The sequence below is a fragment of the Hymenobacter taeanensis genome (assembly GCF_013137895.1).
GTDB lineage: Bacteria > Bacteroidota > Bacteroidia > Cytophagales > Hymenobacteraceae > Hymenobacter > Hymenobacter taeanensis.
The window spans coordinates 2,325,001-2,382,671 of record NZ_CP053538.1 but is presented as its reverse complement, the minus strand read 5'-3'; the positions used below and the strand labels follow the sequence as shown (position 1 = coordinate 2,382,671).

50 protein-coding genes (1 of these 50 running past the window's edge) are annotated in these 57,671 nt (G+C 55.7%); 22 read left to right on the top strand and 28 right to left on the bottom strand.

Features of this window, described 5'->3' with window-relative positions:
* From HMJ29_RS10150 to HMJ29_RS10125, 6 genes are all read left to right on the top strand, one after another.
* Nucleotides 1-293, top strand: partial view of an ABC transporter permease/M1 family aminopeptidase gene (locus tag HMJ29_RS10150; RefSeq protein WP_244678680.1) — the final stretch only. Its footprint begins 3,244 nt before the window's first position; the window shows 293 of its 3,537 coding nt (coding positions 3,245-3,537); its start codon lies off the left edge, out of view; it ends in the stop codon at nucleotides 291-293.
* Nucleotides 294-580: 287 nt separating this feature from the next.
* Nucleotides 581-1,042, top strand: a complete 462-nt coding sequence (locus HMJ29_RS10145; RefSeq protein ID WP_171591368.1) for a hypothetical protein — start codon at nucleotides 581-583, stop codon at nucleotides 1,040-1,042.
* 116 nt (nucleotides 1,043-1,158) lie between these two features.
* On the top strand, nucleotides 1,159-1,722 hold the full coding sequence (locus HMJ29_RS10140; RefSeq protein ID WP_171591367.1) for a hypothetical protein: 564 nt from the start codon (nucleotides 1,159-1,161) through the stop codon (nucleotides 1,720-1,722).
* Nucleotides 1,723-1,860: 138 nt separating this feature from the next.
* Complete coding sequence (locus HMJ29_RS10135) at nucleotides 1,861-2,307, top strand: nucleoside deaminase (protein ID WP_171591366.1); 447 nt, start codon at nucleotides 1,861-1,863, stop codon at nucleotides 2,305-2,307.
* 146 nt (nucleotides 2,308-2,453) lie between these two features.
* Nucleotides 2,454-3,062 (top strand): superoxide dismutase, encoded by a 609-nt coding sequence (locus HMJ29_RS10130; protein WP_216634107.1) that lies wholly within the window; start codon nucleotides 2,454-2,456, stop codon nucleotides 3,060-3,062.
* Nucleotides 3,063-3,266: 204 nt separating this feature from the next.
* On the top strand, nucleotides 3,267-4,556 hold the full coding sequence (locus tag HMJ29_RS10125) for a nucleoside permease (RefSeq protein ID WP_171591365.1): 1,290 nt from the start codon (nucleotides 3,267-3,269) through the stop codon (nucleotides 4,554-4,556).
* A gap of 468 nt (nucleotides 4,557-5,024) precedes the next feature.
* On the opposite strand, the gene HMJ29_RS10120 is transcribed toward HMJ29_RS10125, so the two are convergent.
* Nucleotides 5,025-5,444 (bottom strand): nucleoside-diphosphate kinase, encoded by a 420-nt coding sequence (locus HMJ29_RS10120; RefSeq protein ID WP_135432762.1) that lies wholly within the window; start codon nucleotides 5,442-5,444, stop codon nucleotides 5,025-5,027.
* 373 nt (nucleotides 5,445-5,817) lie between these two features.
* On the opposite strand from HMJ29_RS10120, the gene HMJ29_RS10115 reads away from it, so the two are divergent.
* From HMJ29_RS10115 to HMJ29_RS10090, 6 genes are all read left to right on the top strand, one after another.
* Nucleotides 5,818-6,861, top strand: coding sequence for a DHH family phosphoesterase (locus HMJ29_RS10115; RefSeq protein WP_171591364.1), 1,044 nt, complete (start codon nucleotides 5,818-5,820; stop codon nucleotides 6,859-6,861).
* 48 nt (nucleotides 6,862-6,909) lie between these two features.
* Entirely contained in the window at nucleotides 6,910-7,971 is a 1,062-nt protein-coding gene (locus HMJ29_RS10110; RefSeq protein WP_171591363.1) for an FKBP-type peptidyl-prolyl cis-trans isomerase, read from the top strand.
* Nucleotides 7,972-8,057: 86 nt separating this feature from the next.
* Nucleotides 8,058-8,579 carry an FKBP-type peptidyl-prolyl cis-trans isomerase gene (locus HMJ29_RS10105; protein ID WP_171591362.1) on the top strand — a complete coding sequence of 174 codons (522 nt, stop codon included), beginning with the start codon at nucleotides 8,058-8,060 and terminating at the stop codon, nucleotides 8,577-8,579.
* Between the two features lie 53 nt (nucleotides 8,580-8,632).
* On the top strand, nucleotides 8,633-9,202 hold the full coding sequence (locus tag HMJ29_RS10100) for an FKBP-type peptidyl-prolyl cis-trans isomerase (protein ID WP_171591361.1): 570 nt from the start codon (nucleotides 8,633-8,635) through the stop codon (nucleotides 9,200-9,202).
* Between the two features lie 9 nt (nucleotides 9,203-9,211).
* Nucleotides 9,212-9,709 carry an FKBP-type peptidyl-prolyl cis-trans isomerase gene (locus HMJ29_RS10095; RefSeq protein ID WP_171591360.1) on the top strand — a complete coding sequence of 166 codons (498 nt, stop codon included), beginning with the start codon at nucleotides 9,212-9,214 and terminating at the stop codon, nucleotides 9,707-9,709.
* Nucleotides 9,710-9,887: 178 nt separating this feature from the next.
* Nucleotides 9,888-10,838, top strand: coding sequence for an FKBP-type peptidyl-prolyl cis-trans isomerase (locus tag HMJ29_RS10090; protein ID WP_171591359.1), 951 nt, complete (start codon nucleotides 9,888-9,890; stop codon nucleotides 10,836-10,838).
* A gap of 73 nt (nucleotides 10,839-10,911) precedes the next feature.
* Here the strand turns inward: HMJ29_RS10090 and recO are convergent, their stop codons facing one another.
* The 4 genes from recO to HMJ29_RS10070 all read right to left on the bottom strand — a co-directional run bounded on the left by recO (nucleotide 10,912) and on the right by HMJ29_RS10070 (nucleotide 15,450).
* A complete protein-coding gene (gene recO, locus HMJ29_RS10085) occupies nucleotides 10,912-11,634 on the bottom strand; it encodes a DNA repair protein RecO (RefSeq protein ID WP_171591358.1) in 723 nt (240 codons plus the stop codon).
* A 151-nt stretch (nucleotides 11,635-11,785) separates the two neighbouring features.
* Nucleotides 11,786-14,137 carry a type IX secretion system anionic LPS delivery protein PorZ gene (gene porZ, locus HMJ29_RS10080; protein ID WP_171591357.1) on the bottom strand — a complete coding sequence of 784 codons (2,352 nt, stop codon included), beginning with the start codon at nucleotides 14,135-14,137 and terminating at the stop codon, nucleotides 11,786-11,788.
* Between the two features lie 148 nt (nucleotides 14,138-14,285).
* A complete protein-coding gene (locus tag HMJ29_RS10075) occupies nucleotides 14,286-14,909 on the bottom strand; it encodes a thymidine kinase (protein WP_171591356.1) in 624 nt (207 codons plus the stop codon).
* Between the two features lie 208 nt (nucleotides 14,910-15,117).
* Complete coding sequence (locus tag HMJ29_RS10070; RefSeq protein WP_171591355.1) at nucleotides 15,118-15,450, bottom strand: 2Fe-2S iron-sulfur cluster-binding protein; 333 nt, start codon at nucleotides 15,448-15,450, stop codon at nucleotides 15,118-15,120.
* A gap of 34 nt (nucleotides 15,451-15,484) precedes the next feature.
* Here HMJ29_RS10070 and HMJ29_RS10065 point away from each other — a divergent pair, with 34 nt between their 5' ends.
* Entirely contained in the window at nucleotides 15,485-16,633 is a 1,149-nt protein-coding gene (locus HMJ29_RS10065; protein WP_171591354.1) for a DUF8457 domain-containing protein, read from the top strand.
* 29 nt (nucleotides 16,634-16,662) lie between these two features.
* Here the strand turns inward: HMJ29_RS10065 and HMJ29_RS10060 are convergent, their stop codons facing one another.
* The 7 genes from HMJ29_RS10060 to purH all read right to left on the bottom strand — a co-directional run bounded on the left by HMJ29_RS10060 (nucleotide 16,663) and on the right by purH (nucleotide 26,046).
* Nucleotides 16,663-18,072, bottom strand: a complete 1,410-nt coding sequence (locus HMJ29_RS10060; RefSeq protein WP_171591353.1) for a hypothetical protein — start codon at nucleotides 18,070-18,072, stop codon at nucleotides 16,663-16,665.
* 69 nt (nucleotides 18,073-18,141) lie between these two features.
* Nucleotides 18,142-19,437: a rod shape-determining protein RodA gene (gene rodA / locus HMJ29_RS10055; RefSeq protein WP_171591352.1), complete on the bottom strand. Its 1,296-nt coding sequence runs from the start codon at nucleotides 19,435-19,437 to the stop codon at nucleotides 18,142-18,144.
* Between the two features lie 82 nt (nucleotides 19,438-19,519).
* Complete coding sequence (gene mrdA / locus HMJ29_RS10050) at nucleotides 19,520-21,358, bottom strand: penicillin-binding protein 2 (RefSeq protein WP_171591351.1); 1,839 nt, start codon at nucleotides 21,356-21,358, stop codon at nucleotides 19,520-19,522.
* A 215-nt stretch (nucleotides 21,359-21,573) separates the two neighbouring features.
* Complete coding sequence (locus HMJ29_RS10045; protein ID WP_171591350.1) at nucleotides 21,574-22,107, bottom strand: hypothetical protein; 534 nt, start codon at nucleotides 22,105-22,107, stop codon at nucleotides 21,574-21,576.
* Entirely contained in the window at nucleotides 22,104-23,030 is a 927-nt protein-coding gene (gene mreC / locus HMJ29_RS10040) for a rod shape-determining protein MreC (RefSeq protein WP_171591349.1), read from the bottom strand. The genes HMJ29_RS10045 and mreC overlap by 4 nt, the downstream gene beginning before the upstream one ends.
* A gap of 110 nt (nucleotides 23,031-23,140) precedes the next feature.
* Nucleotides 23,141-24,166: a rod shape-determining protein gene (locus HMJ29_RS10035; protein WP_135529477.1), complete on the bottom strand. Its 1,026-nt coding sequence runs from the start codon at nucleotides 24,164-24,166 to the stop codon at nucleotides 23,141-23,143.
* A gap of 344 nt (nucleotides 24,167-24,510) precedes the next feature.
* Entirely contained in the window at nucleotides 24,511-26,046 is a 1,536-nt protein-coding gene (purH, locus tag HMJ29_RS10030) for a bifunctional phosphoribosylaminoimidazolecarboxamide formyltransferase/IMP cyclohydrolase (protein ID WP_171591348.1), read from the bottom strand.
* Nucleotides 26,047-26,324: 278 nt separating this feature from the next.
* On the opposite strand from purH, the gene HMJ29_RS10025 reads away from it, so the two are divergent.
* Genes HMJ29_RS10025 through HMJ29_RS10015 form a run of 3 tightly spaced genes read left to right on the top strand, consistent with a single transcriptional unit; the run spans nucleotide 26,325 to nucleotide 28,942 of the window.
* Nucleotides 26,325-27,524 (top strand): acyl-CoA dehydrogenase family protein, encoded by a 1,200-nt coding sequence (locus tag HMJ29_RS10025; protein ID WP_171591347.1) that lies wholly within the window; start codon nucleotides 26,325-26,327, stop codon nucleotides 27,522-27,524.
* On the top strand, nucleotides 27,517-28,275 hold the full coding sequence (locus HMJ29_RS10020) for a PIG-L deacetylase family protein (protein WP_171591346.1): 759 nt from the start codon (nucleotides 27,517-27,519) through the stop codon (nucleotides 28,273-28,275). The genes HMJ29_RS10025 and HMJ29_RS10020 overlap by 8 nt, the downstream gene beginning before the upstream one ends.
* Nucleotides 28,276-28,318: 43 nt before the next feature.
* The gene (locus HMJ29_RS10015) at nucleotides 28,319-28,942 is read left to right on the top strand and encodes a class I SAM-dependent DNA methyltransferase (RefSeq protein ID WP_171591345.1); all 624 of its coding nucleotides are present in this window, start codon (nucleotides 28,319-28,321) and stop codon (nucleotides 28,940-28,942) included.
* Between the two features lie 49 nt (nucleotides 28,943-28,991).
* Here the strand turns inward: HMJ29_RS10015 and HMJ29_RS10010 are convergent, their stop codons facing one another.
* The 8 genes from HMJ29_RS10010 to HMJ29_RS09975 form a co-directional block, all read right to left on the bottom strand.
* Entirely contained in the window at nucleotides 28,992-30,203 is a 1,212-nt protein-coding gene (locus tag HMJ29_RS10010) for a glycosyltransferase family 2 protein (RefSeq protein ID WP_171591344.1), read from the bottom strand.
* 192 nt (nucleotides 30,204-30,395) lie between these two features.
* Complete coding sequence (locus HMJ29_RS10005) at nucleotides 30,396-31,661, bottom strand: BamA/TamA family outer membrane protein (protein WP_171591343.1); 1,266 nt, start codon at nucleotides 31,659-31,661, stop codon at nucleotides 30,396-30,398.
* A 115-nt stretch (nucleotides 31,662-31,776) separates the two neighbouring features.
* Nucleotides 31,777-32,685 carry a geranylgeranylglycerol-phosphate geranylgeranyltransferase gene (locus HMJ29_RS10000; RefSeq protein WP_171591342.1) on the bottom strand — a complete coding sequence of 303 codons (909 nt, stop codon included), beginning with the start codon at nucleotides 32,683-32,685 and terminating at the stop codon, nucleotides 31,777-31,779.
* Nucleotides 32,686-32,850: 165 nt separating this feature from the next.
* Complete coding sequence (locus tag HMJ29_RS09995) at nucleotides 32,851-33,045, bottom strand: cold-shock protein (RefSeq protein ID WP_135432717.1); 195 nt, start codon at nucleotides 33,043-33,045, stop codon at nucleotides 32,851-32,853.
* A 136-nt stretch (nucleotides 33,046-33,181) separates the two neighbouring features.
* A complete protein-coding gene (locus HMJ29_RS09990) occupies nucleotides 33,182-33,685 on the bottom strand; it encodes a KdsC family phosphatase (RefSeq protein ID WP_171591341.1) in 504 nt (167 codons plus the stop codon).
* A gap of 84 nt (nucleotides 33,686-33,769) precedes the next feature.
* A complete protein-coding gene (gene iscX, locus HMJ29_RS09985) occupies nucleotides 33,770-34,006 on the bottom strand; it encodes a Fe-S cluster assembly protein IscX (RefSeq protein ID WP_171591340.1) in 237 nt (78 codons plus the stop codon).
* A gap of 92 nt (nucleotides 34,007-34,098) precedes the next feature.
* The gene (locus HMJ29_RS09980; protein ID WP_135529486.1) at nucleotides 34,099-34,428 is read right to left on the bottom strand and encodes a 2Fe-2S iron-sulfur cluster-binding protein; all 330 of its coding nucleotides are present in this window, start codon (nucleotides 34,426-34,428) and stop codon (nucleotides 34,099-34,101) included.
* A gap of 65 nt (nucleotides 34,429-34,493) precedes the next feature.
* The gene (locus HMJ29_RS09975; RefSeq protein ID WP_171591339.1) at nucleotides 34,494-35,306 is read right to left on the bottom strand and encodes a Rossmann-like and DUF2520 domain-containing protein; all 813 of its coding nucleotides are present in this window, start codon (nucleotides 35,304-35,306) and stop codon (nucleotides 34,494-34,496) included.
* 255 nt (nucleotides 35,307-35,561) lie between these two features.
* Here HMJ29_RS09975 and HMJ29_RS09970 point away from each other — a divergent pair, with 255 nt between their 5' ends.
* On the top strand, nucleotides 35,562-38,213 hold the full coding sequence (locus tag HMJ29_RS09970) for a T9SS-dependent choice-of-anchor J family protein (protein ID WP_171591338.1): 2,652 nt from the start codon (nucleotides 35,562-35,564) through the stop codon (nucleotides 38,211-38,213).
* 424 nt (nucleotides 38,214-38,637) lie between these two features.
* Here the strand turns inward: HMJ29_RS09970 and ccsA are convergent, their stop codons facing one another.
* From ccsA to HMJ29_RS09930, 8 genes are all read right to left on the bottom strand, one after another.
* A complete protein-coding gene (gene ccsA / locus HMJ29_RS09965) occupies nucleotides 38,638-41,244 on the bottom strand; it encodes a cytochrome c biogenesis protein CcsA (RefSeq protein WP_171591337.1) in 2,607 nt (868 codons plus the stop codon).
* 19 nt (nucleotides 41,245-41,263) lie between these two features.
* The gene (locus tag HMJ29_RS09960) at nucleotides 41,264-42,424 is read right to left on the bottom strand and encodes a hypothetical protein (protein ID WP_171591336.1); all 1,161 of its coding nucleotides are present in this window, start codon (nucleotides 42,422-42,424) and stop codon (nucleotides 41,264-41,266) included.
* A gap of 9 nt (nucleotides 42,425-42,433) precedes the next feature.
* Nucleotides 42,434-42,862, bottom strand: a complete 429-nt coding sequence (locus tag HMJ29_RS09955) for a cytochrome c maturation protein CcmE domain-containing protein (protein ID WP_171591335.1) — start codon at nucleotides 42,860-42,862, stop codon at nucleotides 42,434-42,436.
* A 135-nt stretch (nucleotides 42,863-42,997) separates the two neighbouring features.
* A complete protein-coding gene (locus tag HMJ29_RS09950; RefSeq protein ID WP_171591334.1) occupies nucleotides 42,998-43,243 on the bottom strand; it encodes a CcmD family protein in 246 nt (81 codons plus the stop codon).
* The gene (locus tag HMJ29_RS09945) at nucleotides 43,224-43,895 is read right to left on the bottom strand and encodes a cytochrome c biogenesis protein (protein ID WP_171591333.1); all 672 of its coding nucleotides are present in this window, start codon (nucleotides 43,893-43,895) and stop codon (nucleotides 43,224-43,226) included. The genes HMJ29_RS09950 and HMJ29_RS09945 overlap by 20 nt, the downstream gene beginning before the upstream one ends.
* Nucleotides 43,896-44,045: 150 nt before the next feature.
* Nucleotides 44,046-44,687, bottom strand: a complete 642-nt coding sequence (locus tag HMJ29_RS09940; protein WP_135529559.1) for a heme exporter protein CcmB — start codon at nucleotides 44,685-44,687, stop codon at nucleotides 44,046-44,048.
* 220 nt (nucleotides 44,688-44,907) lie between these two features.
* Nucleotides 44,908-48,201, bottom strand: a complete 3,294-nt coding sequence (locus HMJ29_RS09935) for a PD40 domain-containing protein (RefSeq protein WP_171591332.1) — start codon at nucleotides 48,199-48,201, stop codon at nucleotides 44,908-44,910.
* A gap of 30 nt (nucleotides 48,202-48,231) precedes the next feature.
* Nucleotides 48,232-49,335: an NAD(P)/FAD-dependent oxidoreductase gene (locus tag HMJ29_RS09930; protein WP_171591331.1), complete on the bottom strand. Its 1,104-nt coding sequence runs from the start codon at nucleotides 49,333-49,335 to the stop codon at nucleotides 48,232-48,234.
* Nucleotides 49,336-49,483: 148 nt separating this feature from the next.
* Here HMJ29_RS09930 and HMJ29_RS09925 point away from each other — a divergent pair, with 148 nt between their 5' ends.
* The 5 genes from HMJ29_RS09925 (at nucleotide 49,484) to HMJ29_RS09905 (ending at nucleotide 57,497) form a co-directional block, all read left to right on the top strand.
* Nucleotides 49,484-50,119, top strand: coding sequence for an MBL fold metallo-hydrolase (locus HMJ29_RS09925; protein ID WP_171591330.1), 636 nt, complete (start codon nucleotides 49,484-49,486; stop codon nucleotides 50,117-50,119).
* A 60-nt stretch (nucleotides 50,120-50,179) separates the two neighbouring features.
* On the top strand, nucleotides 50,180-50,881 hold the full coding sequence (gene pssA, locus HMJ29_RS09920) for a CDP-diacylglycerol--serine O-phosphatidyltransferase (protein ID WP_171591329.1): 702 nt from the start codon (nucleotides 50,180-50,182) through the stop codon (nucleotides 50,879-50,881).
* Between the two features lie 139 nt (nucleotides 50,882-51,020).
* A complete protein-coding gene (porU, locus tag HMJ29_RS09915) occupies nucleotides 51,021-54,965 on the top strand; it encodes a type IX secretion system sortase PorU (protein WP_171591328.1) in 3,945 nt (1,314 codons plus the stop codon).
* Nucleotides 54,966-55,011: 46 nt separating this feature from the next.
* The gene (gene porV / locus HMJ29_RS09910) at nucleotides 55,012-56,208 is read left to right on the top strand and encodes a type IX secretion system outer membrane channel protein PorV (RefSeq protein WP_171591327.1); all 1,197 of its coding nucleotides are present in this window, start codon (nucleotides 55,012-55,014) and stop codon (nucleotides 56,206-56,208) included.
* An 11-nt stretch (nucleotides 56,209-56,219) separates the two neighbouring features.
* Entirely contained in the window at nucleotides 56,220-57,497 is a 1,278-nt protein-coding gene (locus tag HMJ29_RS09905; protein WP_171591326.1) for a M16 family metallopeptidase, read from the top strand.
* The last annotated feature ends 174 nt before the right edge of the window (nucleotides 57,498-57,671 follow it).

Below are 57,671 nucleotides of genomic sequence, written 5' to 3'. Positions count from 1 at the left end.
TGCAGTTCACCGTAGATACCAAGAAGCTTTACGCCGACTCCCTGGGCAACGAAACTGCCGACCTTAAAGCCCGCGACTTTATTGATGTGGGCGTAATGGGCCGCAAAAAAATAAAGGGCGAGTGGCAGGATGTCCCGCTAATGGTACAAAAGCGCCGCCTGTTACCCGGCCGAAACCGCCTGGAATTCACCGTGCCCGAGAAGCCAGACCGCGTTGGCATCGACCCCTACAACAAGCTCATTGACCGCAACCCCAACGATAACGTGAAGGCGCCGGAGGAGAAGAAAGGGTAAGTAAGTGGAGCGGCCCAGGCGTTCCGGCAATCAGCCACAAGCGCGTTATGCTTTCCCCTTGCCCAGCATGGCGGGCCTATTGCCAACAAAAGTTCTTGCGCTGCACACCGTATACACAAGCCCAGCCGTTACTGGCTGGGCTTTTTTACGAAAGCAGAGCCAAGTATAGCTTTACTACCTTTAAGCCAGAAAGCTTTGCCAGCCCAAGCCGCTAAAGTTGGCCCGGATTCTGCAAAGGGCCCTTCAGACACTGCTTTTTTCGCTATTCCGTTAGTTTTCTTTTGCACATGAAACGCATCGTTTTCTTCGCCGCCGCTCTGCTGGCTTTTTCTACCGCACAGGCGCAGACTTCGCCCGGTAAGGTTAAAACTAAAATCAAGACTGCTAACGGCACAGAAGTAAAGACCAAATCAGAAGCCGTGGCCGAGCCAGTTACGCTGAATGGCCCCATCAAGCGCGTAGAAACGCTTTCCGGTATTGATATTTTCCCGACCTCTGATGGGCAGCGCATTATGCTCAGCTTCACGCAGCAGTTCACTGTGCCTGGTACGCTGGTGATGACCAATTACAAGAAAGTACCCGTGTACACTACGGCCCTCGATCCGCAGAACAACACCGGTGCTCCCGTTGATTTGGGCCGTATTCCGGCGGGCTCCTACTTGGTTGAGGCCAAAACCGGCAACTATGTGTACTGGAAGAAGGTCAACATTAAATACCCCTCTCAGGCGGCTTCTAAAAAGCGCCGCTAGGCCACTCGTGGCACCTTCTGCAGCTCCGAAATCGTTCTGGTTTCGGAGCTTTGCTTTATTGACCGCGGCCTGAGTGGCCTAGGGCACATTTCAGAATCATGCGTTACTCCTGCTTAATGAAAGTATTACAGTTTTTCCGGGCTGCCCCGTTTCTGCTAGTGCTGGGGGCTTTGCTGGCCTTTGCCGGCCCCAAGCTGAAGAAAACAGCCGTCACCAAAAATATTTCAGTGGGTGTGCCCGAGGGGTTTCAGCCCCTGCCCGATGATGGTATTGCCGCCAAGTACCCCTCCCCACGTAAACCGCTGGCCGTATTCAGCAACCCCAATGGCCGCGTGGACCTTAGCGTAGCGCAAAAGCCCACCACCTTCAGCAACCGAGATTATGCCCTGCTGCTGAAAGTATACAAAGCCAGCATTCAGAACATGTACTCCAAAGTGGAGTTTCTGCAGGAAGACATCCGCACGATTAATAAGCGTGACTTTATCATGCTGGAGTTTGTGTCGACGGTAACCGATAACCGCCGCGGCGGCAACCTGGCGCCCATCCGGAAGTATCAGCTGGTGCAGTACGCCATTGAGGGCGACCAGCTGTTTATATTCACGTTTGATGCCCCGGCGGAGGAGCAGCGCCAGTGGCAGCCCATTGCCCAGGAGGTAATGGCCAGCATCAACATGAAGTAATAGGGTGGTGAGGTGATCAGGTAAGTAGTAATGAGGTGATGAAGTGGTAACCGCTTTGCACACTATGCGCTGGCCTAGCAGCCTGCTATTCCTCCTCACTATTCACCTCCTATCTTCATCAATTAACTCTCAACAGCCATGACCCTTTCTCTTTATTCTGACGAGCAGTACATGCGAGAGGCGCTCAAGCAGGCCCGGTATGCGTTCGAGGAGGAAGAAATTCCCATTGGTGCCGTAGTCGTGATGGACCGGCAAATCATTGCGCGGGCTTACAACCAAACGGAGAAGCTGCGCGACGTAACGGCTCACGCCGAAATGCTGGCTCTCACCTCTGCTGCCAACCATCTCGGCAACAAATACCTGCAAGAGTGCACGCTTTACGTTACGGTAGAGCCCTGCGTGATGTGCGCGGGCGCTACTGCCTGGGCTCAAGTGAAGCGCGTAGTGTATGGCGCCTCCGAGCCCAAGTTTGGCTTCCGCCGCCACGGCAACCTGCTGCACCCCAAATCAGAACTGGTTACGGGTATTCTGGCCGATGAGAGTGGAGCGCTCATGCAAGATTTCTTTGCCCGGAAGCGGAGGTAACCAGTAATCGGCTACTTTTGGCCGCGTTCGTAACCCTAAGCAGGTTGCAGCGGTTATATCCTGACGCCCGGTCACCACTTCTTCGGGAGTGCTAGGCCAGGCAACAGAAGTTGTCTCTCATTCCACCTCAAAAACACATTCCAATCATGGCTTTCGAACTGCCCCAACTGCCCTACGCTTACAATGCTCTGGAGCCGCATATTGATGCGCAGACGATGGAAATTCACCATACCAAGCACCACCAGGCCTACGTAACTAACCTCAACAATGCCATTGCCGGCACTGAGCTGGAAGGTAAGTCACTGGAGGAGCTGATGCACAACATTGCGGCCGCTCCGGCTGCGGTGCGCAACAACGGTGGTGGCCACTGGAACCACTCCCTGTTCTGGACCATCCTGGGTCCCAACGGTGGCGGTGAGCCCACGGGCGCCATTGGCGAAGCCATCACGAAGGCTTTCGGCAGCTACGAGAAGTTCAAGGAAGAATTCACTAAGGCGGCTACTACCCGCTTCGGCTCGGGTTGGGCATGGCTCTGCAAGCAGGCCGATGGCTCGGTGCAAATCTGCTCTACGCCTAACCAGGACAACCCCCTCATGCCCGACACCGGCTGCAAAGGCACGCCCGTACTAGGCCTCGATGTGTGGGAGCACGCCTACTACCTCAAGTATCAGAACCGCCGCCCCGACTACATTGCGGCCTTCTATAACGCCATCAACTGGGAAGAAGTAAACCGCCGCTTCGCTGAAGCCAGCTAGTCGTTAGCTCCTTCAATTCTTTTGAAAAGCCCTTTTGCCTAGTGCAGAAGGGCTTTTTGTTTGTCTAGGTCTTCGCTTAAAAACTTGGCCATATGGCTAGGCCACTCCGGGCCGGCACCCACTGGCCTACGCACTTAGGCGGGAAAGATTTCTTGTATCTTTAGGTTCTAAATTCTGTCCCCCCACTTTTCCATCCGCATGTACATGAGTACGAAGCTGCGTCTCATTATTCTGAGCTTTTTACAGTTTTTTATCTGGGGCTCGTGGCTGATAACCATCGGCGCGTACTGGTTTCAGACCAAGCAGTGGTCGGGGGCTCAGTTTGGAGCTATCTTCTCCACCATGGGTATTGCTTCCATCTTTATGCCCTCCCTCATGGGTATTGTGGCCGATAAGTGGGTAAATGCCGAAAAGCTCTACGGGATACTACATATTCTGGGTGGTGTGGTTCTCTTTACCATCCCGATGGTGGCCGATCCTAGCATGTTCTTTTGGGTGATACTCCTGAACATGATTTTCTATATGCCCACGCTGGCGCTTTCCATTGCCGTATCCTACTCAGTACTGAAGCGGGAAGGCGCCGATGTAGTGAAAGATTACCCACCTATCCGGGTGTGGGGTACCATTGGCTTCATTGTAGCCATGTGGACGGTGAGCCTCCTGGGCTTTGAGAAATCGGCCAACCAATTTTATGTGGCGGCCGGCGCAGCCATTCTGCTAGGCCTATACTCGTTTACCCTACCCAAGTGTCCACCGCCCTCCAAGGATACCCCCAGTCGCTCGTTGATTGATGCGCTGGGCCTGAAGTCGTTTGCGCTGTTGCGCGACACCAAGATGCTTACCTTCTTCCTGTTTGCGTTGCTGCTAGGAGCTGCCCTGCAGCTCACCAATGCCTACGGCGACACTTTCCTGCACGACTTCGACAAAGTGCCGGCTTACCAGAACACGCTGGCCGTGCGATATCCGGCCATTATCATGTCTATCTCGCAAATTTCGGAAACGCTCTTTATCTTGGCTATTCCGTTTTTCCTGCGCCGCTTTGGCATCAAGCAAGTGATGTTCTTCAGCATGATTGCCTGGGTGCTGCGCTTCGGTCTGTTCGCCTTCGGTGACCCAGGCACGGGCCTCTGGATGATTATCCTGTCCTGCATCGTGTACGGCATGGCCTTTGACTTCTTTAACATCTCGGGCTCTCTGTTTGTCGAAACCCAGACGTCGGCCTCTATTCGGGCCAGCGCGCAGGGCTTGTTCATGATGATGACCAACGGCTTTGGTGCAGTGCTAGGCAGCTCCGTGAGTGGCCTAGTAATCCAGAATTACTTCACCGCCGCCGATGGTGTAACCAAAGACTGGCACAGCATCTGGCTGACGTTTGCGGCTTATGCTCTGGTTATTGCGGTGCTGTTTATTATCCTCTTCAAACACAAGCACAACCCACAAGAGCTAGCAGACGCCGAGCCATCGGAGCAGCTCTTGTCGGTAGAGCAAGCGTAATCCGCCTTTCTACTCAGCGAGCCTACCTGCGCCGCCCACTCCGCCAAGATGGTGGGGCGGGCGGCGCAGCCGTTTTTCTCCTTTTCTTCGAGGAAGTATGACCTCAACATAACCCGCTACTCTCTCGCCCCGCCCCCTCGTCTGGACCGGCTAGGTTGATACTTCCAGACTTCCAGCTATTTTCTGCCGGTCCGGTAGCTTGGTTCCATAATAACTTTGGCGTGCTGCCGCGCAAGCTCATCCCAGCTTGACAGGGCTGCTGCGTGCACCAATGCCTTAGCTGCTATTTACAACCGCAAAGAGCCAAAATTTGCCATAAGCAAAAAGCCTACATACATCGGCTGCGATACACATGGCTAGGCTGTTTAGTATAAAACAGGTATAAACCTGGCACAAAATCAGTATAAACAAAAAGCCGCCCTGCTACATGCAGGGCGGCTTTTTGCGCAATATAACCAGCTATTTCGATTAGAACTGCTCGTCGGCTGAGAAGAAGAAATCTCCTTCAATCTGAGCATTTTCATCAGAGTCAGAACCGTGTACGGCGTTAGCCTCAATGCTTTTGGCGTATTTCTTACGGATGGTGCCTTCAGCAGCTTGAGCTGGGTTGGTAGCGCCAATCAGGGTGCGGAAGTCAGCAACGGCGTTGTCCTTCTCCAGAATAGCCGCTACAATGGGGCCCGAAGACATGTACTTCACTAGGTCGCCGTAGAAGGGGCGCTCAGCGTGTACCTCGTAGAATTTGCCAGCACGCTCAGGAGTCAGACGTACTTTTTTCAGCGATACGATGCGGAAACCACCCTCTTCGATCATGCTCAGGATACCACCAATGTGGTTTTCCTGGGTAGCGTCGGGCTTAATCATCGTGAACGTGCGGTTGGTGGCCATATGAAAGGGCTAAAGTTTGGGGTTGAAAGTAAATCGGGTGAGGTTGCAGAACGTAAAGTTTGCGGCCGCAAAAGTAGCCGTTTTATTTGGTGTGATGAAGCTCAGATAGATTTCGCCGGGGTCTGGCCCACTTCCCCTCAGGCAAGCCGCTTGCGAACCACTCCTGATTATTGAACCTTATGGCGGCGCTACTGCTTCTGCATTTTGTGCAGAAGGTACTGCTGGCCCTCCTGGGCCAGGCAGCTTCGGAGTTAACGGCCAGCTAAATGCACCAATCTGAGGCTGGTTTTGTTGATACCCAGATTATTTCCGACTTTTGCCGTCTTTGTACGCGGCCTAACCGACCGAATTTCAGTCACCTACCCCGTAGGCAATGTCCACAATATCTGAACTGAAGGAGCTGCTAGCGCAGCCCCGGCAGATTTTCATCACCACACACCACAAGCCCGACGCCGACGCGCTGGGCTCCTCCCTCGGCCTGGCGGGCTACCTTCGCAAGAAAGGTCACTCCGTTACGGTTGTCACGCCCTCTGATTATCCGAGCTTTCTGGCCTGGATGCCCGGCAACGACGACGTAGTGGTGTACGAACCGCGCCGAAACGATGCGCAGGTGCGTGAAATCATTGGCACGGCCGAAGTGCTTTTTTGTCTTGACTTCTCCTGCCTGGGCCGCATCAGCGAGCTGGGCGAGTACGTCCGGCAGGCACCTGGTACCAAAGTGCTCATCGACCACCACCAAGAGCCTGAGGCCTTTGCCGACCTTGATTATTCCAACTCCAAAGCAGCAGCCACGGCCGAGCTGGTATTTGAGGTAATCCGGGACCTGGGCGACCAGGACCTCATTGACACCGGTATTGGCGAATGCCTGTACGCGGGTATCATGACGGATACGGGCTCGTTCCGCCACCCCAGCACCTCGCGCAATGTGCACCTCATTATTGCCGAGCTGCTCAACGCCGGCATTAACCTATCTGACGTACACCGCCGCATCTATGACTCCCACTCTGAGGAGCGGTTGCGCTTCCTGGGCTTCGTGCTGAAGGATAAGCTAGTGGTACTGCGTGAGTACAATACTGCCTACATTGCTATTACGGCCGATGAGCTGCGTCAGTACCACTCTAAAACCGGCGATACCGAAGGGTTAGTGAACTTTGCCCTTAGCATTGAGGGTATTGTATTTGCGGCCGTATTCATTGACCGCGGCCAGGCCATCAAAATCTCTTTCCGCTCCGTCGGCGACTTCTCCGTGAGTGAGTTTTCGCGCCGTCACTTTGATGGTGGTGGCCATCATAACGCGGCGGGCGGCATCAGCCATACTCCCCTAAATAATACGGTAGAGCGCTTTTTGGGCCTCTTGCCGCAATACCAGACTGATCTGGTTACAGCTCCATTGGCGGTGGTACCGCCAACGGCATAATTCGGCGTAACTTGGCCGCATAGTTTGTCTAACCCCCTAACCCCTTTCATGCTCTTCCAACGCAACTTTCTGAGCCTGGCCCTTGCTGCCGGTGTTCTGGGCCTCGCTTCCTGCAACAAGGGCGGTGGCGACTTCGCCAAAACCAAGTCGGGCATCGAGTACAAAGTATTCAAAAACGAAGGTGGCAAATACGACTCCCGCGACATCAATGCGGAAGGTGATGCTACCTATAAAGACCGGATTGGCAAGATCATGGCCCTGCACGTGGAGTACCGCACCGGCAAAGACTCGGTGCTGTTCAACTCGCGCAAGCAGCAGATGGGTTTTCCAGTACGCGTACCGCTTGACTCCGTACGGAAAGCCCAAAAGGGTGGCCTGGAGGAAGCAATTTCCCTGTTGCAGCCCGGCGACTCCGCCGTGTTCCGCTTCAACGTTGATACCATCTTCGCTAAGTCGTTCCGCCAGCCGGTGCCGCCTTTCATGAAGAAGGCCGGTAAGACCATGACCATGTTCGTGAAAGTGGATAAGATCCAGACTCGCGATGAGGCTATGGCCGACGTGCAGAAAATGCAGGTAGAGCAGCAGCAGAAAATGCAGATGTACGCCAAGCAGCAGCTCAAGAAAGACGATGTATTGCTGCAGGACTACATCAAGAAGAATAACCTGAAGGCCCAGAAAGACACTTCAGGCGTATACTACGTAGTAACGCAGCCAGGCACGGGCGCTAAGCCTAAGGCTGGCCAGATTGTATCGGTGCAGTACAAAGGCACCTTGCTAGATGGTAAAGAGTTTGACTCTTCAGCCAAAGGCAACGGTGGCCGCCCAATTGAATTCCCCATTGGCGTAGGCCAGGTGATTCCGGGCTGGGACCGCGCAATTCCCCTCTTAAACAAGGGCTCGAAAGCGACCATTCTTATTCCTTCGTCGTTGGCCTACGGGCAGCGCGGCGCGGGTGCCAACATTCCGGCCGATGCCGTTCTGCGTTTCGATGTGGAGCTGGTAGACGTAAAAAATGCCCCGGCTCAGGCGGCAGGTCAGCCCAGCCAGGCAGACATCCAGCGCCAGATTGAGCAGATGCAGCAAATGCAGCAGCAGCAGCAAGGCCGGTAACCCACGGATCGGTTTTGACAATACCCCCGGTCCGGTGCAACCGGGCCGGGGGTTTTTGTATCTCCACTTTGACAGCCTTTTTCACCATGCGCAAGCACCTATTGTTTTCTGCTTTTCGGCCTGCTTTGCTGCTGGTCTTGTTCTTCTCGCTAACGGCTCCCATGCTGTCTTCCTGCATGAAGAGCAACGATCCGGCCCTAGACACTACTGACTACTCCGCGCGCGACGAAGAGATTTTAAAGTCTTACATCGCCGCCAACAACCTAACGGCTCAACGCCAAGCCTCGGGTTTGTATGTGGTTATGACTACACCTGGCACAGGTGCACTACCAACCAAAGGTCAAACCGTTTCAGTGCTTTACACAGGCACTACCCTCGATGGAAAGGTGTTTGACTCTACAACTAATCGCAACAACGCGCCCTTCAGCTTCAAGATTGGTCAGGGTGAAGTAATTCGGGGGTGGGATGAAGGCATTGCCCTCCTCAATAAGGGCGCCAAGGCTACCCTGCTTATCCCCTCCGGCCTGGCTTACGGCGCCTACGGTGTTGGCCCTATTGCGCCCAATACGGTATTGCGCTTTGATGTAGAGCTGGTGGATATTAAGTAATTTCAGGACGGCGAACTGGTTTTTGGTCTCGCTCATATTTTCTGCTTCACCCCATGCGTAACGTATTTTCCCTGACTCGTTCCACCCTATTGCTCCGTTTGGCTGCCCTGCTATTGGTTGCCGCGCCGGTTCTTTCAGCCTGCGATTCTAAAGGCAGCATTGCCAAACAAACTGAAAAGTTACTTGAGCAGCAAAAGGCAGCTGACGAGGCCAGCATCCAGGCTTACCTGACCCGTCATAACATCACCGGTTCCTCTTACACACGTACTTCTACCGGGCTTTATCTGATTAACGTGAAGGAAGGTCCTGCCTCGAACGCACTGATCAAGGCCGGTCAGAAAGTCACCACTGTGTATGTGGGCAAGTTTATTGGTGAAGCCAATGATGGAGTAGAATTTGATAACTCCAGCAACAACCGCACTGCATGTGGCTGCTTAAATTTCACCGCGGGTGCAAATAGCGTTATTCAGGGCTGGGAGGAGGCTGTACTACTGATGCGGAAAGGTGACCGTAAACTGTTACTCGTTCCCTCAAATTTAGCGTACGGCTCTGCCGGGAGTGGGACCAGTATACCGCCAAACACGCCTTTGCTGTTTGACCTGGAAATAACCGACGTTAAATAAGCCCGTTACATGGCCTACCTTCCTCGCCACTGGTACTTGCGCCTCACGCTGCTCTTGGGAGCAGCGGCAGCCGTGAGCCCAGTGTTAGGCCAGCAGTCACTACCTACCACACCAGCTCAGGCGCCCACCGACAGCCTACTGGCCCGGGCTACGCAAACCCAATCGGGGCTGCGCTATACGGTACGGCAGCCGGGTACCGGTCCCACGGCCCGAGCCGGGGATAAGGTTACGGTGCACTACACAGGCTTTCTGCCTGATGGTCACGTCTTTGATGCCTCAGTGAAACAAGGAGGCCCGCTGAAAATCAGGGTTGGCCGCGGAGAAGTAATCAAGGGCTGGGATGAGGCTTTGCAGCTGCTACCAGAAGGTAGCCGAGCCCGCATCTGGGTTCCGGCCCGACTGGCCTACGCGGCGAAAGGGGTCAGGGACCCCGATGACGACCGCCGCTACCTAATACCTCCCCAAACAGATCTGGTATTTGAAGTAGAAATTCTGAAGGTTAAATAGCCTTCTACGTATTGGCCCCGTTGATCTGTGTTACGCAGACGGCGGGGCCAAGCTTTGCACACCCTACGAGACCTAGAGCTAGAGCTCCTGCGCCTTTGCTCGATTACTTTTTTGCATTGCAACAGGCATTTCTGAATGCCTGTTGCCTTATTTACTTTCTATGCTTTCCTTCTCACGTATGCGCACTGCCTGGCCTGCCCTGCTGGGTTTGGCGGCGCTGATGTCCTTCCAGGGCGACCCAAATAGCTTTAACCGACTCCGCTCCGGCGTTGAGTACCGCATCTATCACCGTGAAAACGGTAAGTACGTGCGGCGGGCGGCCCAGGCCCCTACCGGCGACCCTACCTATGCCAGCCGCATTGGGCAAATCATTAGCCTGCACATGGAGTTTCGTACCGGCAAAGACTCGGTACTCATGAGCTCCCGCCAACAGCCAGGGGGGCAGCCCGCCAGAGTACCGCTTGATACGGTGCGCCGCGCCCAGCTGGGTGGTATTGAGGAGGCCGTAGCCCTGTTGCAACCCGGCGACTCCGCCGTGTTTCGCTTTAACGCCGATACCGTATTTGCGAAGTCTTTCCGCCAGCCGGTGCCGCCCTTCATCCGGAAGGCTGGCAACACCCTGGTGGTGCTAGCCAAAGTAGATAAGATTCAGACCCAGGAAGCGGCTATGCAGGAGGCGCAGGAGATGATGCGCCAGGCCCAGGAAAAGCAAAAGCAACAGGCCGCGGAACTGCTGATAAAAGAAGACGCCCGCATTCAGGCCTACCTCAAGCAGAACAAGCTGAAAGGGGTGAAAGCGCCGGGCGGTGTGTACTACGTCATCACGAAGCCCAGCACGGGTGCGAAGCCCCAGCCTGGCCAAACGGTAGCGGTGCTATATAAAGGCATGCTGCTAGACGGTAAGGTCTTTGATTCATCGGAGCGGAATGGCAACCAGCCCATTGAGTTTCCGCTCGGCCAGGGCCGGGTTATTCCGGGTTGGGACCAGGGAATTGCTCTCCTCAATAAAGGCAGCAAAGCGGTGCTCCTTATCCCTTCTTCCCTGGCCTACGGCCCCCGCGGAGCAGGCGGCGACATACCACCCAACGCTATTCTGCGCTTTGATGTGGAGCTGGTAAACGTTAAATAACAGTGAGCCTGCCAACTAAAAAGCCCTGCTGAGTATGCCTCAGCAGGGCTTTTTAGTTGGCAGTATAGCTTCTTTACAGCTCTGCCAGCACCTCCGAAAGGACGGACAGGGAGCGGACGTCGCCGAGGCGCTCTACGTGCAGCTGGTAGTAGCGAATGAGCACACCCAGCAGTTCCCGCCGTACGCGGCCGTTCGGGATTTCAGCGGTGGCGGGGGCACGGAGTAAGGCGTCAAAGTACTGCTCAAACTCCTGGAAGTGCAGTACCGTGGGGCCATGCCCGGTAATGGAGCCGGGCACCTCGGCTCCGAAAGCCACCTGCGAGGTAATTTGCTCCCCGGTTTCGGGCCCGAACCCTAAGTACTGGCTGAGTTGCAGCAGGAATACCAGCGCGAAGTTCTCAAACCCCTCCTCCTGCCGGTCGAAGGCCAGAATGGAATCATGCAGAAAGCTGAAGAGTGGCTCGTTTTCTTCTTCCTCCAGCAGCACGCGGCTCACTACCTCCGAGAGAAACAGAGCAATGCTGCTCTTGCGCACGTCGTAGGGCAGCGTCCGGAAGGGCTCGGCGCACCGGTACTCTGAGAGGCGCGTAATGCCGCCCTGCCGAGAGGTGTAGGCCACCAGATCAAGCATGGTGAAAGGCTGAAAGAGCGCAATGCGGCCCGGCGGTTTGGCCTTACGCACACCGTTCACGAGGTAGCTCTGCAGCCCCAACCGCTCCGTATAGATGCGGGCGATGATGCTGGTTTCGCGGTAACGGATGAAGTTGAGAACTATACCGCGGGTCTTGATTAGCATGTGGTAAAGGACTGAAGGTACGTCGTCTTTAGTACGGAAAAGCGGGCGGAGCAGCCACACTGACTCGCTACTGGCCTAGAGAGTAGGAACAAGCGGCGCTACCCCACCCGTTCCCCGAAAACAGCTCGTAGGCCACTATAAGGCAGCCAACCTACTTTTCTACCACGGCTACTTTGCTGATGCAGCCGTTCTTGCCATCGGCATCTGAGGAGAGAACCAGGTACACACCCGACTGCACCTTGCGGCCGTTGTAGTCGGTTAGATTCCAGACCAGGGTGCCCCCGCTGGCGCGGGTTTGGTACACCAGCTTGCCCGTCACGTCCGTGATTTTAACCTGCGCGTTGTTGGCCAGGCCCGAGATACCGACCTGCCCGGTTAAATTGGTGCGCACCGGGTTCGGCGACACTTTGGCGCAGCTGGGTTTACCCTCCGTGACGGTAGCCGAGCCGCGGTAGGCCACTACGCCGGCATCGGTGGCCACGAAGACCTCGCCGGTTTTATCGTTTACCTCCACATCCACCACGCGGTCGGAGGGTAAGGGGCTGTTGGCGGTGGTGAAATGCTCCAGGGCCTCGGTGGCATCCTCGTTAAACAGCCACAGGCCCCGGTCGGTGGCAAACCACTTGCGGTTGCCGCCATCCACGGCAATGGCGCGCACGGCTTCATCACGCAGGGCCGCAAACCCGGTACCCTCGCCCCGCCGAACGAACGGCGTTTGGAAGACTAAGCCACTGCTGGGGTCGAAGGCGGAGATGGGGTCATTAAAAACGGCGGGTCCTTTAATGGTAGCCACCCAAATATCACCACGCCGGTCTTTCACTACGTCGTAAATTTCTCCGGAGGGTAGTCCGTCACTCTCCAAGAAGGAGCGCGTGGTACGAGTTTCGAGGTTGTAGGCCACTATGCCCAGGGTGGTACCGGTAGGAGCCCGCGCCCTCGACAACCACACGCCCCCCACGTCATCAAATGCGATGCGCTCCAGGTTTTCGCTGCCACTGAAGTAGGGCACAGTAGCCCAGGTGCTAACTGCGGGGTCAAACACAAACAGGCCCGAGAGGCCTACCAACTGATGGCGGTTCACCACCCACACCTTGCCATCGGGGGCGGTGGCCACGTCGGTCACGCGGGTGTACGAAGGATCAGCAATGGTACTGCGCAATGGGTTGGGCAGGCCCGCAGTGGGGTTAAACAGCCGGAAATTACCGGGGCCCTTCCATTCCAGCAGTCCGTTGCCGTAGCTGGCCACATACAGCGTACCATCGGGGGTACGGGTGCCGCGAACCGGGTCAAGCAGGTTGGGGTACTGAGCCCCTGTAAGCGTTGCGGAGCTGATGTTGGTCCACTGCCCCTGAGTGTACTCATAAAAACCCAGCTGACTGCGCTCCTGCAGGTATCGGTCGCCGTAGGCACCACTGAAAATATCTACCGTATTGGTACGAGCGTCGGCCAGCACGCTATACGACTTGGTACTGGCGGGGGCGTTGGTGATGAACTGCTCGGCTTGTTGGCCATCGGCTGACACTCGCAGAAGCCCATTGGCAAAGTCGGCGAGGTAATAGCGGCCATCTTTCGCGCGCAAAGCCGCCCGTGGGTTTTGGAGTAGCGCCGGGCGTAGCGTGGTGGTTACAACGCCGGTAGCCGGATTTAGCACCACTACCTTCTGGTTATCCGTTACCAGCAACCCAGCCCGTGAGGAAGCCAGCTGCCGAAACTCAACCGCAGTTACTCCCGCTACGGGCCGCCACCCCTGTGCCGGCTGGCTGGGGTTATAGCCATAAAGCTGGTCGCCGTTTATGCCCAGGTACACTACGCCGTTGTGGGTGCCCAGGGTCCGGAAAGGGCTACCGGCGCGCGGGGCAAAATCAGTAACCCAAACGCGGTAGTCGAGTAGGTTGTCGGTGAGGCGGGCCCGCAGCACCCCGGCCGAGGTGGCGGCAACCAGCACGCCGTTGGCGGCAGCTGTGGAGTACACTTCCACAACCGTACCGCCTGGCCCAATATTGGTGTACGAGTCCCGAATTTCGAGCTTAACCAAATCAACCGCCACTATCCCGAAGCTGCACGCCAGGTAAGCCGTTTTGTTGTTGATGCTGATTTGGTTGATAGTTTTGGCTCCCGGCAGCTCCTTGCGGGCAATATCATTCAGGTTGAGAATGGCCCCATCAGACAAGCGCAGCAGATCAAGGTTACCAGAGCGGTAGGCCACTACTACCTGCTGAGTCACGGAATCGTAGGCCAGGGTACTCACCCCAACATCATGCAATCCGTCGCGGCGGGAGAGCAGCCGGGTAGTGGTTAGCTCCTTGTCAAAATAGAAGAAAGCATCTTCGGTAGCAACGTACACGCGGTTACCAACATCGGCCAGGGCCTTGGCCCGGTTAATGGGCAGATGCAGTTGCCAGTCGCCGAAGCCCGCCGTTGCCTGGCCTAGCGCTGCAGTAACTGTTATCAGCAAAAAGACCAGGCTGATTACTACCCGGTGCAGGCGTACTAGTAGAATCATGGGCAGGTAGTTGCGACCCGTAAAGAATCAGCAAGGTAACGACGCGCCGCCGCCTTTAGTGCAGGCAGCCAATTGGCTCCAATAGCAGGCTCCGCGCTGCGCTTGGCCACTTTTGCGCCGTGTGCTGCTGCACGCGCCGTGCACTGGCCTAGCGTACGGCGGCCTTGGCTACGGGCTCGGTGGTTTTCTCCTTCATGCCCTCCTGAAAGCAGTAGCGGCAGCGGGCTTCGTACGCGTCGGTTTCCCCCAGCAGAATCTTGTCTTCGGAAGCAGCAACCCGGAACGAGTAGGACGCAATTTCGCCGCAGCACACACAGATGGCGTGCACCTTGGTCACAAACTCAGCTACGGCCATAAGGGCCGGCATGGGCCCAAAGGGCTTGCCCAGAAAGTCCATATCCAGACCGGCCACAATTACGCGGGTGCCCTGGTTGGCCAGCTGCACGCACACCTCTACCAATGACTCATCAAAGAACTGGGCCTCATCAATGCCTACCACGTCGCAGCCACCGGCCAGCAGGAGCATTTCCTGGGCAATAGGCACCGGCGTAGAGCGGATGCTGTTGGCGTTGTGCGACACCACATCCTCCACGTGGTAACGGGTATCCAGCGCCGGCTTGAATATCTCTACCCGCTGACGGGCAATTTTTGCGCGGTTAAGACGGCGAATCAGTTCTTCAGTTTTACCCGAAAACATGGAGCCGCACACAACTTCAATCCAGCCCCGGCGAGCTACGCCCGGACCCGTACCAACGCGGGGTTCAATAAACACAGACTTGTCAGTTAGTAGTGGGCAAGCATCAGGAGCCTGACGCGTGCTTCATAACCTCTAAAGTACAGCTTTCAGCCGCTAGCCTCAAAGCCAACGGCGCCATTTTCCGGGGGCAGCGGGCAAGTAGCTTACCTAGTTGCGCTGCCAAGCCACTTGCCCTCAGCCTGATATCAACCGTCTGCGTGGCCTAGCTTTTCGGCAGCTAGTTCTAGGCCTGGTCGGGGAGGTACGTAACGTGGGGCAGCTGTACTGGCTCAGGCACGCGGCCTACCACGTTGCCGGCGGGCAGGCGCGTTTGGCAGGTGAGGCGCTCAGTGGGCAAGAGCCGGCCCAGGGCGCGGTAACGCAACTCTGCGTCGGAGGGCGGCGTTAGCAGGTCGGCTCCGCTGAGCACGTGCACCCGGCACGTAGTGCAACGGCCCTTGGCCCCGCAGGCGTGCATCCAGTCGTGGCCGGCGGCTTGTAATGCGGCCAGCAGCGTAGCGCCGGGCGGCACTAATACTGGGGCTGCGGGCAGATTTTGAACTGTTAGAGTGGGCATCTTTCCCTAAATTGCCCGTTGAATCAGGCTTTCAATGAACAACAAATATAGTCTCGCCAAGCGCGAACAATACGGGCGGCTGTTAGCGGCTCTACTCTGCGACCAGCACTTCGGAGCCCGCCCTACGGCCACGCTCGACGGCCCGGCCGTACTGCGCTTTACGCCCATTCGGCAGGTGAACCTGTTTGTGGTGCAACAGCTGCTAGGCCAGTGGATGGCGGAGATGGGTAACCTGCGGAGCCCCTACTTTGACTTTGAGGATGCCCAGGTGCGCCAGGCCCTTACACAATTCATGAATGTGCTCTCGCGGCGCATTAAGCTGAGCCGGCCCGTGTTTGAGCCCCTGCTGGCGCAAGCCATCTGCGACACGCTTCTAGGCTGCATTGATCCGGCTGCCATATTTGCGCAGAAGCTGCTGGGCGAGCAGGCTTCGGCTGCCCCAGCCACCCTCCGCGACACGCTCCGCTACCTGGATATGCACAAGTCTTTGTTCGCGGGCTTCCTCGATACGCTGCCGGCAGAAGATGTACAAGAGCGCGATTACCTACTGAGCCGCTTCCGTCTCTACGTGCAGTCACACCCCCAGGATCAGCAGGTGCTGGCTGCCGTTGTGCAAGAGTTCAACGAGCTGCTGCCGCTCTCCGAAGATGATTTGAACGAGGAGGCACCGCAGAGCCAAGACCCGGCACCTGCCCAGCCTGCCAGCGCCCCAGAGGCGCCAGCCGCTGCACCTGCTCCAACTCCACCTGTAGTGCAAGCTACCCCGCCAGCGCCGGAGCCCCAGCCAGCCCCGGTTGCGGAGCCTCGCTCAGCGCCGCAGAGTGCTGCTCCTACTGCCGTACCGCTCTATGCTAAGCTCCAAGCCGAGCAGTCCACAGCTCCTTCCCTAAGCGAGACCCTGCGCCAGGAGCGTACCGGGGCCGCTTCCTTAGCTGAAAAAGCCCCTAAAGTAGAAACGCTGCGCGAGGCCATTTCCATCAACCAGCGCTTTAGCTTTATCAATGAGCTGTTTAATGGCGAAAACATGGAGTACCACTCGGTGATTCAACACCTGGATACCCTGCCCAACGCTGAATCGGCGAAGCGCTACGTGAATGAAAACCTGGCCGCTCAATACAACTGGTCGCGGAAGGAAGAGCACGTAAACAAGCTTTTGAAACTCATTGACCGTAAGTTTGCTTAAAACAGCTTAACAAGCGGCTCAGGCCCGCTTTATAAGCCCTTGCCGCTACGCGACAAGGGCTTTTTAGTGCTTCTGTTATTAGCCGTTTGGGGGCGAGACAGACCTAGCGCTGCTGCCGCGAGTAACAGGGGCAATACGGGCACTACGAACCGGGAAGCGCCCAATGGCCCCGTAAGAACTGCCACATACAGCACCAGCCCCAGCAGCAGCAACCGCTCCTGCAGTGGGTAAGCCCGGTTCAGGGCGAAACGTAGCGCCAATAGCAGCCGCCCGGCGTTAGCTAGTGCCACTGCCAGCAGCACTGCCAGCAACCCCAGCGGGAGCTGCCGCAAATAGTGGCCTACGCCGCTATACCCTTGCTGGCTAAACTGGCTCAGCAAGCCTGATTTGGGCTGTGGCAACCCGAAAAAGTACACTATGTCAAACCGGCCAGGGTCAAGAAAGAAATTCCCCATACCCTGCAAGTGCAATAGGGAGTAAGCCACCGCGTGGCGCTGCAGAGCCACCTGACTTTGCCGCTGAATATAGCGCTGCTGCGCTGCAAATGAAGGTTGGTGCTCAGCGGCGGCAATAGTGGTATCCAGAAACTGTTCGGCCGCCTCAGCGCCTTCCGTGTATTGCAACACGGCCCGCACATTGTAGCGCAGTAGGTTTATTTCAGCAATGCTGGAGAAGTGCCAGTACCCCGTGCGCTCTAGGTTGCGCCACTGCCAGGCGCCGGCCACCAACACAGGTATCAGGCCTAGCGCCAGCAGCCAGGGCCGTTTTTGCCGCCATGCGCTCCAGCAGCTCAGCAGCAGAAACACTAAGGCAAAGGGGTAAAAAACCGGCTTAATAAGTAAAGCAGCGGCAGCAGCTACCGCCGCCCCCATCCCATAGCTTACGCGGCCCGTTTTGCTGAACCCCAGCAGGCCCAGTGCCAACACTACCACGGCCGTTTGCAGCAGCAGCTCGCTCATTAGCACATTGGCGTAAATACCTTGCGCGGGAGCTGCCACCGTCAGCAGCAATACGGCGCCCCATTTTGCCCGGCTCCCTAGCACGCTATGCCGGGCCACCCACCGGAGCATCAGGCTTAGATTGAGGAAGCTCAGCAGGTTTTGCAGCACTAAGAGTACCACGGGCACCTGCTGCCCCGGCGCCCCCAGCAAGGCTAGCACGGCGGGATACCCGGGCGGCCGGATAGAATACTCCTGGGGCTGCAGGGGCAGCTGCGTTAAAGGCCTGGCATAAAGCACTCCTGCTTCACGCAAGTTACGGGCCGCCTCCAGGTACCGGTCTGAATCGGGAAATTGCGGGTGCTGGTGATAAAGCTGCCAGGCCAGAAACAGCACGTGCATGGCTGCTACCCCCGCCCACACCCAGGCTGGCACCCGGCTGCTGGGGTGCAAAGCGGCGGGGGCAGGAGCAACAAGGCGGTAGGCCGACGACGAAATCACGGCTCCAAGTACGCAGAAATGCCCCGGATTATGAACCGCGGGCAGCAGCACTTAGCGCACCGCAAAGGCCTAATAGCGTTCTAAATCCTGCTTGCGGTAGGCATCAATAGCCAACAGAATGAACAGCAGCGTGGTAAACGACCACAGCGAAGAGCCGCCGTAGCTGAAGAACGGCAGCGGAATACCTACTACCGGCGCCAGGCCTATCGTCATGCCGATATTAACGCAGAAGTGAAAGAAGATAATGCTGGCTACGCAGTATCCATACGTGCGCCCAAAAACCGATTTCTGGCGCTCTGCCACGTATAATATTCGCCCCAGCAAGGTCATAAACAGGATGATGACTACGGTGGTACCAACCCAGCCCCATTCTTCGCCAACGGTGCAGAAAATAAAGTCGGTGCTTTGCTCCGGCACGAAGTCGAACTTGGTTTGGGTGCCTTGCAGGAAGCCTTTGCCGGCAAAGCCCCCCGACCCGATGGCAATTTTAGACTGCGTTACGTTCCAGCCCACGCCCAGGGGGTCGGCGGAGGGGTTGATGAGCACCTCAATTCGCTTGCGCTGGTGGGCCTGGAGCACATTGTTGAAGAAGAAATCTACCCCAAACACCATTCCTACCACCACTGCCCACACTGATAAGGCCAGCACCAGATAATGCCGAAACACCTTGGTATTAAAGGCAAATACCAGCACCAGAATAGCGGTAAAGCTTCCTACCAGCCAAAGCTTAGGCACCAGCAATGAGAGGATAAGCACTACGCCCGCCGCCGCCAGAATGAGCAGTATCAACGGCGACATGCCTTCCCGGAAGTACGCCAGCAGAAAGGCCCCAAACACCAGGGCCTGGCCCGTTTCATTAGCGGCAATGATAAGCAGTGGCGGCAGCAGCGTGAGGCCAGCCAGTACCAGCTGGTCGCGGAAATTTTGCTGGCGTAGGTTGATACCCGCCATGTAGCGCGACACGGCCAGGGCCGTAATAAACTTGGCAAACTCGGCGGGCTGCAGGCGCACGGGCCCGAGCTCCAGCCACGAGCGGGAGCCAGCAATAGGCCTGGCAATGAAAGGCGTGACGATAAGCAGCAGAATCATGGCCCCGTAGAGCACAAAGGCAAAGGTGTCGTAGGCTTTGTAGTCGATAACTAGGAGCACCACAATCAGTACTACTGCCGTCCCGATCCAGAGGATTTGCTTGAACCAGTTAAACGCCATTAGCTCCTGGAAGCTCAGGTGGCTGAACGGGTTGGGCACATCGGGCGAGTAGCTGGCGGCGTATACGCTCACCCACCCCACTCCTACCATCAGCAGGTAAAGCAGAACCGTCACCCAGTCAATGCTACGCGAATATCTGGCGGGAGAAGTGGACATAGTTGGTTTGTTTTTCTGAACGTGAGCAGAAACCGGAGGTATTAGGCCAGGTAGTGGCCTATTTTCTCGCTCAGATCAACAATTAATGGTGTTTTACAAATCTTTCTGCCGGACCAGGAAGCCAACCTTCCCACCGCTTGCGCCAGGGGGCCACGTTGCCGCGCAGGTATTTTTCCATAACCAAGGCTGCCAGCGGAGCCGCGGAGCTACCACCAAAACCAGCATTTTCAATGAACACGGCAATAGCAATTTTAGGGTCTTCGGCCGGGGCAAAGGCGGCAAAGGTGGCGTGGTCGTCGCCGTGGGGGTTTTGCACGGTACCGGTTTTGCCGGCCACCGAAATGCCAACATCCAGCAGGCTGGCATTGCTGCCCGTACCGCCGCGGCCATCTACCACGCCCTGCATGCCCGGAATAATCTCATCAAAATGAATAGGGTCTACACCCACCGTATGGCGCACGGTATACTGGGGCAGTGGCCCGCCCTGCCCAATCCCCTTCACAAAGTGCGGAGTATAGTACCAGCCCCGGTTGGCAATGGTAGCCATGATGTTCGCCATCTGTAGGCCTGTAATACCAATCTCGCCCTGCCCAATGCTGAGCGAGTACACCGTGCGGTAGCTCCAGCGGTGGTAGCCGTTGCGCTTATCGTAAAACTCCGGTGAAGGAATCAGGCCCTTTTTCTCCTGCGACAAGTCTACGCCCAGCTTTTCACCCAAGCCAAACTGCATCACCTTACGCCGCCACTCTCCCAAGCCCAGGCGGGCATCTTCGAAACGATTGGTGGAACGCCCGCGCAGTACGGCGGCGCGCATTACCTGGTAGAAATAGGGGTTGCAGCTGTTTTTTATGGCAATGCCCACGTTACTGGGGTACTCGTGGCGGTGGGTGCAGCGCACCAGCCTCCAATTGCAGTCAAACCCTGTTTGCGGCGTTACTACGCCCATTTGCAAGGCCACCAGCTCATTCACGAGCTTAAAGGTGGAGCCCGGCGGGTAGGTAGCCATCAGGGGGCGGTTGAACAACGGGCGCTCAGGGTTATTGAGCAAATCCATGTACCGGTTGCCCATACCCTTGCCCGAGAGCGTGGAAGGATCAAACATGGGCGCCGACACAAACGCCAATATTTCGCCGGTTTTAGGATCAAGAGCTACTACTGAGCCGCGCTTGCCTGCCATAAGCTGCTCCGCGTAGGCCTGTAGGTCGGAGTCGATGCTCAGGTGCAGGTCTTGGCCCGCAATGGAAAGCGTATCGAACTCGCCGCCCCGGAAGGCGCCCTTTTCAATACCCCGCACATTTACCATACGGTACTGCACGCCCCGGCGGCCCATCAGCTGAGACTCATAAAAAGACTCTAGCCCCGTAATGCCCAGGAATTCGCCGGCCATGTACTTAGAGAATTTAGGCTTCTCCAGAAAGGCCGGGGTAATGGCTCCCACATAGCCCAGGGCGTGCGCCAGGTTCTTGGTGTTGTAAGAGCGAGCCATGCGGGCCTTAATGCTAAAACCCGGAAAGTCAATGAGGTTATCCTGGATGGCGGCCAGCTCAGGAGTGCTTAGGTTTTGCACCAGCGGCGAGGCCTTTACCCGGCTGTAAGCGCGCGCGGCCTTCATAGCTCCCCGCACTTCCTCAAGAGGTAGCTGCAGCAGCTCGCAGAAGCGAAGAGTATCGAGCTTCTTCACCTCACGCGGCACCACCATCAGGTCATACACCGGGGTGTTCTGCACCAGAATCTGGTCTTTGCGGTCATAGATGAGCCCCCGATAGGGTGCCTGCACAATGCGCTGCAAAGTATTGCGGTCGGCGGCGAGCTTGTAGCTGCCGTCCAGAACCTGAATGTAGAAAAGGCGTGCCGCGAAGAGCAGCGCCACAGCCAGAAAAATGGCGTGGACCACGTATTTGCGGCCTTCGAGGTATTGCAAAGCGGTGGATTCTGAGAAGTAAGCACTTACGGCTCTACGGCCGGATTTGCAAAGGTACAACGAATGACTGCCTCCACCAGTCTCTACCCTCAGAAAGCAACAGCTACCTTCCTGCTCAGAGAGGGCTGGCTCCCAGACTGCCCTTGGCTCTACCTTTCACAACCCGTACTGCGGAGTTTGTACAAAGCATTCCGGTGGCACGCAAGTTCCCGAGTCTATCGGCTTCGGCGGCGCGTAGGGAAGAACACGAGCTGAATAATCAGGAATACAACGCTGGTATACAGTGTGCTTACCAGAATTTTAACCAAGGTGAGGCCTAGCACCTGAAAACTCCCGAGCTCCAGCAGGAAAAAGGCAGTATGGTGAATAGCCACCAGCAGCAGCAGGTACACAATTACCCACTGCCCGCCCATCTGGTGGATGTTCACGGAATCCTGAGAGTCGTAGCCATCGCGGGGGGTGAGCAGGCGCAGCACCCAGGGGCGCAGGTAGGCCACTAGCACTGCGGCGGCGGCATGCACTCCACCCGAGTCAAAGAATACATCCATGGTGTAGCCCAGCCCAAACCCCAGCAGAAGCTGCACCACAATGGGCGTACCAATGGGCAGAAACAACAGGAAGCCCAGGTAGAAAAAACACCAGCCCAGATTGAACAGCACAAAGTCGGGCCCACTGATGAGCAGCACGTAGAGGCCGGCGTACAACGCAAAGCGCAGTATCTGCAACAGAATGGTTCCTACTCCACTCATGGCTGATCGTCGGTTTCGGGTTTCACGCCGGCGCGGGCTTCCAGGGTATCGCGCTCAATTTTGGGGCGGCTGTTCACCACGTACACGTAGGCCAGGTTGGAGAAGTTAACCGCCAGCCGCACCTTAATCGTCCAGAAGTTTTTATCGGGCTCCTTCACGAAAGACTCAATTGTACCCACCATCACGCCTTCCGGGAATACTGCGTTGTAGCCGGAGGTTACTACGGTATCGCCCCGCACCAGCTTATTCTGGCGCGGAATGTTGTCGAGCAGCACATAAGCGGGGTCTTCGCCGAGCCACCGGATGGTGCCAATGGTGCCATCGCGCTGGATGCGGGATGATATAGCCGTTTTGGAGTGCAGCACTGAGGTGATGGTAGCATAATGCTCACTACTTACCAGTACCCGGCCCACCACCCCGGCGGCAGCTACCACACCCATTCCGGGTCGCACCCCATCCAGGCTGCCAACATTCAGGGTCAGGAAGTTATCTACCCGACGCTGGGTATTACTCACCACCCGGGCCGGAATCAGGGGGTAATCGGGGTCGCGGGTAGGAAGCTGGCGTAGGCCTAGCAGCAGCGAATCGGGGCGACCCAGCAGGGCCAAGCGGGCCTGGGTAAGGCTATCTTTCTTGATGGGAAGTGAGTCGGCTTCCCGGGTACTCAGGTCGGGCCGGTAGAGCTGCTGACGCAGCAGAGCATTCTCCTTCACCAACTCGTGGTTTACCTCCACCAAGCGGAAGTAGTCGTAGATACGCGTGCGCAGGTCAAGCACCTGGCCTACGTAGCTGTTGGCAGAGTTAAAGAAGGCCGCCCGCTGATAAGAGCTGTTGCGCACCAGCAGAAACAAGCTCAGCACCTCCAGCAGCGCAAACACGAGGATACCCCGGTAGCGAAACAGAAAGGCGAACAGGTTACCCATGAGGCAATAAGCAATGAAGAAGGAATAATGAACAGATAGGGCTAGAGCCCGGCAGCCTTAGTGCTACCCAACGGCAAATTGCTCACTGCTCATTATTCGTTGTTCATCAATTAGGTCAGCAGCACCCCACGGAAACCGAGGATGTTCTTGATAGCAGCTCCCGTGCCGCGCACTACGGCACGCAAGGGGTCTTCGGCAATGTGAATGGGCAGCTTGGTTTTCACGGCCAGGCGTTTGTCTAGGCCACGTAGCAGGGCGCCCCCACCGGTAAGGTGGATGCCGTTTTCGTAGATATCAGCGGAAAGCTCAGGCGGGCTGATTTCCAGCGCCTTCAGTACGGCCTCCTCGATTTTAGCTACTGATTTATCCAGAGCAATAGCAATTTCAGCCGAGGTTACCTTGATAACCTTCGGAATGCCGGTCATCAGGTCACGGCCACGCACTTCAAAGTCGGGGGGCGTTACTTCCAGCTCTGTGAGAGCGGCACCTACTTCAATTTTAATGCGCTCAGCGCTTCGCTCGCCAATCAGCAGGTTGTGCTGGCGGCGCATGTAATCGAGAATATCCTGGTTGAACACGTCGCCGGCCGTCTTGATTGACTGGTCGCACACGATACCCGACAGCGCGATAACGGCAATTTCAGTGGTACCACCTCCAATGTCGATAATCATCGAGCCAACGGGCTGCTCTACGTCAATGCCAATCCCGATGGCGGCGGCCATGGGCTCCTGAATCATCCAGACCTCCTTGGCGCCAGCGTGCTCAGCAGAGTCACGTACGGCACGCTTTTCTACTTCCGTAATGCCCGACGGAATGCAGATGACCATGCGGTGCGAAGGCTGAAACAGCCGCGTGCGCGTGTCAATCATCTTGATCATGCCCTTGATCATTTCCTCGGCGGCGTGGAAGTCGGCAATAACGCCATCTTTCAGTGGCCTGATGGTTTTGATGTTATCGTGGGTCTTTTCGTGCATTTGCTGCGCTTGCCGGCCCACGGCAATTACCTTATTGGTAGTGCGGTCTTTCGCAATGATGCTCGGCTCATCCACCACGATTTTATCGTTGTGAATGATGAGCGTGTTGGCCGTGCCCAGGTCAATGGCAATGTCGCTGGTCAGAAAATTGAAGAAACCCATCGAGTAACGGCAAGTGAATGAGAACGGGCTGGTTGCGCCCGTCAAAAGTGGGGGCAAAAGTAAGCAAGTTTCGGCGAAGCCCGACACGCCAACCTCGCATTATAAGCCAGACCGGAAGCAACATTGCCTCCTGACGAGCAGGGCACCGAATATTGTGCAGCTCTCAACGTTAGCAACGGCCCAACATTGTGGAGCGGCCAAGATACCGCTTCCCTGCTACAGTTCAGCTTCCTGAAATAAAGCAGCCCCTAACGGCCACGCGGGCGCCAGGGGCTGCTTTATACTCAGGCGCTTACAGTTTATCAGCGGGGCCAGAGGCCTACCACTAATAGAGCCGCAATTTTTTAGTGCTTGAAGTGCCGTACGCCAGTCATTACCATGGCCATGCCCAACTGGTTGCAGGCGGCAATGCTGTCGGCGTCTTTGATAGAGCCTCCAGGCTGCACTACAGCCCGGATACCAGCCTCCCCGGCAATTTCTACGCAGTCGGGGAAGGGGAAGAAGGCATCAGAGGCCATGACGGCACCCTTCAGATCGAATCCAAAGGTCCGAGCTTTCTCGATGGCCTGCTTCAGAGCATCAACGCGAGACGTCTGGCCTACGCCCGATGCCAGGAGCTGCCCGGCCCTGGCCAGTACAATGGTATTGCTCTTGGTGTGCTTGCAGACTTTGTTAGCAAACTCCAGCGCTTCTACTTCCGCCGCCGTGGGCACCGATTCCGTAACGGTTCGGAACTCGTTGGCGCCCTCAATTACGCGGTCAAAGTCTTGCTCAATTACACCGTTAAGCAATGTTTTCACTTGCTTGGCGGGGAAATTTACGGGCTTCTGACGGAGCAAAATGCGGTTCTTCTTGCTCTGCAGAATAGGCAGCGCTTCCTCGGCAAACTCAGGAGCAATGAGCACCTCAAAGAAAAGCTTATTCAACTCCTCTGCCGTAGCAGCATCTACCGGCTGGTTTACAATAAGTACGCCGCCAAAGGCCGAAATAGGGTCACAGGCCAGGGCGTTCAGGTAAGCTTCTTTCAGGGTGCTGGCCTGAGCTACACCACAGGCATTGGTGTGCTTTAGAATGGCGCAGGCGGCCGGGCCTTCGGTAAACTCCTGCATTAGCAGTACGGCGGCGTCTACGTCTACCAGGTTATTATAGCTGAGCTGCTTACCGTGGAGCTGATCGAAAAGGGCCGATAGGTCACCGTAGAAAATGCCGGCCTGGTGAGGGTTCTCGCCGTAGCGGAGGGGCGTAGCTGGCTTTTCGCTGATTTTCAACGCAGCGCCACTTAGCTCCGTCCCCTGCGCCATGTAGCGGAAAATCTGGGTGTCGTAGTGTGAGGTGGCCTCAAAGGCGGCAGCGGCATAATGACGGCGGTCTTCGAGGTCGGTGGCGCAGTTCTTCGTGGTTAGCAGCTCCGTTACGGCCGCATATTGGTCGCGGCTGCTTACCACCAGCACGTCCCGGAAGTTTTTGGCGGCGGCCCGCAGCAGAGAGATGCCCCCAATGTCAATTTTCTCGATGACATCCTGCTCAGCGGCTCCAGAGGCCACTGTTTCTTCAAACGGGTACAGGTCTACCACTACTAGGTCAATGGGCGGAATCTGATGCTGCTCCGCCTCGGCCAGATCACTGGCCTCGTGGCGGCGGTGCAGGATACCTCCAAACACGGTGGGGTGCAGCGTTTTTACCCGGCCCCCAAATACGGCCGGAAAGCCCGTGAGGCTCTCTACGGCCGTTACGGGAGCTCCTTGCTCTTCAATAAACTGCTGCGTTCCGCCCGTTGAGTATATCGTTACGCCGTGCTGCTTCAGCAAGGCCACTAAGGACTCTAGGCGGTCTTTGTAATAGACGGAGATAAGAGCGGAACGAATGGGCTGCGACGACATAGCGAAGAAACTTGGGTGAAGGCGAAATGCGCCACGAAGGTAGGAACCCCTCCGCCGTGCTACCACCCAACTATGTTACTGAATTGTTACGCCACTCCTGCTCACTGCGCTTCAGTGGCTCTTGCCACGCGCATACGGCACGATTAAGTGAAACTTTTAGCACTAAATTTTCTTACAGCCCAGTTCTCATTCTCAGCCGTATACTCTCGTAGCCATACTGCTCTTTGTAAAGGCCCTGCTTCTTGGTGTGCCTGCTGCCGCCCGAATACTTCGTTGTAATGTCTGAAATCTTACTCCCCACTTCTGCCCCTACCCCACGCACTGAGCCAGTGACTTCTTTACGCCCCGGAGCCACACTGGCCCCGGCAGCGGCAAGTGTGGCTGCTGCTGCCAGTCTGGCCCCGCGCTTGTTTGCTCAAGCACCTTACTCAGACCAGGAGGGAGGTTTTCCTACGGAAGAATTCATCTGGCTACGAGAAGCAGGCCTACTTACCGCTGCCTTGCCCCCAGACATAGGCGGCAGTGGCCTAGGCCACCCTTCGCACGCGCTAGAGCTTCTCCGGACCCTCCGGCACATAGGGCGCGGCAACCTAGCCGTGGGCCGGGTGTATGAAGGGCACGTAAACGCGTTGCTCCTGTTACAGCGCTACGGTCGGCCAGCGCAAATTGCCCGCTGGGCAACAGCGGCACGCACCGGCCACTTGTTTGGCGTCTGGAACACGGAGGCACACGATGGGGTGAAGCTGGAGCCCCTGCCCAATGGCCGCTACCGGCTGCAGGGCAGCAAAACGTTTGGGTCGGGAGCGGGCAGCGTTACGCGGCCCCTGCTTACCGCTCAGCTGCCTGATGGTGGCTGGCAAATGCTGATTCTGCCTGCTGATGAGCAACCGCCTGTGCTGGACACCTCCTTTTGGCGCCCCCTCGGGATGCGGGCCACGGCCAGCTTCCGGGTTGATTTCAGCGGCCTGGAAATTGGGGCTGACGACTTGCTGGGCCACCCCGGCGACTATTACCAGCAGCCGTGGTTTAGTGGCGGGGCCACCCGGTTTGCAGCGGTGCAGCTAGGCGGCGCCGAGGCTATTTTTGACGAAACCCGTCGTTTCCTGCGTGACCTAAAACGCACCGACGACCCATACCAGCGGCAGCGCTTAGGGGAGATGGCGCTGCTTGTGGAGAGCGGTAATCATTGGCTGCAAGCAGCGGCCGCATACGAGAGCAAATCCGCTACCGATGCCGAATCAGCTGTAGCGCATGCAAACATGGTGCGCACAGCCATTGAGGAAATCTGTCTGCGGATACTCCCCCTGGCTGAGCGTTGCGTGGGGGCCCGCGGGCTGCTGCGGCCTGAGCCATTTGAACGCCTGCACCGCGACCTAACCCACTATCTGCGGCAGCCCGCCCCCGATGCCGCGCAAGCCGATGTTGGACGCTACGCGCTGGAGAAAACCAGCCCTGCATACCGCCTATGGAATGACTGATTTACTGCCGCCTTCCGCCGCTCTGTTTAGTGAGTTACCCGTTTATCTGCCGGAGGCCGTAGCTGCCTTTGGCCCAACCATAGTGGTAGCCCCCCACCCCGATGATGAAACCTTGGGCTGCGGCGGCCTACTGGCCTTGCTCCGCCAGGCCGGGCTGCCGGCGTGGTGCGTGCTGGTGAGTGATGGGGCTATGTCGCACCCTAATTCCCGCAAGTTCTCTGCGCAGGCCCGGCAGGCGCTACGGACGCAGGAGCTACGGAATGCGTTGGCAATTCTGGGCCTACCCGGTGATGCCCTGCACACCCTAGGCCTCCCCGACGGCTCCGTCCCGGCTCCGGAAACGGCCTCGGGTGCTGCCGCAGTGGGCCAGCTTCAGCAGTTTTTTACTGCTACTCAGCCCCAAACCGTGCTTGTGCCCTGGCGCCGCGACCCGCACCCCGACCATCGGGCCAGCAGTCAGCTGGTGCGGGCGGCCCTGGCAGGCCTGGCCACCCCTACCCGCCTGCTGGAGTATGTGGTGTGGGCCTGGGAGCGAGCCGCCGCCCATGACCTGCCGCAGCCAGGCGAAGCGCAAGGGTTCCAGCTCAATATCAGCTCTGTGCTGCCGCAGAAGCAGCGGGCCCTTGAGGCACATCGTTCTCAGCTAGCCGGTGGCCCCATCGACGACGACCCCACTGGCTTCACGCTGGCCCCCTCAATGCTGGCTCACTTTGCCAAGCCAATGGAGGTGTTCTTTCAGGTAACTACCTGATCCTTGTTTTAAACTCCTTACAGTGTAGTATTTCTCTCCTCCTATGTCTAGTTTCCAGCCCAACCCCAACCAGCCTAACACGCTCCCCCCCGACTACTTTGATGCCGTGTATCAGGCCAACGCTGACCCGTGGGGGTTTGAAACCAGCTCTTACGAGCGAGAAAAATATGCTACTACCCTGGCCGCACTACCGCGCGACCAGTATGCTGATGGGTTTGAAATTGGCTGCTCACTGGGAGTGCTCACCCAGCAGCTGGCTCCCCGTTGCCACCACTTGCTAGCCGTTGATGTGGCTCAGGCGGCCCTGGATAAAGCCCGCCAGCGTTGCGCCTCCTTGCCTCAAGTAGAGTTTCAGCAGTTGCAATTGCCCAACGACTACCCTCTGAGCCGTTCCTTTGACCTTATCTTGCTATCGGAGGTAGGGTATTACTGGAGCCCAGAGGATTTGCTGCGTGCCAGCCAGCAAATTCTTCACACCCTGCGCCCCGGAGGGCACCTGCTGCTGGTGCACTGGACTCCTCCCGTACACGACTACCCTCTCACGGGCGATGCGGTGCACGATTTCTTCCTCAACCTAACCACCCCCGGTGGCCCCCTACGCCACCTGAAAAGCCAGCGCCATGCAACCTACCGCCTCGATTTATTTGAGGCAGTCGAAAGTCGGTAGGTAGGGGCAGGTTTGTTCGCTGAACCGCATTCCAGTTGGGGCCGGTTGCTTATTTCTGTGATAGTGCATGCGTTGCCAGTTCGCGGCGCAGGTAGGCTAGGGCATCGGTGAGGGCCATGGCGGGCCACTGCGCTTCCCAGCGGCCATTTCTGGCCCAATACCTCCGTACCCAGCTCCATAGCTGACCAAAGGTTAAGCAGCTGTGCATTTGCCGCTCTAGGGTTTTGAGGGGCAGGCTCATGGAGGCGGCTAAGGTTGGGAGTGTTTCTGCCAACGTACCGGCAGGCCTGCCCTGCCATAATGCACGCAGGGCACAGCGGGCTTTCCATTCCTTCACCAACCGGGCAGGGCTTTCCACAAGTGGCTCCTGCGCCAGCTGCCCTAGCTTGGCCCACTGTCGCAGTTGCCAGGAGAGGCCTACGGCTACCCGGCCCTTCTGACGGCCAGATGTATATACCCGCACTTCCGGACTATGACGCAGGCATAGGTCGTGGCGCAACAAGGCCTGGTACAGTGCTTCATCTTCTAGGTACGGGACAACGGGCAGGCCACCTACGTGACGGTAAGCCGCGGGCGTAAGCGCAAAGCTGGCCCCAAAATGTTGGTGATGCCGCGGCCAGGGGTCAGCTTCCTGCGGATCAAGCAGCGCCTCTAACCGTGCCCGCAGCAACTGATAGGCGGCATCTTGGAGCTGATAGCGCCGCACTACGCAGGCAGTGGCCACTGTAGGCGTTTTCATCAAAATACGCCCCCCCACAGCATCAGCGCCCTGGGCCAGAGCTGCCTCGGTGGCCGCTAGCCAGGTGGGGGCTACTTGCGTGTCGGCATCGGTGCTGGCAATAAAGCTGGCGGGGTTGTTCACCAGCTCCAGCCGCCGGCAGGCCTCATCCATTAGTAAGCGCCGGGCCTTACCAATATGAGCCTCAGCCCGCGGCAGCCTCACTTCTAGCACGTGCAAAGCCACTGCCGGATGGCACGCTGCAAACTGCCGGGCCACGGCCGCAGTTTGGTCACTGCAATTATTAGCCAGCACTATTATCTCGTATTCGGCGGGGTTAAGCGGATATCCAGTTAAAGTGGTTTGCGCTACTAAGGCCGCTAGTGTATCCGGCAGGTTTTCTGCTTCATTCTTGGCTGGCACAACCACCACCATTCTTAGGCCAGCAGCAGGTGGCCTAGCAACATGCGCAGTAAGCGCCGGCGCGGGACTTGCTGCTGCTTCCTTAACCGCATGAAACCGAGAGGGGAGTACAGAGCTCATGGCTTCCTTTACGTGATTATGCCATGGGTCATGGCAGGTGTTCAGAGCAGTTTCAATTTTATACTGCCTCAGGTGACGGAAAAAATGTACCCGTTTGCAGGCACATTGCGGTGCACTAGCGCTTGCTGCTTTTGCTACCGCTGAAAAAGGCCTTTCCGTACGGAAAGGCCTTTCTTGTGTAAGCTATCAGAGTTAAAACGCTTCTCCCACGGCAAAGATGATTCCGGAGTTTCCGCCGGAGCCCACGCCGTAATCGAGGCGGATGTTGAGCCGGTCGCGGCGGTTGAAGCGGAAGCGTAGGCCTCCCCCTCCAGCAAATTTGGTATCATCGAAGGTGTAGTCGCCGAGGCGGGGCGCCACCTGGCCTACGGCTCCAAATACTACCCCATCAAAACGCCAGAAGAGCTTCTGCCGAATTTCAGCTTGCGCCGTGGTGAACTGACGGTCGCGGAAACGGGCTTCGTAAATGCCACGCATGAGGTAAGCATTATTATACAGGGAGCCCCCTAGCGTAGCACCCATACCGCCTAGCTCCCGGAACGGTACGCTGCCAGTGTGGTACTGCCCCAGAAACTGCAGCGCCAGAATAGTATTGTTGGTGCCAAACAAGGGGTTGAAGTGGCGGGCATCAACCATGTAGCGCGTGAACTTATAGTCGCTGCCTAACGCCCCGCCATTAAACAACATGTGCGCATCCACGAAGTTACCCGTGTAGGTAGCCAGCACATTGTCCCGACCATCATACAAAATAGCCGGGCCCAAACCCGAGGTTCGGTAGCCTGAGCGCTGAGAAGCAGGAATATTGTAGTACTGGGTAGCAGGGTTGTTGATAGGGTCTTGCGGATCTTTCAGGTCCACGTTGCCCAAGTCGGTAAAACGATAGCGCAAACCCACAAACAGGTTAGGCACCACCTTAGCCAGCACCTTTTCATCAAACACCCATAGCGGGTACTTTATTTGGGTTTCGTCGCTCTTGCGCGTGTCGTTCCCAATGCCGTAGTAGTTGAAAGCCAAATCATAATAGCTCAGCTCACCTGAGAGGAAAAATTTTTCCTCGGGAGTAAAAATAGTGTGGGTGAGCTGCACTGTGGTTTGCTTTTTCTGCGAAATCCAGGCAATCAGCCGCGCATTTGATTTGCGCACCATAGTGTCTTGCCCAAAGCGCCAAACAGGCAAAATGGCTACGCCACCCGCAAACCCGGTCTCCTGCTGATAAAAAGCAATAGGCACCGGAATGAAGCTGGGCTTATTGGGGTCAGAGGGGGTGAGCTTAGCCGGAGCGGGCGCCATTGCGCGGTTTAGGCCCACCGGAGCCCCATTAACAGGAGCTTCAGGTGTGGCGGGAGCTTCTGCCGAAGCCCACAGCGGGGTAGAATCGGGAGTAGCGGGGGCCGACTGCGCCAGGGCAGCGGGTGCAGCCAGCGCGCTTAGCGCTAACAGCGAGTACAGAAAGCGCATACGTTGATGGCTTGAGATAGAAGTGGAGGGAACAGGCAGCGCCTGATTTCGTCAGCTGAAGGAGCTGGAATTCAGACCAAACTTCTCAGCTAACGGAACAGTAGCCTTTGCGGTTTTACCCTGCCAGCAGCATGGAAAGAACTCCTGCCAGCATCACCACTTTACAGGCCGTACTTAGCTGGGCAAAATGCTGCCGCCGGTCGGCTCTGCGCAGCTGTATAGCCAGCCAGCCCAAGGGCAACAGCACCAGTGCAAACAGCCATAGGCCTAGCCCCCACTGCCCCGTTTCTAGCAGCACCTTCTCTACGCCTAGTACTAGCACTGCCAAACAAGCCAGAAAAAATGCTACTACCCATTTGGTTTTCGGCACTCCTACCACAATAGGGAGCGTGCGGCAATCATGCTCAGCATCGCCGCGCATATCTTCAATATCCTTCACTATCTCGCGCACCACTGTGAGCAGAAAAGCCGCCAGCGCATACAGCCACACTGGTTTAGTTCCTATCCGGAGCTGCAGCTCCGGCAACAGTACCAATGCTGCCGTGAGCATGGCAATGCTTACGTTACCCACCAGGGCCACCCGCTTAAACCGCACGGAGTACCCCCACAGCAGCAACGCCGAGCCCAGATTTACTAGCCCCAGCAACGGTGAAAGTGCCCCGCTCACCAACACTCCCAGCCCCGAGAGCAGCAAGTGCCCCACCATGGCATGGCGCCGGTTTACCACCTTGCCCACCACCAGCCGGTCGGGCCGGTTGATGGCGTCAATTTTTACATCGTAATAATCATTGATAATGTAGCCTGCCGCCGCAATGCTAAGCGCCGCCAGTGCCAGCAGGGCAAATGAAGGCGTCAGCACTTCGGCCCAAGGCGCACGAGGCAGCAGTAGCGCCTTCCGAACCAGCAGCAGGCATAAGGCCATAATCAGCAGGTTGGGCAACCGAACCAGGAGCGCCAGCTGCCGCCAGGGTCCAGGATCTGCCGTGGCAGGCTGGTTAGAACGGGTAAAGCGAGGGGCAGCCATGAGATAGTAGCGGAATAGTAGCTGCAAAGATGCACCTCAACCAGATAGAACAATAAGTGGGCGGCGCAAAGCTCAACAGCCGGCGGCCTTATAGCAACAGAAAGCCCCTCCCGCTCGCGGGAGGGGCTTTGCTCAGGAGTAATTAGCCTCTGAGCAGACCTAAGTCTACACTTTCTTCACATTCACCGCATTAACACCTTTGCGGCCTTCCTGCGTTTCAAACTCCACGCGGTCATTCTGTTGGATCTGGCCCCCGTTAAGACCGGTAATGTGGACGAAGAAGTCTTCCTTCGATCCGTCTTCCGTAATGAAGCCGTAGCCCTTCGACTCATTAAAGAATTTTACGGTTCCTGTTTTCATGAAATAAAAAAATGATGTGAATGATTGGTGGGTAAATATAGAGGGATTTTGGAAAAGCACAACCCCGCCTGAAAGGGACGGGGTTGTGCTTTTTTGCTCGTTATGTACTGTAATAGAACCGGCTACCGACGCAGTACTACCAAGTGCCTTGGGTGCGCATCACGTGCTCAATTAGCTCCCGCACGGCGCCGTGCCCACCACGCAACTCGGTAGTGTAGTTACTGATTTCGCGCACGTCGCGGGCGGCGTCGGCGGGGCAGGCGGCTACGGCACAGCGGCGCATTACTTCGGCGTCGGGCACATCGTCGCCCATGTAGGCAATGTGGGCAGGGTCGAGGCGGTACGTGTTGATGTAGTTGTTGAAGATCTTCATCTTATCATCAACCCCCAGAAAAACATCCCGGACATCCAGTGACTCTAGCCGTTTCCGGACCCCCTCCTCCTCACGGCCTGAGATTACGGCAATCCGATATCCCTGGCGCAATGCGTGCCGAATGGCAAACCCGTCGCGAATGTGGAAGGCCCGGGCCTGCTCTCCGGAGTTGAAGGCGAGCAGCGTTCCGTCGGTCAGAACCCCATCTACATCCAATACAAAGGCCTTGATAACTGATAAGTCAGGCGTACTACTATTCTCACTCATACAAATGGTAGGAAGCATTCTGGGGCTAAGCCGAGCGCAACGAACTGAAAAAGTTAAGCGCCCAAGCGAGACTAGGCCAGATTGCTATTGGTTATCGCGCCACTCATACACCCACTTGGCCTGAATTTGCTCCAGGTGGCCTTCCGTGGCCTGCTCGCGGGTGCCTTCAAAGTTGGGCAGCGAAAGCACCCACTCCAACAGGTCGGTGAAGCGAATGCGGTAGATTTTGGCCTCGTTGAAGTCGTCACCGAACTTCTCGTACAGCGCCATGGCAATATCCTCATGGTCGCTCCACTTAATGGGGGGCTCGAAGTGGTTCATTGGGTTCAGTTATCGGTTAGCAATTGCCGGTTTACAGACTACACCAGCAGAACACTTCTGCTGAATGGTAACCCGTAACTGGTAGCTGAAAATTAGTGGCCTAGGAAGTTCTGTGGCGGAATCATAACCACTACGTCCTGGTTGCCTTGCATAACGCACTGGCAGCCAAGGCGCGAGTTGATGCGCGGATCAACGGCGCGGTCAATGAAATCCTCTTCCTTATCACTGATTTCGGGGAGGTCTTCCTCCCCCTGTAAGATGTATACGTGGCAAGTACTGCAGCCACATACGCCGCCGCAGTTATGTTGCAACTGAATGTCGTTGTTGAGAGCAACGTCGAGTACGGATTCGCCCTGAGCAGCCACGTGGGTCTGGTCGGGCTGGCCGTCCTGAAATTTAAAGGTGATATTAACAACTTTCACGAGTAGCGCGTTGAAGCGGGCAAAATGCGGGCACGAAGGTACGTACCCCTCCCCCGGAATCAAAGCTAAAAAGCCCCTTCGTTGTTTTGGCTTTCCCCCCTGGCTTGTTGCTGAATGCTCTCCGTCAGCATCTTATACAAGTTTTGCCACCCCGGATAGGCTGCAAGTGCCACTTGATGCCGAGCGAGGGTAGGGGCATCGTGACGAGCGGCCGGCCCAGTTTGCACGCTAAACGGAGGCTCTGCTAATGCCTTATCAATTGTTTCCCGCACCAGCGGGGCCAGCAACTTCATGGGTAAGTTATCCTCAGTGAGCAGGGCGTGGCTTATACCTAAGAGATGGTTGGTGAAGTTGCAGGCAAACACAGCTGCCATGTGCAGGCGCAGCCGCTGTTGGGTATCTACCAGTCGCACATCGGCGTTTAGCGTACTGGCCAAGTCCAGCAAAGTGGCTTCGCCGGCCTTGTCAGCGGCCTCAATACATAAGGGCAGCTTTTGCCACTCTATTGTGCGGCCGGGGCTAAACGTTTGTACCGGGTAAAGCACACCTCCCCGCACAGTAGGCCACTCTTCAAAAACACTAAGTGGCAGGGCCCCGGCGGTATGTACTACTAGCGCCCCCGCCGGAAACTGCGCCGCTGCCAGTACGGCCGGCACTGCGGCATCTGGCACGGCTACTATATAAATATCGGCGACAGCTAGCCCGGTAGCATCGGCAGTGGCCGTAGCACCCGGTATCTGCGCGGCCAGAACCTCTGCCGACTCTAGCGTACGGCTCCATACCTGTAACACGACATGGCCTGCTTGCTGCAGGGCCGGGCCCAGGTGCTGGGCTACTCTACCAGCCCCCAACATTACTACTCGTAGACCTCTCACCATAACATGGCCGGGAGCAATTTGAAATTCATAAGCCGAGTGCTGAAATATTGCGCATTTGCTGGTATTAGCCGCGTTTTTTTAGCAAAAATTTAAGACCTTGTCACTTTCAAATGGTGCGTTTATACACCTTAACTCCTTTAGCTTAACTCCTCCTCATCTTTACTTGTCCGCATGAGAAACTCGTACAAAACAAAGTATACAACTCCTTGGCGCAAAGGGCTTCTAACAGCTTTGTTAGGACTAGGTGCTATAGCTGTGCATGCGCAGAACTTAAACTACCTGCCCTCTGGTGCTTCAAATGTAACTACTACCTACACTGATTTAGGTAGTGATGGCACTGTTATTACTACCCCAAACACCGACGACGCCAATTCCGAGGTGCAGGCAATCGGATTTACTTTCAACTACAACGAGCAGGCATTTGACAACTTCGTGCTAAACACGAACGGGTATATCAAGCTGGGCCCCACGGCTCCGGTGGCCCCGTATTTCTACGACGGCCCGCAAGTAACCACTGGAGGTCCCGTTAATAATACGGCTGAGACTAACCTGCTGCTACCATTTAACCTAGATCTGGAATCAGCGGCGGCAGCTACTGCAGAATACCGGGTAGTCACTACCGGCACCGCTCCTAACCGGGTATGCACCATCCAGTGGAAGAATGTCAGTGACAAGGCAACCGCAACCATAGGGAAGCAGCTAGCTTCGCTGAGCTTTCAGGTTCGCTTATACGAGACTACTAACCGTATTGAATTTGTATACGGCACTGCTACTGCTGGCCCTGGCGCAGAAGCTTTTAAGTCTGCAGCAGTTGGGATAAAGGGTTCAGGCAACAGCACTACGCAGCTCATTTCAGCTACTAAGGGTTCTACCGGAGCCTGGAGCACTACCTCATTTCTTGCCGGCCCTTACACAGGGAATGCACACAACATCCGGAAGTCGGTGCTGCCCGATGCAGGCCGTACGTATCGGTTTACTGCCCAGAAGGCTAATGATGCAAGTGTATCGGCGGTTTATAGCCTCGGAAAGCTCCCTATTCCTTTTGGCACTCCTCATGTGGTGCGCGCTTTCCTGCGCAACCTAGGTACAAATGCCTTGGCCAGTGTAACTGTAACCCTGACGGTAAGCGGCGCCAACAGCTTCACTAACACGAAAGTAGTTGCCTTACCAGTTGGCGCTGCCGGCACACTCTCCTTTGATGGGTTTACCCCAACCGTTGCGGGCACAAACACTATCACGGTTAGCGTAGCCGATGATGATGACAACTCCAATAACACCGCTACCTATACCCAACAAGTCAATTCAACGACTTACGCTGTAGCTGACCCTACCTCAACTGCAGCCATCGGGGGCATTGGGCTTACAGCTAACAGTGGAGCAAACGCTGGCACTGGTATTCTGGCCGTGCGCTATACCGCCAGCTCAGCTCGCACGGTGACTAGCGTAACTGCCCGCATTGAGGACACCCGGACCATTGGCCGCACACTGTACGCAACCGTACTTGATGCAGCCGGAGCAATACTCGGCAGAACTGATGACTATGTGGTAACGGCCGCAGATATTTCTACAACCAAGACGTTTACTTTCGCTTCGCCCGTTCCTATCACCAGTGGCAACTTTCATGTAGGCCTAGCTCAGGCAACCTCACCCACTGGCACGGCTCCCTTTTTCCCGTTAGGAACCCAGGCTGAAAACCCTACTCGTACGGGCGTATTTTTTATAACAGGTTTAACCGGTGGCGCCCTTACTGATGTATCTGGCAACAACTTAGGTCGCTTTATGCTTGAGGCTGTTACCGGTCCGCCTGTTACTTGCTTCGCCCCAACTGCTGTATCAGTTAACAATCAAACTGCTACTTCCGCAGTAGTAAACTTTACCGGCCCCGCTAACGGTACTGGCTACTCCATTATCTATGGTGCCACCGGTTTTGATCCTAATGGTACCACTGGTGCTACTACGGTTGCTGCTCCCTCGTCGCCTTTTACGCTAACAGGCCTAGCTCCTTCTACTACCTATGCGCTTTACATTCGGGCCAATTGCGGCACCACCGATCAAAGCACGCTGACTGGGCCTATTGCCTTCACTACACTGTGCACGCCACCCGTAGTTAGCACTTTCCCTTATACGGAAAGCTTTGGCACGGTAGCTTCCGGCCTTTCATATCCCTGCGGTATCACGGTTGCGGACGTTAACAGCGACAATAACACCTGGCGGATTCCTAGCAGTGTGGGTGGCAATGTTACGATGGCCAACGCTATGGTGTATAGCTACAACAGCACCGACGCTACCAAAGGCGCTAATGACTGGTTCTTCACGCCAGCTCTATCTCTGCGTGCTGGCTCCCGGTATCAGCTGACATTTAAGTACAAGACGGATGCCACCAATTTCTCCACCGCTGAGAAGCTGGAAGTGAAGTATGGCGCTGGTGCCACCCCTGCTGAGCAAACCAACCTGCTCTGGAAAAATGAGAGCATCACCAACACCACCTTAACCACTACCACGGGAGGCACCGGAGCCAACCAGGTAATGCCCATCACGCCGACTGCTGATGGCACTGTTTACATCGGTTTCCACGCTTTCAGTGCCCCCGACCAGTTCAACCTGTACGTTGATGATATTTCAATCAACTCAGTGGTAACTGGCCTATCGGATGCCTTGGTTCGGGCAGTTAATGTATTCCCTAACCCCTCTGCTGGCATGTTCACGGTTGAAGTGCGCGGTGCTAATGCGAAAGGAGCTATGAAGGTGGAAGTGACTAACCTGCTAGGTCAGCGGGTTCATACGGCTACCATCCGTGATAATGCTGAGAACAGAGTTGACCTCTCCGGCTTAGCCAATGGCATGTACACATTGAAAGTGCTGTCGGGCAACGACTACATGATTCGCAACATTGTAGTGCAGAAGTAATTATCTGCTTCTACTACCCCACAAAAAAGGAGCACCAGTTGGTGCTCTTTTTTTGTGGGGTAGTAGTAAAGTGAGACAGTATAGAATGCGCTACACCTCACTTTGCGGTATTTCATCTACTCCTACCGCTACTAACCAACTGGCCTAGCAACTATGCCGGCTATTCGCTATTGGGGAGTTGTTCTTAGATTTTTCTGTGGTTCCCTGAGCCTTTATGCACGCAATAGCTTGATTAAACCACTCGCTGTACTGGCCTAGCCTGCTTTGGTTATTGAAGGGAGCAATAGTGTTATTAAGCCGGGGGTATGATTATTCCCTCCATTCAAGATGCATTTCCTAGGCCACATAGCGCCCTGTAAACGCACATGGCCCCGGCTCTATTAGTAGCCGGGGCCATGTGCGTTTAGCAGCTAATGTGAGCTGTTTAAGCTGCTTGGCGCTTCTTTTGTATTGGGCGCGGCCGTGGAGTAGCATCTGACTCGGGCTGCGTAGGCTTTACAGCTACATCTACATCGCGGCGGCGCTTGTAGAGGGCCATGCCAAAGCCCACGGCCATGAGCAGCGTACCGCTCCAAAGCAGGTTAATGAAGGGCTTCTCCATTGCTTTCAGAATGATATAGTCCTTCTGCGTGGTGCTTACCCCGAAGGTAAACTTGCCTTTAGTGGGGTCTACATTCAGAAAGCTTAGGCGTAGGCCCAGGTCATCTACCTCATCAGGAACACGGCCAATCATGCGGTTGCGCACCACAAACACTGGGTGCACATGGTACTGCCGGTTTTCACCAAACACCAGGAAGTCGCCCTGAATAGCCAGGTCGCCCTTGGCGAGGCCTAGGCCAGCTGTCTGGTGTGCGGGCTCTACCCCCCGGAACACCGCGAAGTAGTCGTTTAGGAAAATGGTATCACCAACGCTCAACACGTGCTCCTTCACCTCGCTCCAGTCCTTCTCCTTATCGGGTGGGGGCACGGCGCTAATGTGAGAATAGATGTCGTGGTCGAGGAATTTCTTGATGTCGGGCGAAGCCAATAGGCCTTCCCCCATCTCCTCATTCACCTGTCCGCGCGGATACAGCACGAAAGCCTCCCCGGTCTTGCGGTCTTTGTACTCAACGCGGTAATAAGTGTTTTCGGGCAAGATGTCTACCGTATCGCCAGCCTTGTAGTACACTTTGTCGCCGCGCTTGATATCGGCGCGAGCCAGTGCTTTGTACTCATCGGCGGTGCGGAAAAGCAGTTGCTTGTCTACGTAGCCAGGTACTTTAGGCACATCAATATACTGGCCGGTATAGCTCACATCGTACTTGCCCATGGGCGCTTTATCATTGCGCCACAGCAATACGTTGTCGCGGTTAGTTTCTTCCGGAAACTCCCGTGAGTAGAGCAAGCCCGATACGTTCTGGGAAATAATCTTGGAGTAGCCCGCCGAAGCCAGAATACCCAGCAGCATGAGCGCAATACCAATGTGCGCCACGCCGCCGCCCGACAGACTTACCTTTCTACGCATCAGCGTAATAACCATACTCAGGTTCGCCAGCACCCCAAAGATGCCAGTGGTCAGCAGCACAATGTACGTCAGGCTCATAGTCAGGCCGTAATACTGCACCAGCAGAATTACTAGCGCCGCGCTGAGCAGGCTCAGAATACCGGGCACAGTCAGCGAGTTGGTCAGCGAAGTCTTGTCGTTCTTCTGCCACCACATGATTTGAGCCAGGCCCGAGAAGAACGCTACCCCTACCCCCATCCACAGCTGAATTTTAGTGTAGTGCTGGATCTGATCAGCAGGCAAAGCAAGGTTTGACTTAACACCAACAAAGCCGAGGAACGCATTGTACACTGGAATGCTGGTAGTAACCAGCACTTGGAAGGCGCCGAGGCAAAGTACCGTAGCTCCCACAAACACCCACAACTCGGGGTTGTACGTGGTAAGCTCTTTCTCAGAAATCGGGATATGCTTCCAGCGGTAAGCGAGCAGGGCAATAGCCAACACTACGAAAGCCCCCAAGTAAATAATCAGCTGCCCCGACAGGCCCAGGTCGGTGAAGGAGTGCACGGAGGCATTACCCAGAACCCCGCTACGCGTGAGGAAGGTAGCGTACAGCACCAGCAGGAAGGTAGTGATTACCAACACAAAAGAGGTGCGCAGGGCCGTGCGGCTCCGCTGCCACAGCACCAAGCCGTGTAGCGAGGCTACCAGCACCAGCCACGGGATGTACACGGCGTTTTCAACCGGGTCCCAGTTCCAGTAGCCACCAAAGTTCAGGGTTTCATAGGCCCAGTAGGCACCCATCATGATACCTACGCCCAGCACTAGGCCACCTACCAGCGTCCAGCGTAAGGCGGGCCGTACCCACTTGGTGTATTCACCCTTCCAGAGACCCGCAATAGCAAAGGCAAACGGTACCAGCGTGAGAGCAAAACCCAGGAACAGCGTAGGTGGGTGAATCACCATCCAGTAGTTCTGGAGCAGGGCGTTCAGGCCGGTACCATCTTGAGGAATGAAGTTGGGGTTGGTTTTGAAAACGGGAATATCCAGGAAGTCGCGCAGTAGAATAAACGGCGACGAGCCAATTTTGACGCCACCCAGCACCACGCCCAGAATCATAGACGTGAGAAAGAGCTGTACGCCCGCAAAAATGGCCATTACGGGGGCTTCCCAACGCCTATTGAAGCGCATAATGAGAAAGCCCAGCACTACCTGCCAGAATATCCAGAGCAGGAAAGACCCCTCCTGCCCTTCCCAGAAGCAGGAAATCATGTAATACACCGGCAGGTGGTTACTGCTGTGGCTCCAAGCATAATAATACTCGTAGCGGTGGGTGTAGATGATGGTAAACAGACACGCAATGACTGATACCACAGCTGCCCCGTGCAGCAGAAAAGCTCCACGTCCGATCCGAAGCCAGGAGGCATCGGTTTCGCCGAGGGGCTGGTTGCGCGACGCCATGAAGTAGGCGTACGCCGCTACCGTGGCTGCCACAAAAGCAACGATGACACTCAGGTGCCCGGCGTCGCCGATGAAGGTGTTTAGCATGAGAATTGTGGTTCTGATGTTACTGGGAAGAAGATGGAACTGGCACCAGCAGTGTCAGCTCATCTGAAGTAGGAGATTGGCCGGGGCCATAGGTTTGGGTGATGCGCACGCGCACCTCCCGCACACCTTGCTGCTGCAAAAGTACAACCGGCAGCAGGCTCATTTGCTCAATCTTTTTCTGTTTGATAATCTGGCGGTTTCCCACCACCCGGCCCGAAGCCGCATCTGTGGCCACTACCGATAGCTTAGCACCGGTTTTATACTGGCCTAGCGGTACCCGCAGGTAGCGCAAAGAAGTATCGCGCTGCATGGGCATCAGCTTGCTGTAGGCCACCCATCTCTGTTGTAATAACACGGGCGGCTGGTTATCGGTGCCCTCTGTTAGTATTTGATAGAGGTAGCGCCCCGGCTTAGCTAGCGTTTCCTGAAAGCGGTAGGCCACTCCGGCGGCACCATAAGTAGTGCGCTGCACCGGCTGCTTGTTCCGCTCATCGGCCCGAAACTCGGCCATCTCCCGCCGCAACACCCGAAACTGATTGGCGCCAACCAAAGAATCTGGAAGTGTCCACTGCAGGTTTACCAGGGGGCTGATGGTAGGTGCTACGCTGGCTATAGTAGGCGGAGCCAGGGCCGGCACTCCCAATGCCTTGTCGCTCACTGCAAGCTGAAAGGCGCAGAAGTCGTGCAGGTAGCCATCTACGTTGAGTAAGTAGCGCTGCCCCGCCCGTAGCTCATCAAGAGTTACAAACACATCGTCCTGACTTCCCAACGAAACGCACGTCAAAATCTGGTAGGTCTTCGGTTGGCACGGCTCCCCCGTCAGCACCACCAGCTGCACCCCGCGCGTGTCGCGGCACTGCTGGGCACTGATGTTAACAAAGTAGCGGCCAGTAACCAATGGCGTTACTTCAAACCATTGGTCGTTGTGATACTCAATGCACTTGCCGGTCAGGCGCTCATCCACGCATTTCCACTGCACCGTGCAGCCCGCCGTAGAAGAGGTAATGGGCTCGTTGAGGTGCAGCACGCGCCGCCGTTCAATGTCATCGTTTGGCACTGGGGTTTGTGCCGCTGCCATGAGCATTGAGTACTGTATGATGATGAGCTGAGCAACCAGCACGCGCCGCCAGAAACAAGCAGTTGCTTGGCTTAACCGGCGCGTTGCGTGCTCACTCGTCATGGCACATAGTTAGTTGACGGAAGCAGTAGCGCCCTTAATGTCCTTCTCCACGTACTTAGAAGGGCACTTCAGCAGAATCTTATCGGCCACAAACACATTATTGCGCATGGCACCCGTAATTACCACCTGCTCCGACTTATCAAAGTCTTGAGGCTTAGGGTTGAAGTACACCACACGCTGAGCAATGCGGTTGGTATCCACCAAGGTGAAAGCGAAATAGTTGGGGTCGAGGGTCGGGTTGTATTCCAAGCCCATGATGTTCTGCCGACCATCGCGGGGCAAGCGGCCTACCACGTGCACTTTGGTCAGGTTTCCTTCGGCCGCCCGCTCCTGGGCTTCGCGGAATGAGACGTACACGCTGGCATCACCGGCGGCGCTCATGATGATACCAATTGCCATTGCAATGACGGTAATGGCGAGGATGTGTGCTTTTTTCATGTTCGGTGCAACAGGACAACCTTAAGCAGGTCGGTAATCGGAACAACAAAGAAGACAGCAAAGGTCCACAGAAATCAACTGTGGGGAAATGATTTAATCAACTTCCTCCTTTGCGCAGATGCGTAAGATTCAGAATTAGTCTTTTACTTCTTTTTCCAGGCGGCTCAGCTTCCGATCAAGAGAAATCAGGAAGAAAAGCAGCCCGGCCAGCACTACCGTAATTACGGCTACTACCACGTAAATTTTACCGTCGTGGCGCAGGGCATCGGCCATTTCAGGCTCATTTGAAGCAGTAGCCTGAGCGGCAGCGCGCAGCATAGGCAGCAGTAGGGCCAACAGGAGCAGCAGCGCCGGGCGCAGCTTAGGCAAGCTGTTTTTCATATACTTTCTGTTTTAAGAGCGAAAGACGGCTGGCTACCTGAGCCAACCAGAAGGCCAGCAGCGTCCAGCCAATTACAGCGGGGTAGAACACTAGCCGCATGTTGCTGTCGAGGTCGTACTTGGCGAAGGCCGGGTTGCCGCCCGCCCCGGGGTGTAAAGAGTCGGTGAGGCGCGGCAGGATATAAAACAGCGGCATGGCCGTTGCAAAGGCGAAGATGTTATAAATGGCCGATATCCGGGCCCGCTGCTGCTCATCGGTAAAGGAAGAGCGTAGCACCAGGTAGGCACCATAAATGAGCATGGCAATGGCGGCCCCGTTCAGCTTGGGGTCGTTGGTCCACCAGGCGCCCCAGGTGTAGCGCGCCCAGATGCTGCCCGTGGCTAGGCCTACCAGGCCCATCAAAATGCCCGTTTTAGCCGATTCATGCGCTAGGATATCCAGCTCGGGCGTAGGAGTACGCAGGTAGCGAACTGAATAGTACACCGAAGCCACGAGGATAAACGTCATCCCAAACCACATGGGCACGTGGAAGTACAGGTTCCGGATACTCTCGTTGAGTATGGCCAGCCGAGGAACCGGCATCAGCAGCCCTGCCACCGCCACGTAAAGCAGCAACACCACCGCCAGAGCTTTCCACCAATTATGTTTCATGAGAAGCACGTAGTTAAAATTGACCGCTGAAGGATGAATAGGGTGCCGGCAGCGCCACGTATGCATAACAGCCAGCTTGGTTGAAGTATTCCGTGCCCCCAACATTATTTCCGGGGCCAGTTACTCCTGGCTGTTTGCTCCTGCCCTGCATTAGCTGCGCCATAAAAAAGGAAATAAGAGGTAGGACACCGCCCCTACAATCATATTGAGGGCTACCAGCGTGAGCAGGGAGCTTTGGCTGGCCTCAAACTCCAACCCATCCAGAGCATTCTTTGATACCTTAATAAGCAGCAGCAGCATGGGCACCATCAATGGGAAGCCCAGTACAGCCATCAGAGTGCTACTGTTGGTTGCTTTGGCGGCTATACCCGAAACGAGTGTGAGCGTACTGGCAAAGCCTACCGCTCCCAGCAGCACATTACCCACAAATAGGCCTACGTTCTGCACGGGGTTTCCGAGCACTAAGGCGTAGAGGAAAAAGGCTACCAGCGCCAGCCCCAGCAGCAGCAATGCGTTGTAGCTGATTTTGGCCAGAATCACGGCCTGGGGCCGAACTACGGTGTAGTAATACAGCATGCGCCCCCGACTCTCCTGCAGGAAGCCTTTTGCCACGGCATTCACGGCTGAAAACAGCAGCACAATCCAGAACAGGGCATTCCAGGCCGGCGCGGGCAGTTGGCCTCCGCGCAGAGAGAAGCTCAGGTAGCACACAAATACAGTGCTGCCCACGTACAGCAGCATCCCGTTGAGGGCAGCACGCTGGCGCCATTCCAAACGGAAGTCCTTTTGCATCAAATACCAAATCTCGCGGAGGAGCTGCACGGCAACAGGGCTGGTGAACAGGACCGCAAAGATACAACCCAACTCCCGGATTAGCGGCTACTGGCCTAGGAATAGCGTAACCCCTCCTGCTATATGCCCGTTTAACGCGTGTTTTGCCCAGAATCATAACGCAAAAGGGCCTGCCACCGAAAAGTAGCAGGCCCTTTTGCGTTATAATCAAAAACGAACGCTAGAAATCGTAGCCCAGGGTTACGTAAAACTTAGGCCCCTTTTCTGTGTAGTCTTCGCGGCCCCACGCTACATCGCCCTTCACGTAGAAACCAAGTACGGTGCTGCGTATGCCTCCTCCGTAACCGTATAATAACGGGTTACGGAAGTTCACTACCGTAGCCGAGAAGGGGTTGCCTGCGCCACCCGTAATCTGGGTGTTGAAGGAGTTGTTCTCGTTGAAAGGGTTTGAGCCGGCGTAGGTGGTACCCATATCACCAAAGGCCGTGAGCTGCAGATTGCGGAAGAACCCTGATTCAACTGGCTTACGCGAGAGATATTGAATAATGGGCAGGCGCAGCTCAGAGTTGAACAGCACATATTTTGGGCCCGTGCGCTTGCTATAATCAAAGCCCCGCAAGTTGGTTACAAACTGCTGGTAAAACATCTGCGTCGGATCGAAGGGAATGGTCTGCCCTCCTTCGTAGCTGTTGTTCAACCAGTTATCCATACCCCCCAGCCGAAACTCCGGCTGGATGTTGCCCCCACCAATGAATTGGCCAAAGCTGGCCCGGTTGGCCCATATCAGCTGCCGATGAATCTTTTGGTAGTGCCGCAGATCAATGTATACCTTCCCAAAGCCCGGCGAACCATTGTCTAGCCCATTGAGCCGGGTATACCCAATTTTCATGCGGGTACCTTCCAGCATGTTCACGCCCGTGGCAATGGAGTTATCAAAGATCAATTCTCCGGCCCCACCTAAATAGTTGCGGTTTACATCACTGGAGTTGCTCAGGTCGCTAAACACCTGCCGGCTTACGTGCACAAACCGGGGGCCAACCCGCACGCTCAGGTTATGGGTAAGCGGGTAAGCCAGCGTTGGCGAAATCTCATGCCGCGAGTAGCGGGTGCGCCCATAGGAGGCAACATCAAAGAAATAGGCCTGTTTCTGGTAGCCCAGGCTCCAGTCATAGCGGCGTTTCAGGTTGGTGTACTGCGCGTAAATATTGCTGGTTCGCAAATCCGTCAGCGCAAAGATTCCCGCCTGAATCCGGTGGTCCTCAAACAGGTCGGCCATGTTGGCCTGCCCCACTACGCCAAAGCCCAACAGCGGATCTACGTACAATGACGACACCACATTATCGATGCTAAAACGGGTGTCGTAGCGGAAGGGGCCGTTTATGCCCGCATTTGGCGCGGGGGCTGACTGCGGCAATACCACCACCGTAGCGGCACGCGTGCGTTTGGGGGCACTGCCGCGCGAGGCCGGAATGTCCTCATCAAACTCATAGTCTGTGGTATTTACCCGCCCGTCGCTGCGGCGCGGCTGGGTTTCAGGCTGCGTACCAGCATCCTGCTGGTTTTGATTTTGGCTCTGCTCCTGAGCATTTGCAATAGTAGGAGCCGTAGGGCTGGGCGCCGGCGCCGCAGCCTTTGCTGGTGCGGGTTTAGAGCGGTCTTCCAGGGTTTCCTGACGGGCTGTTTTATACAGCGTCAGGTTTTCTGGCAGCGCATAGTTTGGGTACAGGTAGACAAAGTCCTTGGCTTCTTCCGCCGCAGTAAAGCCCAGGGTGCCCGTTTGGGGGTTATAGTCGTATTGCTTGATGTTGGACAGAAAGCTCGTGACGGGCCGGTATTGCTTGGTAGCCAGTGACAGACGATACAGGCTACGCACACCGCTTTCTTCTCCAATAAACAGCACTTCCGTATCAGAAATGGCCCGGGGGCTGCCTTCGTTGGAAATGGTACTCACCAACGGTTCTACTGGCTGCGCCCGACCATCGAGATGGTATAGGAACAGGTCGTAGTTGTTAACAATGGTATTAAAGCTGCCACGTGCCGTGCCCGCCGAGTCAAGCCAGCGGTTAGAGCTGAACACAATGCCGCCCCCATTAGGCAGGAAGGCAGGCTCTACGTCATCAAAAATATCATTCGTGATTTTTTCGGGTGAGCGACTACCGGCCCGCAACAGGTACAGGTCAGTTTGCCCATCGCGCACGCCGCTAAATACCAAGGCTTTGCCATCGGGCGAGTAACTCAGGCTGTTGATCTGCGAGTACGGCGAGAAGATAGAAGTAGTCTTGCCAAAGGTGGGCAGCAACGACTTCAGGCGGCTGGTCATGCTGCTTAGGCCACCTTCCGTGCTTCGCAGATGCAGGGTCATATCGCCCTTCAACATTTCAGCTACTGCCACCTGCCCGTTTCCGCGCCACGCCAGTACGGGCAAGCGGGTCTCTACTTCCTGGTCGGGCGTTTTGTACCCCCCCCTGTGAATAACATCACGCCCCTTGCCATCTTTATTCACTACCAGCACGCGGTAGCGCCCCCGGTCGTTCTGCACAAAGGCCAGGCGCTGGCCGTTCGGGCTTACCACCGGCTGCGAGTAAAGAACTCCCTTTCGGTTGTTGTGAACCACGCGCCGGGCCTCGTCGGGCTCTACGTAGGGCGTTTGGGGCTGCGCATTGAGCTGGCGGTAATAGTTAAGCCAGTCTTTCAGAAACACTTTGTAGGGCACATTCAGCGAGGAGCTGATGCCTACTTCCACGTCGCGGGTGATGCGCGTCAGGTTCAGGATGTTTTGAATGCTGGTGTAGCCGTAGCGTTCCGCAATATAGTTCCACACGCTTTGGCCGGCCAGCTCAGGGTTGCGCAGGAAGTAGGGCGCGGTTTTGTTGTTATCATGCGCCTTGGTCATGGTGCGCATGTAATCATCCATCTCCACGCTCCACCCCTGCGATGCATACGCCGAGGCCCCGCTGATAAACCAGTTGGGCAACTGCAGCAGGTACGTGCTTTGAATGACTTCCTTCAGGGAGCCGCCATACATCATGTCATTAAGCAGCACCTGCGTAATGCGGTTGCTCAAATCCTGTTTGAAGCGCGTTTGCTGACCCTCAAAGGCAATTTGCACCTTGGTCAGCCGGGTCAGGGAAGTTTCCCCGCCGGTCTGGTATTTATCCGAGTCCAGCCCGATGTTGCTCTGCCGCAGGTCGCCTACGGAGTTATAGAGCATGATGGTGGTTTTGGAGTACGGATAGTACCCAATCAGACCCGTAATGCGCTGTAATTCCTTCTCGGCGTATTCGGCTGCGTGGCGGGCATTAGCTTCGCCCCCCGCATAGTAGTATATAGTAAAGTTCTGGCTGCTGAGTTGCAACCAGTTAAACTCCTTATACTGAATCCGGACCCTCCCGAAGGGTTCCTGGGCTGTTTGGGCCAGAGCTACACTTCCGGGAAGCAGGAGGCCTAGCACTACAACTGCTAGGCCAGCCGGCCGGCCGTAGCCGCGCCGTGATAGTAAGGACAAGTGCTTCATATACGAAAGCTAAAACGCTAAGAGCTAGAATCAGGAGCCAGCGCCCGCCACTACGGGTGCTGGAGAATATAACGCAGAATATCGCCGAATATTGACCTCGGGCCACAGCTCAACGTCATTTTCCAGCCAATCGACCATGAGGGCTGCCAAACGAGGCGCCATCATCACTCCTTTTGAGCCAAACCCATTGAAAATATGCACGTTTGGCACCGCTGGGTGGGTGCCCAACAGCGGCTTACGGTCGCGCACGGCGGGCCGCACTCCGGCCCGATGCTCCGTTATCCGAAACGGCCGGTCGGTTATGGCTTCCAGGCGCTGGCTTAGCTCCTGCCGGGCATCAGGGGTGATGCCCGCCGCAAAGGGAGGCCAGCGGTAGGTGGCACCCACCCGAAACTGCCCGTTGCCGAGCGGTACCACGTAGGCTCCTTTATTCAGAACGTATTGATCAGAAAGCTCCGGACATTCAACCGTCAGCACCTCCCCCTGGTTGGGGGTGAGAGGCAGCCAATGAAAGTACGGATTTTGAACAGCCGCAGCTCCTTCACAACACACAACGTGCTGTGCCCGCACACGGTTTGCGTACGTGAAGCCTGTGCCGCCGTCCGTAGCCGGAACAAGCAGGTCCCAAGCAAAAGTTTCGTGCTGCAGCCAGCCTTCCGCAATTCCCTCAGCAGCCAGCGCCGCCAGCGCTTCTCGCACCAAAACGTGGCCTCCTCGCTCTATACGCAGCCCTCCAAATTCCTGCCGCAGCCCCTCTACCTGAGGCAACTGCACATCCGCATTGGGCACAAAACTTCCCCACGGGTGGTCGGCGCTGCGGGCCAGCACGGTATTCTGCTCCCCTACGGAAGAAAACAGCTTGAGAATGGGGGCTTCGTAAAAAAACAGTTGCTGAAAACGGGTCTCCAACGAACGGTAAAAGTGCGCGGCGGCGGGCATCAGCTCCTCAGCGCGCCAGGCCAGGGCGTACCGCTTCCCAGCTACCGGGTTCATGAGGCCCGCTGCTACATTGGAGGCCGAGTTGGGTTGAGGCGTATCGAGCACAAGTACGCGCCGGCCCCGGCCTCGTAATTCCTGCGCCAGGGTAGCGCCAGCTATGCCATGCCCAATCAGTAGGTAGTCCACACTTTTCATGAGTGGCAAGGTAAGTGAGGTTCGCGGAACTCTGCCTGCTGTTGGTTTAAAACCGCCGTGCTTCTAGGCCAGGCAGGTTTGCCCCCACTTGCGTAACTTACCCGCTTCATTATGCCTGACATGTTCTAGGCCTGTTTTTCCTCTACGTATGACCGTTTCCGGATTCACTTTCAACGCGTTTTCCGAAAATACTTACCTCCTGCACGATACCACCGGCCAGTGCGTGGTAATTGACCCTGGCTGCTACGAGCGGGCCGAGCAGGATGCCCTGCGCACATTCATTGCCGACAATGGCCTAGAGGTGGTACTGCTGCTGAACACACACTGCCACATCGACCACGTATTTGGTAACAAGTTTATTGTGGATACCTATCAGGTGCCCTTCCTGATTCACGAAGCCGATCTGAGCACCCTGCGCGCCGTACCTTCTTACGCCCCCAACTACGGCTTTCCGCGCTTTGAAATCACTGAGCCAACCGGCTTCCTGACGCCCGGCCAGCCCGTGCACTTCGGCGAGACCGAAGTAGAAGTTCGCTTTGTCCCCGGGCACGCTCCTGGCCACGTGGTTTTCTATCACGAGCCCACGCAAACGGTCATTGGCGGCGACGTGCTGTTCAAAGGCAGCATAGGCCGCACCGATTTGCCCGGCGGCGACTACGACACTCTCATTGAGAGCATCCGTTCCCAGCTCTTAACGCTGCCCGATTCCGTGACGATTTACCCGGGCCACGGCCCAGCTACCACGGTTGGGGCCGAGCGCCGCTCTAATCCTTTTCTGCAATAAGTGAGCTTCTCTGGCCGCTAGGCCACTTTTCTATCTGCTTTCTATTCACGCACAGCCTACTTGAAAAAGCATCTCCCCAACGCCGTTACCTGCCTAAACTTATTCTCTGGCTGCCTGGCCCTAACCCAGATTTTTTCTACTGATGGCAATCTGGTTTACGCTTCGTATTTTGTGTTACTAGCCGCTGTATTCGACTTTTTTGATGGGTTGCTGGCGCGGGCTCTGCACGTGTCATCCCCCATTGGCAAAGACCTTGATTCGCTGGCCGATGTAGTGTCGTTTGGGGTGGTGCCGGGCGCCATTATTTACAAGCTGCTCCAGGGAAGCCTTACTACCGCAAATCTGCCGACTTACCTGGCCTACGTTGGTTTCATCGTTACTATTTTCTCGGCGCTCCGGCTAGCCAGGTTCAACAACGACACCCGCCAGTCGGACTCGTTTATTGGCTTGCCTACGCCCGCCTGCACCCTGGTAGTTGCCTCGCTGCCGCTTATTCTGGAGCACGATTCTTTCAACCTGGCCACTACTATTCTTAACCCCTGGCTGCTGCTGGCGCTGGCAGTAATACTTTCAGGTTTGCTGGTAGCTGAGTTGCCACTCTTTGCGCTCAAGTTCAAGAGCTTGCGCTGGCAGGATAACTCCGTTCGGTTTATTTTCCTGCTGTTGAGTGTAGGCCTCTTGCTTGGGCTTGGCGTAGTAGCCGTTCCGCTGATTATTCTGCTGTACGTGTTGCTCTCTCTGGTACGCCCAGCAAAGGCTTAATATTTAGTCATTCAAAGGCCACAATATTTCAGGCTTCTGGCAGTTAAGAAAGCGACCTACTCCTGAACTGTCGGCCTAGCGCGTCTGTTGGCATCGCAGGTCTTTGTCTTCTATTTTTTTCCGTGTATGAGTCTTTTCTATGCGCCTCTTTACTAACTGGATGCTGGCCTGCTTGGCCATTCTAGGGTTAGTAGCTCCGGCGGCAGCTCAATCCGCGGAACAAGTTGTCCAGAGCACTATTACCTGGAATGGCACTGCCGACATACTTGTGCGCGGGCAGCAGCGGCGAGTGCCTACCTTTGAGGGGGCCGTGTACCGCTACGGCGACCAGGTAGGTACATACCAGCGCCGCCTAGAAGGCAACATAGCTGACGGCCAATTGCGTGATGCGGTGTATGTTCCGGTTACGCCCCTGGAAGCTCGGCAACTCGATCTGAATTCTTTGCCTACTCTTCCGGTAGTATCGCTATTTAGGGGCACTGAGCAGCGCCGGCCAGTTACGCTGCTCACCTTGCAGCCGCTGCGCCGCAACTCCCAAACGGGCCAAACCGAAAAACTCACGTCTTTTTCCTTTGCGTACACGCTGTCGGGTGAGCTACAGCGGGGCACCCAGGGCCGCACCTACGCGCGTGCTTCGGTGCTCAGTTCCGGTGAGTGGTTTAAGATTGGAGTGCCCACAAACGGGCTGTACAAGCTTGATAAAGCTACCCTTCGGGCTCTAGGCCTCAATGTGCAAAGCCTCGACCCAGCCCGGCTCCGCTTGTATGGCAACGCCATGGGCACCCTGCCCCAGGCAAACAGTGCGTACCGCCCCGATGATCTGGCTGAAAATGCCATGCAGTTTTTTGGCGACGGCACTGCCTCCCTCGAAGACAACGAATACTTCCTGTTTTATGCTCGTGGCCCCCACACCTGGCGGCAAGATGGCAGCAACCTTCGGTTTCGCCACCAGCTTAACCCCTACGCCGATACGGCTTATTACTTCCTGACCGTTGGCTCTGCAGTAGGCCGGCGGGTAGCGGCTGCGCCAACTGTGAGTGGTACCGCTTCGGCGCGCATAAGCACCTTCCCCGACCGCCAATTCTACGAGCGGGAACTGTTCAACCTCTTAAAATCAGGTAGGGTGTGGCTAGGGGAGTCGTTCACAGCCGGCAACCAAAACACGTTTTCCTTTCCAGTAACAGATCTGGTACCAGGCACTACGGCCCAGGTAACCAGCTCCGTCGTTGCTACTTCATCGGCAGCTACCTTCTTTCAGGTAACGGCCAATTCTCAGCCATTGGGTAATCAGGTAATCAGCGCCATCAATAATTACCAGGGCTCCTACCCTGAGGTAGCTAATACCAGTCTGAGCACGTTTACCTATCCGGTGCCTGCTAGTGCCCCTTCGGAGATTAAAGTGGGCCTTACCTACAACGGCAGCTCCGACCTCTCCGCCAAAGGCTACCTCGATTATCTGGAGCTAAATACCCAACGACAGCTGCGGCTTTCTGGTAGTTACTTAGAGTTCCGCTCGTTTGAGAACATCAGGGCCAATGCCGTCAGTCAGTTTGACCTCAGCAACGCCAATGGGGCTACGGTTTGGGATGTCACCAATCCGCGGGTGCCTTCGGCAGTAACGCTCACAGGTGGCAGCTTTTTGGCCCGCACTGATACGTTACGGGAGTTTGTGGCTTTTACTCCCGGCCCCAGCTTCCCCACGCCTCGCATCTTTGGGCGGGTACCGGTGCAAAATCTACACTCCCTAAACCTCGATGGCAAGCTAGACCTGGTAATTGTCACGCACCCTTCGTTTTTAGCGCAGGCTGAGGAGCTGGCCGAACATCGCCGCAAGCATGATGGCTTAACTGCGCAGGTGGTTTCCACTACGCAGGTGTATAATGAGTTCAGCTCCGGTGGCCAGGATGTAACAGCCATCCGTGATCTGATGAAGATGGTGTATGACCGTTCCGGTGGTAGTCGCCAGCTGTACCTGCTGCTATTCGGCGACGCTTCCTACGATTACAAGGCGGATCCTACAAACGATAAAACCCAGCTTCCTTCGTGGTGGAACGACGGGATGGCAAACCGTGACCAGATTGCGCAAAACTACGTGCCAGTGTACGAGTCGCAGGAAAGCTTCGACCCCGTGCAAGGTAGCCGCCCTAATGCGCAAGGCATCAGCTATTCCTCCGATGACTACTACGGACTCCTCGATGACAATGAGGGAGCCTGGCTTCCTGGCTCCAGCTCTGAAATGCTGGATATTGGTATTGGCCGCCTTCCCGTACGCTCGCCCGTAGGCCAGTATGGCAACGCCGATATGGCGAAACTAGTGGTATCGAAGCTTAAAAGCTACGATGCCACTCCCGCCTACGGAAAGTGGCGTAACCGCCTCACCTTTGTCACGGACGATGGCGACCAAAACCTGTTTGACCTCAAGGGGGCTGAGCCCTTGGTTAACTTGATAGAAACCAAGGAGCCTGATTACAACATCCGGAAGGTGTATCTGGATATGTATCCGCAAACTGTTTTGGCCGCGGGCCAGCGCTCACCTGAGGCTGAAAAAGCCATTGATGAGTCGTTTGAACAGGGCTCACTGCTTATTACTTACATTGGCCACGGAGGGCCTAAAAACTGGGCCGATGAGCAGATCCTAGGTAATGCCTCAGTATTGCGGTTACAGAACAAAAACCGCCTGGCTTTCCTGTTTACCGGCACCTGCGACTTCAGCACCTACGACAACCCTGAGTTTACCTCTGCCGGTGAGCAATCCTTAACCGATACAGAGGGTGGTGCCATTGGGCTTTTCACTACCACCAGGGTGGTGTACGCTTCCAATAACCAGTTTCTGGCCACCGAGTTCTTCAACGACGTACTGCGCCGCCGCCCCGATGGCACCATGCCTCGCCTGGGCGATGTAATTAGCATGGCCAAAAATGCCGCTTTGGCCGGCGACGGTAACCGTAACTATGCGTTGCTCGGCGACCCCTCCATGCGCCTGGCCTACCCTGAGCAGCAGGTAGTACTAACTGAGCTGAATGGTAAGCCAATTACCGCAGCCCCAACCGACACACTAGGGGCCCTCAGTACAGTAGCGTTGCGAGGTGAGCTGCGCCTGAATGGGCAACGTAACACCACCTTCTCCGGTACCGCCCAGGTAACCGTGTACGAGAAGCCATCTATCGTTACCACCCTCGGCAACGACCCTACCGACGCCAAGCAACGCATCTCCGTTCGAGAAAACGTACTCTATGACGGCCAAGCTACCGTTACCAGCGGGCAGTTTACTGTCAATTTTGTAGTACCCAAAGACATCAACTACAGCCTAGGCATAGGCAAGATCAGCTTATATGCCTACAGCGAAACCCAGCGCCAGGATGCCCACGGCTCTCGCTTGGTACCAGTAGGCGGTGCGGCCTCTTCTGCCCTACGTGATACTGTTCCGCCTGATATTCGTTTGTTCATGGACAATGAGCAATTCGTATTTGGGGGCCTCACGGGTACCACTACCACCTTGCTAGGCCGGTTTAAAGATGATAGCGGCATCAATACTGCAGGCTCCGGGATTGGCCATGATATTACTGCTACCCTTGATAATGACGCTAGCAAGGTCACTGTATTAAACACCTTCTACACGTCGGAACTCAATGACTACAAGAGTGGCCAAGTGAAATATTTGTTCAAAGACTTAACCACTGGCCCCCATATTCTCCGGGTTAAAGCTTGGGACACCTTCAATAACTCTGCAGAAAAAAGTATTGAGTTCATTGCGGCCTCTACGGATAAATTAGCGTTGCAGCATGTGCTTAATTATCCCAATCCCTTCTCTTCAACTACTACTTTCCACTTCGATCATAACCGAAGCGGCGAGGAGCTAGAAATACAAGTGCAGATTTTTACCGTATCTGGCAAACTGGTACGCACACTCCAAGGCACCACCCTGGGTGCTAGCAGCTCTCACATATCGTCTATCTCCTGGGACGGACGTGATGAGTACCATGATCAGCTTGCTCGCGGGGTATATGTTTACCGCGTAAGTGTCCGCTCTCAGCGCGACAATGCAACGGCATCTAAGTACGAAAAACTTGTCATTCTCAACTAAAACTGCGGCTTTTCGCCTACCTTCCCCCACAACCTTTCTGCTGTCCATGAATTTGACGAAGCTGCCCCTGCGTTTTGCGTTCCTGCCTGGTCTACTAGGCCTAGCTGCCACTGTTCAGGCCCAAACGCAGTCCAATGCCATTACTACCGCTGTTCCCATCCTCACCGTTAGCCCCGATGCGCGCTCCGCTGCTTTAGGTGAAGCCGGCGTTGCTATCAGCCCCGACGCTAATGCAGGCTACTACAATCCGGGTAAACTTGGCTTCGTACGTTATAAATACAGCATATCTCCTTCTTACACGCCTTGGCAGCAAAATCTGGCCAATGACATGGGCTTGGCGTATTTGGGCTCCACCTTCAAAATCGGAGAGCGTTCCGGCTTATCGGCGACGCTTATGTACTTTGATTTGGGCCAGATTCAGTATCGCAACGCTCAAAACATTCCCGGGCCAACATTCAACCCCAAAGAATACTCTCTGGCCATCGGGTATGGCCTCAAGCTTAGCGACAACTTTGGAGTAGGACTCAATGCCCGCTATATCCGCTCTAACCTTACTGGTGGCCTAGCGGATACCAAACCAGGTCAGGCTGTAGCCGTTGACCTGGGAGCATACTACACCAAGGACCTCACAATTGGCGCTGGTGAGTATAACCTATCACTGGGCGGCGCTATATCCAACATCGGCAATAAAATGTCTTATACCGATGCCGCTCAGCCAGACTTCCTGCCCATGAACCTGAAGCTGGGCACGGCCATCACCAAGGAGCTCGATCTTTACAATAAGCTCACGTTGGCTTTTGATGCGAACAAGCTATTAGTTCCTACTCCTTTCTATGATGTCGATGATCCAACAAATATTGGCAAGCAGTCAGTAATTGATGAGAACAACCGGCGTGCTCAGAAAGGCATTGTGAGTGCGGTATTAGGCTCTTTTAGCGATGCTCCTGGTGGTTTTAAGGAAGAGTTGCGCGAAATTAACTTAGCTACTGGCCTAGAGTATGCTTACAACGACCTCCTTATGGCTCGTGTTGGTTATTTCTATGAGCATCAGTACAAAGGGGCTCGCCAGTACCTGAGCCTAGGTGCCGGGGTGAGATACAACGTGCTGGGAGTAGATGCAGCTTTCCTGGTTCCTAATGATAAAGCCAACCCTTTGGCTAACACCATCCGTATTTCCTTACACTTTAACATAAATGCGCTCGAAGAAGCCTTCGGCAATTCCGACTCAGCGCCTACCAACTAATTCACGCCTGAATGCTCGACCGTAAAGTCGCTCCTCCCGTTCAGCCGCTGGCCAGCATCACGCTGCCCGCGGCTGACGTGCTTTTGCTCCCTAATGGAGCCCGCCTCCACATCCTGCGCAACGCAGCGCAGCCAGTCATACGTTTGCAAGCTGTCTTCAAAGCTGGTAAATGGTATGAGCCGGCACCTAGCGTTTCCCTCCTCACGGCCCGAATGCTGCTGGAGGGTACCCGCACCCGCACTGCCCGTCAGATTGCCGATGAAGTGGCCTTCTATGGTGCTTCACTTGAATGTGAGCAAGGCTTTGATCGTGCCACTCTTACCCTGTATTGCTTAAGCCGTCATCTAGAGAAGCTGTTGCCGTTGTTCCTAGACGTAATTACGGCGCCAACCTTCCCTGAGGTAGAATTAGCACAACTTAAAGCTCGTACCATCCAGAACGTGCGGATAGAACGGCAAAAAACCAGCTATCTGGCTGCCGAGCAATTCTCTCGTAACCTGTATGGCCCTACCTTTCCTTATGGCGTCGTATTTGATGAAGCGAAATTCGACGGAGTGCTTGTGGAGCAGGTAAGAGCTTTCCACCAGGAGTTTTATCAACTAATGGGTGCTGAAATCTTTCTCTGTGGTGATGTACTTCCGGAGCATGAGCAACTCATACAGCAAACGCTAGGCATAACCCAATCTCAACAGACTAACATAGCTTCTGTAGAAGCCTTTACCATAAGCGCCCCTCCCCTAGATTATGTTACTGTGCCAGGTAGCTTGCAGGCCTCTCTGCGTATTGGGCGCTTGTGGCCTTCGAATAGCCACCCACAAACCCATCAACTCCAAGTGCTAGTAAAAGTGCTAGGAGGATACTTTGGGTCGCGTTTAATGAAGAATATCCGCGAAGACAAAGGATTTACTTATGGTATCTATGCCAGCGTAGGCCCCAGAGAACATGCCACTAGCTTTGTTATCGGCTCTGATGTTAATGCTGCCAGTGCTGATGCTGCAATTCAGGAAGTACACTATGAACTGCGGAAGCTACAAGAAGAGCTGATTCCGGCTGACGAACTCCAAACAGTCAAGAACTACATGACTGGCAAGTTCGCCAACGAATTAAGCACTGTATTTGAACAGTGCGATAAGTATAAAAGCATTGTGTTTTTCAATATCCCAACTGATTACTATTCGGAGTTCATCAAACAGACACAAGCTGTAGATGCCAGAGCTCTACAATTGCTAGCACAGGAATACCTTTCTCCAGAGCAAATGATCGAAGTAGTTGTAGGCCCACAGAGGTAACCACAAGTCTGCTGCAAAACAGAAAGAGGCCTAGCATACAGTATGCTAGGCCTCTTTCTGTTTATAGGTCTAATTGAAGCTGATGTAAATGTGAGACACAGTCAAGAACTTGATAATCTCAACATATCAAGTGAACCATCTCTTTGCTTACTCTATAGCACGGACATTACTGTA

Excerpts from the sequence above, each read along its gene's own strand:
- HMJ29_RS10065 (WP_171591354.1), top strand. The coding sequence starts at position 15,485 with ATGAACAACAAATATAGTCTCGCCAAGCGCGAACAATACGGGCGGCTG.
- HMJ29_RS10140 (WP_171591367.1), top strand. The coding sequence starts at position 1,159 with ATGAAAGTATTACAGTTTTTCCGGGCTGCCCCGTTTCTGCTAGTGCTG.
- rodA (WP_171591352.1), bottom strand. The coding sequence starts at position 19,437 with ATGTCCACTTCTCCCGCCAGATATTCGCGTAGCATTGACTGGGTGACG.
- HMJ29_RS10015 (WP_171591345.1), top strand. The coding sequence starts at position 28,319 with ATGTCTAGTTTCCAGCCCAACCCCAACCAGCCTAACACGCTCCCCCCC.
- HMJ29_RS10095 (WP_171591360.1), top strand. The coding sequence starts at position 9,212 with ATGGCCTACCTTCCTCGCCACTGGTACTTGCGCCTCACGCTGCTCTTG.
- HMJ29_RS09950 (WP_171591334.1), bottom strand. The coding sequence starts at position 43,243 with ATGAAAAACAGCTTGCCTAAGCTGCGCCCGGCGCTGCTGCTCCTGTTG.
- HMJ29_RS10020 (WP_171591346.1), top strand. The coding sequence starts at position 27,517 with ATGACTGATTTACTGCCGCCTTCCGCCGCTCTGTTTAGTGAGTTACCC.
- HMJ29_RS10125 (WP_171591365.1), top strand. The coding sequence starts at position 3,267 with ATGAGTACGAAGCTGCGTCTCATTATTCTGAGCTTTTTACAGTTTTTT.
- HMJ29_RS10070 (WP_171591355.1), bottom strand. The coding sequence starts at position 15,450 with ATGCCCACTCTAACAGTTCAAAATCTGCCCGCAGCCCCAGTATTAGTG.
- mreC (WP_171591349.1), bottom strand. The coding sequence starts at position 23,030 with ATGGGTAACCTGTTCGCCTTTCTGTTTCGCTACCGGGGTATCCTCGTG.
- HMJ29_RS10110 (WP_171591363.1), top strand. The coding sequence starts at position 6,910 with ATGCTCTTCCAACGCAACTTTCTGAGCCTGGCCCTTGCTGCCGGTGTT.
- iscX (WP_171591340.1), bottom strand. The coding sequence starts at position 34,006 with ATGAACCACTTCGAGCCCCCCATTAAGTGGAGCGACCATGAGGATATT.
- HMJ29_RS09955 (WP_171591335.1), bottom strand. The coding sequence starts at position 42,862 with ATGAAAAAAGCACACATCCTCGCCATTACCGTCATTGCAATGGCAATT.
- HMJ29_RS10100 (WP_171591361.1), top strand. The coding sequence starts at position 8,633 with ATGCGTAACGTATTTTCCCTGACTCGTTCCACCCTATTGCTCCGTTTG.
- purH (WP_171591348.1), bottom strand. The coding sequence starts at position 26,046 with ATGTCGTCGCAGCCCATTCGTTCCGCTCTTATCTCCGTCTATTACAAA.
- porZ (WP_171591357.1), bottom strand. The coding sequence starts at position 14,137 with ATGATTCTACTAGTACGCCTGCACCGGGTAGTAATCAGCCTGGTCTTT.
- HMJ29_RS10010 (WP_171591344.1), bottom strand. The coding sequence starts at position 30,203 with ATGAGCTCTGTACTCCCCTCTCGGTTTCATGCGGTTAAGGAAGCAGCA.
- HMJ29_RS10000 (WP_171591342.1), bottom strand. The coding sequence starts at position 32,685 with ATGGCTGCCCCTCGCTTTACCCGTTCTAACCAGCCTGCCACGGCAGAT.
- HMJ29_RS09960 (WP_171591336.1), bottom strand. The coding sequence starts at position 42,424 with ATGACGAGTGAGCACGCAACGCGCCGGTTAAGCCAAGCAACTGCTTGT.
- HMJ29_RS09940 (WP_135529559.1), bottom strand. The coding sequence starts at position 44,687 with ATGCAAAAGGACTTCCGTTTGGAATGGCGCCAGCGTGCTGCCCTCAAC.
- HMJ29_RS09935 (WP_171591332.1), bottom strand. The coding sequence starts at position 48,201 with ATGAAGCACTTGTCCTTACTATCACGGCGCGGCTACGGCCGGCCGGCT.
- HMJ29_RS09905 (WP_171591326.1), top strand. The coding sequence starts at position 56,220 with ATGCTCGACCGTAAAGTCGCTCCTCCCGTTCAGCCGCTGGCCAGCATC.
- HMJ29_RS10135 (WP_171591366.1), top strand. The coding sequence starts at position 1,861 with ATGACCCTTTCTCTTTATTCTGACGAGCAGTACATGCGAGAGGCGCTC.
- HMJ29_RS09945 (WP_171591333.1), bottom strand. The coding sequence starts at position 43,895 with ATGAAACATAATTGGTGGAAAGCTCTGGCGGTGGTGTTGCTGCTTTAC.
- HMJ29_RS09975 (WP_171591339.1), bottom strand. The coding sequence starts at position 35,306 with ATGGTGAGAGGTCTACGAGTAGTAATGTTGGGGGCTGGTAGAGTAGCC.
- HMJ29_RS10090 (WP_171591359.1), top strand. The coding sequence starts at position 9,888 with ATGCGCACTGCCTGGCCTGCCCTGCTGGGTTTGGCGGCGCTGATGTCC.
- HMJ29_RS09995 (WP_135432717.1), bottom strand. The coding sequence starts at position 33,045 with ATGAAAACAGGAACCGTAAAATTCTTTAATGAGTCGAAGGGCTACGGC.
- recO (WP_171591358.1), bottom strand. The coding sequence starts at position 11,634 with ATGCTAATCAAGACCCGCGGTATAGTTCTCAACTTCATCCGTTACCGC.
- HMJ29_RS10035 (WP_135529477.1), bottom strand. The coding sequence starts at position 24,166 with ATGGGTTTCTTCAATTTTCTGACCAGCGACATTGCCATTGACCTGGGC.
- HMJ29_RS10005 (WP_171591343.1), bottom strand. The coding sequence starts at position 31,661 with ATGCGCTTTCTGTACTCGCTGTTAGCGCTAAGCGCGCTGGCTGCACCC.
- HMJ29_RS10045 (WP_171591350.1), bottom strand. The coding sequence starts at position 22,107 with ATGAGTGGAGTAGGAACCATTCTGTTGCAGATACTGCGCTTTGCGTTG.
- HMJ29_RS09925 (WP_171591330.1), top strand. The coding sequence starts at position 49,484 with ATGACCGTTTCCGGATTCACTTTCAACGCGTTTTCCGAAAATACTTAC.
- HMJ29_RS09990 (WP_171591341.1), bottom strand. The coding sequence starts at position 33,685 with ATGAGTGAGAATAGTAGTACGCCTGACTTATCAGTTATCAAGGCCTTT.
- porU (WP_171591328.1), top strand. The coding sequence starts at position 51,021 with ATGCGCCTCTTTACTAACTGGATGCTGGCCTGCTTGGCCATTCTAGGG.
- porV (WP_171591327.1), top strand. The coding sequence starts at position 55,012 with ATGAATTTGACGAAGCTGCCCCTGCGTTTTGCGTTCCTGCCTGGTCTA.
- HMJ29_RS10115 (WP_171591364.1), top strand. The coding sequence starts at position 5,818 with ATGTCCACAATATCTGAACTGAAGGAGCTGCTAGCGCAGCCCCGGCAG.
- HMJ29_RS10145 (WP_171591368.1), top strand. The coding sequence starts at position 581 with ATGAAACGCATCGTTTTCTTCGCCGCCGCTCTGCTGGCTTTTTCTACC.
- HMJ29_RS10120 (WP_135432762.1), bottom strand. The coding sequence starts at position 5,444 with ATGGCCACCAACCGCACGTTCACGATGATTAAGCCCGACGCTACCCAG.
- HMJ29_RS10105 (WP_171591362.1), top strand. The coding sequence starts at position 8,058 with ATGCGCAAGCACCTATTGTTTTCTGCTTTTCGGCCTGCTTTGCTGCTG.
- HMJ29_RS10025 (WP_171591347.1), top strand. The coding sequence starts at position 26,325 with ATGTCTGAAATCTTACTCCCCACTTCTGCCCCTACCCCACGCACTGAG.
- HMJ29_RS09930 (WP_171591331.1), bottom strand. The coding sequence starts at position 49,335 with ATGAAAAGTGTGGACTACCTACTGATTGGGCATGGCATAGCTGGCGCT.
- ccsA (WP_171591337.1), bottom strand. The coding sequence starts at position 41,244 with ATGCTAAACACCTTCATCGGCGACGCCGGGCACCTGAGTGTCATCGTT.
- HMJ29_RS10130 (WP_216634107.1), top strand. The coding sequence starts at position 2,454 with ATGGCTTTCGAACTGCCCCAACTGCCCTACGCTTACAATGCTCTGGAG.